At 72.0% G+C, this 56,086-nt stretch carries 52 protein-coding genes and 7 tRNA genes (2 of these 59 running past the window's edge); 17 read left to right on the top strand and 42 right to left on the bottom strand.

Annotated elements, in window-relative coordinates; translation table 11 throughout:
- The 3 genes in view from alaS to ABT154_RS11300 are tightly spaced (at most 6 nt apart) and all read right to left on the bottom strand, a layout consistent with a single transcriptional unit that may run on beyond the window.
- Positions 1–1,212, bottom strand: partial view of an alanine--tRNA ligase gene (gene alaS, locus ABT154_RS11310; protein ID WP_351855739.1) — the start only. It extends 1,458 nt beyond the left edge of the window; 1,212 of the gene's 2,670 nt are visible here — the first part of the coding sequence; it begins with the start codon at positions 1,210–1,212; its stop codon lies off the left edge, out of view.
- Positions 1,212–1,568 carry a DUF6167 family protein gene (locus ABT154_RS11305; protein WP_317874437.1) on the bottom strand — a complete coding sequence of 119 codons (357 nt, stop codon included), beginning with the start codon at positions 1,566–1,568 and terminating at the stop codon, positions 1,212–1,214. The genes alaS and ABT154_RS11305 overlap by 1 nt, the downstream gene beginning before the upstream one ends.
- Positions 1,569–1,574: 6 nt before the next feature.
- Positions 1,575–2,012, bottom strand: coding sequence for a DUF948 domain-containing protein (locus ABT154_RS11300; protein WP_351855735.1), 438 nt, complete (start codon positions 2,010–2,012; stop codon positions 1,575–1,577).
- Between the two features lie 158 nt (positions 2,013–2,170).
- Between ABT154_RS11300 and ABT154_RS11295 the strand changes: the two genes are divergently transcribed.
- A complete protein-coding gene (locus tag ABT154_RS11295; RefSeq protein ID WP_351855732.1) occupies positions 2,171–4,357 on the top strand; it encodes an ATP-binding protein in 2,187 nt (728 codons plus the stop codon).
- Between the two features lie 34 nt (positions 4,358–4,391).
- On the opposite strand, the gene rpsD is transcribed toward ABT154_RS11295, so the two are convergent.
- From rpsD to ABT154_RS11270, 5 genes are all read right to left on the bottom strand, one after another.
- Positions 4,392–5,006: a 30S ribosomal protein S4 gene (rpsD, locus tag ABT154_RS11290; protein WP_015032311.1), complete on the bottom strand. Its 615-nt coding sequence runs from the start codon at positions 5,004–5,006 to the stop codon at positions 4,392–4,394.
- 353 nt (positions 5,007–5,359) lie between these two features.
- Positions 5,360–6,712 (bottom strand): replication-associated recombination protein A, encoded by a 1,353-nt coding sequence (locus ABT154_RS11285; RefSeq protein WP_351855802.1) that lies wholly within the window; start codon positions 6,710–6,712, stop codon positions 5,360–5,362.
- 54 nt (positions 6,713–6,766) lie between these two features.
- Positions 6,767–7,393: a vitamin K epoxide reductase family protein gene (locus ABT154_RS11280; RefSeq protein WP_351855729.1), complete on the bottom strand. Its 627-nt coding sequence runs from the start codon at positions 7,391–7,393 to the stop codon at positions 6,767–6,769.
- Positions 7,394–7,559: 166 nt separating this feature from the next.
- Complete coding sequence (hisS, locus tag ABT154_RS11275) at positions 7,560–8,822, bottom strand: histidine--tRNA ligase (RefSeq protein WP_351855726.1); 1,263 nt, start codon at positions 8,820–8,822, stop codon at positions 7,560–7,562.
- A gap of 8 nt (positions 8,823–8,830) precedes the next feature.
- Positions 8,831–9,538: an MBL fold metallo-hydrolase gene (locus ABT154_RS11270; protein ID WP_317874442.1), complete on the bottom strand. Its 708-nt coding sequence runs from the start codon at positions 9,536–9,538 to the stop codon at positions 8,831–8,833.
- Between the two features lie 161 nt (positions 9,539–9,699).
- Here ABT154_RS11270 and ABT154_RS11265 point away from each other — a divergent pair, with 161 nt between their 5' ends.
- Together ABT154_RS11265 and ABT154_RS11260 are read left to right on the top strand one after the other, a co-directional pair.
- Entirely contained in the window at positions 9,700–10,497 is a 798-nt protein-coding gene (locus ABT154_RS11265; RefSeq protein ID WP_351855723.1) for a peptidylprolyl isomerase, read from the top strand.
- Positions 10,498–10,697: 200 nt separating this feature from the next.
- Positions 10,698–11,927 (top strand): DUF349 domain-containing protein, encoded by a 1,230-nt coding sequence (locus ABT154_RS11260; RefSeq protein ID WP_351855720.1) that lies wholly within the window; start codon positions 10,698–10,700, stop codon positions 11,925–11,927.
- Positions 11,928–11,997: 70 nt separating this feature from the next.
- Here the strand turns inward: ABT154_RS11260 and ABT154_RS11255 are convergent, their stop codons facing one another.
- From ABT154_RS11255 to pgsA, 15 genes are all read right to left on the bottom strand, one after another.
- Entirely contained in the window at positions 11,998–14,487 is a 2,490-nt protein-coding gene (locus ABT154_RS11255; protein WP_351855718.1) for a RelA/SpoT family protein, read from the bottom strand.
- A 228-nt stretch (positions 14,488–14,715) separates the two neighbouring features.
- On the bottom strand, positions 14,716–15,267 hold the full coding sequence (locus ABT154_RS11250; RefSeq protein ID WP_351855715.1) for an adenine phosphoribosyltransferase: 552 nt from the start codon (positions 15,265–15,267) through the stop codon (positions 14,716–14,718).
- Positions 15,264–16,343, bottom strand: coding sequence for a protein translocase subunit SecF (gene secF / locus ABT154_RS11245; protein ID WP_351855713.1), 1,080 nt, complete (start codon positions 16,341–16,343; stop codon positions 15,264–15,266). The genes ABT154_RS11250 and secF overlap by 4 nt, the downstream gene beginning before the upstream one ends.
- 1 nt (position 16,344) lies before the next feature.
- Positions 16,345–18,096 carry a protein translocase subunit SecD gene (secD, locus tag ABT154_RS11240; protein ID WP_351855711.1) on the bottom strand — a complete coding sequence of 584 codons (1,752 nt, stop codon included), beginning with the start codon at positions 18,094–18,096 and terminating at the stop codon, positions 16,345–16,347.
- Between the two features lie 144 nt (positions 18,097–18,240).
- On the bottom strand, positions 18,241–18,717 hold the full coding sequence (gene yajC / locus ABT154_RS11235) for a preprotein translocase subunit YajC (RefSeq protein ID WP_351855708.1): 477 nt from the start codon (positions 18,715–18,717) through the stop codon (positions 18,241–18,243).
- Between the two features lie 165 nt (positions 18,718–18,882).
- Entirely contained in the window at positions 18,883–19,971 is a 1,089-nt protein-coding gene (gene ruvB / locus ABT154_RS11230) for a Holliday junction branch migration DNA helicase RuvB (RefSeq protein ID WP_351855706.1), read from the bottom strand.
- A gap of 74 nt (positions 19,972–20,045) precedes the next feature.
- The gene (gene ruvA / locus ABT154_RS11225) at positions 20,046–20,678 is read right to left on the bottom strand and encodes a Holliday junction branch migration protein RuvA (protein WP_351855703.1); all 633 of its coding nucleotides are present in this window, start codon (positions 20,676–20,678) and stop codon (positions 20,046–20,048) included.
- Positions 20,675–21,238, bottom strand: a complete 564-nt coding sequence (gene ruvC / locus ABT154_RS11220; RefSeq protein WP_351855700.1) for a crossover junction endodeoxyribonuclease RuvC — start codon at positions 21,236–21,238, stop codon at positions 20,675–20,677. Before ruvC ends, ruvA begins: the two co-directional genes overlap by 4 nt.
- A 110-nt stretch (positions 21,239–21,348) precedes the next feature.
- Entirely contained in the window at positions 21,349–22,101 is a 753-nt protein-coding gene (locus tag ABT154_RS11215; RefSeq protein ID WP_317874517.1) for a YebC/PmpR family DNA-binding transcriptional regulator, read from the bottom strand.
- Between the two features lie 62 nt (positions 22,102–22,163).
- Entirely contained in the window at positions 22,164–22,754 is a 591-nt protein-coding gene (gene pdxT / locus ABT154_RS11210; RefSeq protein ID WP_317874516.1) for a pyridoxal 5'-phosphate synthase glutaminase subunit PdxT, read from the bottom strand.
- Between the two features lie 6 nt (positions 22,755–22,760).
- Positions 22,761–23,675: a pyridoxal 5'-phosphate synthase lyase subunit PdxS gene (gene pdxS, locus ABT154_RS11205; protein WP_317874515.1), complete on the bottom strand. Its 915-nt coding sequence runs from the start codon at positions 23,673–23,675 to the stop codon at positions 22,761–22,763.
- A gap of 117 nt (positions 23,676–23,792) precedes the next feature.
- Positions 23,793–24,335, bottom strand: coding sequence for a hypothetical protein (locus ABT154_RS11200; protein ID WP_351855696.1), 543 nt, complete (start codon positions 24,333–24,335; stop codon positions 23,793–23,795).
- Between the two features lie 151 nt (positions 24,336–24,486).
- A complete protein-coding gene (locus ABT154_RS11195) occupies positions 24,487–25,638 on the bottom strand; it encodes a glycosyltransferase family 4 protein (protein ID WP_351855694.1) in 1,152 nt (383 codons plus the stop codon).
- On the bottom strand, positions 25,635–26,579 hold the full coding sequence (locus ABT154_RS11190; RefSeq protein ID WP_351855692.1) for a phosphatidylinositol mannoside acyltransferase: 945 nt from the start codon (positions 26,577–26,579) through the stop codon (positions 25,635–25,637). Before ABT154_RS11190 ends, ABT154_RS11195 begins: the two co-directional genes overlap by 4 nt.
- Complete coding sequence (gene pgsA / locus ABT154_RS11185) at positions 26,576–27,238, bottom strand: phosphatidylinositol phosphate synthase (RefSeq protein WP_317874511.1); 663 nt, start codon at positions 27,236–27,238, stop codon at positions 26,576–26,578. The genes ABT154_RS11190 and pgsA overlap by 4 nt, the downstream gene beginning before the upstream one ends.
- Before the next feature lie 270 nt (positions 27,239–27,508).
- On the opposite strand from pgsA, the gene ABT154_RS11180 reads away from it, so the two are divergent.
- Both ABT154_RS11180 and ABT154_RS11175 read left to right on the top strand, forming a co-directional pair.
- Positions 27,509–29,716, top strand: a complete 2,208-nt coding sequence (locus ABT154_RS11180) for an elongation factor G-like protein EF-G2 (protein WP_351855690.1) — start codon at positions 27,509–27,511, stop codon at positions 29,714–29,716.
- 175 nt (positions 29,717–29,891) lie between these two features.
- The gene (locus tag ABT154_RS11175; protein WP_351855687.1) at positions 29,892–31,547 is read left to right on the top strand and encodes an AbeC-like domain-containing protein; all 1,656 of its coding nucleotides are present in this window, start codon (positions 29,892–29,894) and stop codon (positions 31,545–31,547) included.
- A gap of 86 nt (positions 31,548–31,633) precedes the next feature.
- Here the strand turns inward: ABT154_RS11175 and ABT154_RS11170 are convergent, their stop codons facing one another.
- Positions 31,634–32,197, bottom strand: coding sequence for an HIT family protein (locus ABT154_RS11170; protein WP_317874508.1), 564 nt, complete (start codon positions 32,195–32,197; stop codon positions 31,634–31,636).
- Between the two features lie 65 nt (positions 32,198–32,262).
- Here ABT154_RS11170 and ABT154_RS11165 point away from each other — a divergent pair, with 65 nt between their 5' ends.
- Complete coding sequence (locus ABT154_RS11165) at positions 32,263–32,949, top strand: potassium channel family protein (protein WP_351855685.1); 687 nt, start codon at positions 32,263–32,265, stop codon at positions 32,947–32,949.
- A gap of 28 nt (positions 32,950–32,977) precedes the next feature.
- Here ABT154_RS11165 and thrS read toward each other — a convergent pair whose 3' ends face one another.
- The 3 genes from thrS to ABT154_RS11150 form a co-directional block, all read right to left on the bottom strand.
- Positions 32,978–34,954 carry a threonine--tRNA ligase gene (gene thrS / locus ABT154_RS11160; RefSeq protein WP_351855682.1) on the bottom strand — a complete coding sequence of 659 codons (1,977 nt, stop codon included), beginning with the start codon at positions 34,952–34,954 and terminating at the stop codon, positions 32,978–32,980.
- A 166-nt stretch (positions 34,955–35,120) separates the two neighbouring features.
- Entirely contained in the window at positions 35,121–36,434 is a 1,314-nt protein-coding gene (locus ABT154_RS11155; RefSeq protein WP_351855680.1) for a hypothetical protein, read from the bottom strand.
- Positions 36,434–37,000 (bottom strand): DUF4365 domain-containing protein, encoded by a 567-nt coding sequence (locus ABT154_RS11150; RefSeq protein ID WP_351855677.1) that lies wholly within the window; start codon positions 36,998–37,000, stop codon positions 36,434–36,436. Before ABT154_RS11150 ends, ABT154_RS11155 begins: the two co-directional genes overlap by 1 nt.
- A 122-nt stretch (positions 37,001–37,122) precedes the next feature.
- On the opposite strand from ABT154_RS11150, the gene ABT154_RS11145 reads away from it, so the two are divergent.
- Positions 37,123–37,851 carry a 3'-5' exonuclease gene (locus tag ABT154_RS11145; protein WP_351855675.1) on the top strand — a complete coding sequence of 243 codons (729 nt, stop codon included), beginning with the start codon at positions 37,123–37,125 and terminating at the stop codon, positions 37,849–37,851.
- A gap of 48 nt (positions 37,852–37,899) precedes the next feature.
- On the opposite strand, the gene ABT154_RS11140 is transcribed toward ABT154_RS11145, so the two are convergent.
- Together ABT154_RS11140 and ABT154_RS11135 are read right to left on the bottom strand one after the other, a co-directional pair.
- A tRNA-Val gene (locus ABT154_RS11140) sits at positions 37,900–37,971 on the bottom strand.
- A gap of 73 nt (positions 37,972–38,044) precedes the next feature.
- Positions 38,045–38,506, bottom strand: coding sequence for an SRPBCC family protein (locus ABT154_RS11135; RefSeq protein ID WP_351855673.1), 462 nt, complete (start codon positions 38,504–38,506; stop codon positions 38,045–38,047).
- 92 nt (positions 38,507–38,598) lie between these two features.
- Here ABT154_RS11135 and ABT154_RS11130 point away from each other — a divergent pair, with 92 nt between their 5' ends.
- Positions 38,599–41,154, top strand: a complete 2,556-nt coding sequence (locus tag ABT154_RS11130) for an SCO7613 C-terminal domain-containing membrane protein (RefSeq protein WP_351855670.1) — start codon at positions 38,599–38,601, stop codon at positions 41,152–41,154.
- A gap of 56 nt (positions 41,155–41,210) precedes the next feature.
- Here the strand turns inward: ABT154_RS11130 and ABT154_RS11125 are convergent.
- Both ABT154_RS11125 and ABT154_RS11120 read right to left on the bottom strand, forming a co-directional pair.
- Positions 41,211–41,285 (bottom strand) — tRNA-Val (locus tag ABT154_RS11125).
- 54 nt (positions 41,286–41,339) lie between these two features.
- Complete coding sequence (locus ABT154_RS11120; RefSeq protein ID WP_351855667.1) at positions 41,340–41,762, bottom strand: TIGR02611 family protein; 423 nt, start codon at positions 41,760–41,762, stop codon at positions 41,340–41,342.
- A gap of 190 nt (positions 41,763–41,952) precedes the next feature.
- On the opposite strand from ABT154_RS11120, the gene ABT154_RS11115 reads away from it, so the two are divergent.
- Together ABT154_RS11115 and ABT154_RS11110 are read left to right on the top strand one after the other, a co-directional pair.
- Entirely contained in the window at positions 41,953–42,366 is a 414-nt protein-coding gene (locus ABT154_RS11115) for an SsgA family sporulation/cell division regulator (RefSeq protein WP_015032345.1), read from the top strand.
- Positions 42,367–42,557: 191 nt separating this feature from the next.
- Positions 42,558–43,115 (top strand): CGNR zinc finger domain-containing protein, encoded by a 558-nt coding sequence (locus ABT154_RS11110; protein WP_317877524.1) that lies wholly within the window; start codon positions 42,558–42,560, stop codon positions 43,113–43,115.
- Positions 43,116–43,146: 31 nt separating this feature from the next.
- On the opposite strand, the gene ABT154_RS11105 is transcribed toward ABT154_RS11110, so the two are convergent.
- Together ABT154_RS11105 and ABT154_RS11100 are read right to left on the bottom strand one after the other, a co-directional pair.
- Positions 43,147–43,332 (bottom strand): hypothetical protein, encoded by a 186-nt coding sequence (locus ABT154_RS11105; RefSeq protein ID WP_351855804.1) that lies wholly within the window; start codon positions 43,330–43,332, stop codon positions 43,147–43,149.
- Between the two features lie 112 nt (positions 43,333–43,444).
- Positions 43,445–43,858: a hypothetical protein gene (locus tag ABT154_RS11100; RefSeq protein ID WP_351855663.1), complete on the bottom strand. Its 414-nt coding sequence runs from the start codon at positions 43,856–43,858 to the stop codon at positions 43,445–43,447.
- 182 nt (positions 43,859–44,040) lie between these two features.
- On the opposite strand from ABT154_RS11100, the gene ABT154_RS11095 reads away from it, so the two are divergent.
- Positions 44,041–44,556 (top strand): DsbA family protein, encoded by a 516-nt coding sequence (locus tag ABT154_RS11095; RefSeq protein WP_351855660.1) that lies wholly within the window; start codon positions 44,041–44,043, stop codon positions 44,554–44,556.
- A gap of 55 nt (positions 44,557–44,611) precedes the next feature.
- On the opposite strand, the gene ABT154_RS11090 is transcribed toward ABT154_RS11095, so the two are convergent.
- Genes ABT154_RS11090 through ABT154_RS11080 form a run of 3 tightly spaced genes read right to left on the bottom strand, consistent with a single transcriptional unit; the run spans position 44,612 to position 47,405 of the window.
- Entirely contained in the window at positions 44,612–45,451 is an 840-nt protein-coding gene (locus ABT154_RS11090) for a GNAT family N-acetyltransferase (protein ID WP_351855657.1), read from the bottom strand.
- 59 nt (positions 45,452–45,510) lie between these two features.
- Positions 45,511–46,341: an aminotransferase class IV gene (locus ABT154_RS11085; RefSeq protein WP_351855654.1), complete on the bottom strand. Its 831-nt coding sequence runs from the start codon at positions 46,339–46,341 to the stop codon at positions 45,511–45,513.
- Entirely contained in the window at positions 46,338–47,405 is a 1,068-nt protein-coding gene (locus ABT154_RS11080) for a chorismate-binding protein (RefSeq protein WP_351855652.1), read from the bottom strand. Before ABT154_RS11080 ends, ABT154_RS11085 begins: the two co-directional genes overlap by 4 nt.
- A 298-nt stretch (positions 47,406–47,703) precedes the next feature.
- Here ABT154_RS11080 and ABT154_RS11075 point away from each other — a divergent pair.
- From ABT154_RS11075 to ABT154_RS11055, 5 genes are all read left to right on the top strand, one after another.
- A tRNA-Gly gene (locus tag ABT154_RS11075) sits at positions 47,704–47,776 on the top strand.
- Between the two features lie 39 nt (positions 47,777–47,815).
- Positions 47,816–47,889, top strand: a tRNA-Cys gene (locus ABT154_RS11070).
- A 1-nt stretch (position 47,890) separates the two neighbouring features.
- Positions 47,891–47,962, top strand: a tRNA-Val gene (locus ABT154_RS11065).
- 34 nt (positions 47,963–47,996) lie between these two features.
- Positions 47,997–48,068, top strand: a tRNA-Val gene (locus ABT154_RS11060).
- A gap of 39 nt (positions 48,069–48,107) precedes the next feature.
- Positions 48,108–48,182: transfer RNA gene (locus ABT154_RS11055), tRNA-Val, on the top strand.
- 52 nt (positions 48,183–48,234) lie between these two features.
- On the opposite strand, the gene ABT154_RS11050 is transcribed toward ABT154_RS11055, so the two are convergent.
- The 3 genes from ABT154_RS11050 to ABT154_RS11040 all read right to left on the bottom strand — a co-directional run bounded on the left by ABT154_RS11050 (position 48,235) and on the right by ABT154_RS11040 (position 49,981).
- Positions 48,235–48,528: a TFIIB-type zinc ribbon-containing protein gene (locus tag ABT154_RS11050; protein ID WP_351855650.1), complete on the bottom strand. Its 294-nt coding sequence runs from the start codon at positions 48,526–48,528 to the stop codon at positions 48,235–48,237.
- 46 nt (positions 48,529–48,574) lie between these two features.
- Positions 48,575–49,651 carry an aminoglycoside phosphotransferase family protein gene (locus tag ABT154_RS11045; protein ID WP_502969481.1) on the bottom strand — a complete coding sequence of 359 codons (1,077 nt, stop codon included), beginning with the start codon at positions 49,649–49,651 and terminating at the stop codon, positions 48,575–48,577.
- Between the two features lie 162 nt (positions 49,652–49,813).
- A complete protein-coding gene (locus tag ABT154_RS11040; RefSeq protein ID WP_351855648.1) occupies positions 49,814–49,981 on the bottom strand; it encodes a hypothetical protein in 168 nt (55 codons plus the stop codon).
- 512 nt (positions 49,982–50,493) lie between these two features.
- Here ABT154_RS11040 and ABT154_RS11035 point away from each other — a divergent pair.
- Positions 50,494–51,711: a serine/threonine-protein kinase gene (locus ABT154_RS11035; RefSeq protein WP_351855645.1), complete on the top strand. Its 1,218-nt coding sequence runs from the start codon at positions 50,494–50,496 to the stop codon at positions 51,709–51,711.
- Positions 51,712–51,764: 53 nt separating this feature from the next.
- On the opposite strand, the gene ABT154_RS11030 is transcribed toward ABT154_RS11035, so the two are convergent.
- From ABT154_RS11030 to cobT, 3 genes are all read right to left on the bottom strand, one after another.
- Positions 51,765–52,583, bottom strand: a complete 819-nt coding sequence (locus ABT154_RS11030) for a TrmH family RNA methyltransferase (protein WP_317877566.1) — start codon at positions 52,581–52,583, stop codon at positions 51,765–51,767.
- 113 nt (positions 52,584–52,696) lie between these two features.
- Positions 52,697–53,950 (bottom strand): uroporphyrinogen-III C-methyltransferase, encoded by a 1,254-nt coding sequence (cobA, locus tag ABT154_RS11025; protein ID WP_351855643.1) that lies wholly within the window; start codon positions 53,948–53,950, stop codon positions 52,697–52,699.
- 304 nt (positions 53,951–54,254) lie between these two features.
- Positions 54,255–56,086: the 3' portion of a nicotinate-nucleotide--dimethylbenzimidazole phosphoribosyltransferase gene (gene cobT / locus ABT154_RS11020; protein ID WP_351855640.1), read on the bottom strand. Its footprint extends 1,630 nt past the window's final position; 1,832 of the gene's 3,462 nt are visible here — the last part of the coding sequence; the start codon falls outside the window, past its right edge — the gene reads right to left on this strand; the stop codon is at positions 54,255–54,257.

Raw genomic sequence — 56,086 nt, 5'->3', positions numbered from 1 at the left:
GAAGCCCCAGGTGTCGTGGAGCAGGAAGGCCTTCTCGCCGGCGAGGATCGTGCCGCCGGAGGCCTTCGTCTCGGTCACCGCGGTGTCGAGGATGTTGGTGCCGCCCTTGAGGGCCTTGAGGAAGGCGGCCTCTTCGGCGAGGGCGACGGTCTCGATGCGCTTGCGGTCGGTGACCAGCTCCGGGTACTGCTCGCCCATCGTGTTGATCACGGTGTCGACGAGTTCCTGGACGACCGGTCCGGTGGCGCCGAGCAGACGCATGTTGCGGACGGCGCGGCGCATGATGCGGCGCAGCACGTAGCCGCGGCCCTCGTTGCCGGGGGTCACGCCGTCGCCGATGAGCATCACGGAGGTGCGCATGTGGTCGGCGACCACGCGCAGCGAGACGTCACTGTCGTGGGCCTTGCCGTAGGCGACACCGGTCAGCGCGGTGGCCTTGTCGATGACGACCTGGAGGGTGTCCGTCTCGTACATGTTCTGGACGCCCTGGAGGATCATCGCCAGGCGCTCGAGGCCGAGGCCCGTGTCGATGTTCTTCGACGGCAGCTCGCCGAGGATCGGGAAGTCGTCCTTGCCGGAGCCCTCGCCGCGCTCGTACTGCATGAAGACGAGGTTCCAGATCTCCACGTACCGCTCGTCGTTGACGGCGGGGCCGCCCTCGACGCCGAACTCGGGGCCGCGGTCGTAGTTGATCTCGGAACAGGGGCCGCAGGGTCCGGGGACGCCCATCGACCAGAAGTTCGGGCCCATGCCCAGGCGCTGGATGCGCTCGGCCGGGACGCCGACGACGTCACGCCAGATCTGCTCGGCCTCGTCGTCCTCCTGGTAGACGGTGATCCAGAGCTTCTCCGGGTCGAGACCGTAGCCACCGTGCTCCACCGAGCTGGTCAGCAGCTCCCAGGCGAGCTTGATGGCGCCTTCCTTGAAGTAGTCGCCGAAGGAGAAGTTGCCGCACATCTGGAAGAACGTGCCGTGGCGGGTGGTCTTGCCGACCTCTTCGATGTCGGGCGTGCGCACGCACTTCTGCACGCTGGAGGCGCGCGAGAACGGCGGCTTGACCTCGCCCAGGAAGTAGGGCTTGAAGGGCACCATGCCGGCGGGGACGAGCAGCAGAGTCGGGTCGTCCGCGATGAGCGACGCCGAAGGGACGACGGTGTGCCCGCGCTCCTCGAAGAAGCTCAGCCAGCGGCGGCGGATTTCAGCCGACTCCATCAGTGGTCCTCATTCCGGTTGTACGAGATCGTGGGGATTGAATGCGTGGTGGGGTGCGAGGTGGGGCCGAGCGCGGCCCTGCGGCGCGGCTCCGGGAGCTCCCGGCCCTGGGCGGGGCCCGGGTCGACGGGTGCGTCGAGGCCGAGCGCCTCTTCCAGTTCGGCTTCCCGCTGGACCATGCCCGCCCTCACGTCGAGGGCGAAGTCCTTGAGCCGGTGGCCGGTCTCGAGCGCCTTGTTCGCCGCCTGGGCCGCGAGGCTCTCGGGGGTCAGCTGCTTGAGCTTCCGGTTGACCTTGGTGGTGGCCCACACGCCGGCGGCTGCGCCGGCCGTGAACCAGAACGTGCGGCGGAACATCGCGGTTCAGCCCTTCTGCTTCCGGCGTCGCGAGGACGGCACGGTACGGCCGACGATCACAGTACGTCGCGCGGAGGCCCTCGGCACGTCCTCGCCGTCCCGCTCCCGGCCGAGCGCCTTGCGCACGCCGTAGCCGAAGGCGGCGACCTTGACGAGGGGGCCGCCGAAGGTGGAGGCGACGGTGGAGGAGAGCGCGGAGGCGTTGGAGGTGACCTCCTGGACGTCCGTGGCGATGGCGTCGACCCGGTCGAGCTGGGTCTGTGCCGAGCGCACGGTCGCGGAGGCGTCGGCCAGCAGGGGAACGGCCTGCTCGGTCACGTCCGCCACCAGCTTGGTGGCCGCCCTGAGCGTCTGGGCCAGCCTCACCAGCACCACGGCGAGGAAGGAGACCAGGATCGCCCAGAAGACGGCCACCAGGATCCCGGCAACCTCTCCACCGGTCACTCTGCACCGCTCTCTGCTGTCGTTGGGCCCTTGCTGAAATTCGTCCTCCGACCCTATCGCGCCACGGCCGTCCCGCCGTACCGCATTAGCGCCCGTGGGGCGGTGGTCGCGGGAACCGATTGTACGGAGAGCGTCCGGGTCGGTACGCTCCGTGTCCCATGCGACGGAGCAATCTCCCGGCGGAGCTGAACCGGTTCGTCGGACGGGCCGCCGAGCAGGCCGCACTGGCGGCGCTCCTCGACACATCCCGCCTGGTCACGGTCGTGGGCGTGGGGGGCGTCGGCAAGACCCGGCTTGCGCTGCGCGCCGCCCACGGGGTGCAGAAACGCTACGGCGACGGGGTCCGGCTGGTCGGCCTCGCGGCCCTGCGCGACGACGGCCTGGTCGAGCACGCCCTGGTCGAGGCGTTCGGCCTGACCGACCACACCCCGCGGGCGCCGCGCGAGGTGCTCCTCGACCATCTCGCGGAGCGCCGGACGCTACTGGTCGTGGACGGTTTCGAGCATCTGGTGGCGCCCTGTGCGGCGCTGGTGCGGGAGCTGCTCGAACACGCTCCCGGGCTGACCGTCCTGGCGGTCGGCCGCCGGCCGCTGCGGGTGGCGGGCGAGGCGGTGTTCCCGCTGGCGCCGCTGGCCGAGGAGGACGCGGTGGCGCTGCTGGCCGAGCGGGCGGCGGAGGCGGGAGCCCGGCCCCTGCCGGGCGCCGGGCACGCGCCGCTCGCCTCCGGCACGGAGGCCGTACGCGAGCTGTGCCGCCGGCTCGACGGGATCCCGCTGGCCCTCGAACTGGCGGCCGGACGGCTGCCCCTGCTCTCCGTCGAGCAGATGCTGCACCGGCTCGACGACCGGTTCCGGCTCCTCACGGACGGGGCGCGCGGGGCGCTCCCCCGCCATCAGACGCTGCGTACGGCGATCGGCTGGAGCCATGAGCTGTGCACCCCGGAGGAGCGGCTGCTCTGGGCGCGGCTCTCGGTGTTCCCCGGCCCCTTCGACCTGGAGGCGGTGGAGTACGTGTGCGGCGGCCCGGAGCTGCCGCCCGAGCGGGTCCTCGACCTGCTCGGGGGGCTGCTCGCGCAGTCGCTGCTGACCCGGGAGGACACGCCGGTCGGTCCCGCGTACCGGATGCTCGACACGGTCGCCGCGTACGGGGCGGAGTGGCTCGCGGCGCTCGGCGACACGGAGCGGATGCGGCGGCGCCACCGCGACTGGTACATGGGCCTCGCGACCTGGTGCGAGCTGGAGTGGTTCAGTCCGCGCCAGGCCGAGGTGGCGGTCCGTACGGAGGCGGCTCTCCCCCATCTGCGGGCGGCCCTCGACCTGTCTCTGGAACTCCCGGAGGAGACACACCTCGCCCAGCACCTGGCGGGCACGCTCTGGTTCGTGTGGGTGGGCTGCGGGCGCCTCTCGGAGGGCCGGCACTGGCTGGAGCGGGCGCTCGCGCCGGAGTCCGGGCACGAGGAGGCGCGGCTGAAGGCGCTGTGGGTGCTCGGGTACGTGACCGTCCTCCAGGGGGACGGTACGGCGGCGGTGGCGGCGCTCCACGAGTGCGGGGAGCGGGCGCGGTCCTCGGGGAACGCCCTCGCGGAGGCGTACGCGACGCACCGGATGGGCTGTCTGGCGCTGCTCACGGACGATCTGCCGCGGGCCGAGGAGCTGATCGGCCGGGCGCTCGTCGGGTACCGGAAGCTGGGCGAGCTGAACAGCAACGTGCTGATGGGGCAGATCGAGGTGGCGCTCGCGCGGGCCTTCCGGGGCGACCTGGAGGGGGCGGTGGCCCGCTGCCGGGAGGTCCGGGAGATCTGCGAGGAGCGGGGCGAGCTGTGGAGCCGGGCGTACGCCCTCTACGTCCTGGGGTACGCGGCGTGGACGCGGGGCGCGTACGGGGAGGCGCGGGAGCTGCTCACCGAGAGCGTCCTGATCAACCACACCTTCCGTGACCTGGTCGGGCTGGTGCTGGCGGTCGAGCTGCTGGCACTGGTGACGGTGTACGAGGGCGATCCGGCGGGGGCCGCGGTCCTGCAGGGGGCGGCGTTGCCGATGTGGGACACGGTGGGCGTCCGGCTCTTCGGTTCTGCGGCGTTCGACGGGGTGCGGACGCTGTGCGAGCAGCGGGCGACGGAGGCGCTGGGGCCGGTGGCGTACGGCCTCGCGTTCCGGGAGGGCCAGGGGCTGTCGGCGGCGGAGGCGGTGGAGCGGGCGCTCTCGGCCGGCCGGAGCCCGGCCGTCGGCGGCCCGGCGGAGTCGTCCGCCCCGCGTCCCTTCCGTACGGCGAGGGCGGCGGCGGTCCCGGGAACGCGGAAGCCCGCCGGCTCCCCCACCGGTAAGGGCGGGGAAGCGGCGGGCTGAACACCGCGTGGGCGGTACTACTGCCGTGCTGGGATCAGCGGGCGTAGTACTCGACGACCAGCTGCTCGTCGCAGATGACCGGGATTTCCTTGCGGTTCGGGTCGCGGTCGAGGCGGAAGGCCAGGGCCTTCAGGTTGACCTGCAGGTAGCGCGGGGTCTCGCCGTCGGCGGCGAAGCCACCCTCGCGGGCCATCTCGAACAGCGGCTTGGTGCGGCTGCGCTCGCGGACCATCACGACGTCGTCGGGACGGACGCGGAACGACGGCTTGTCGACCTTGCCACCGTTGACCTGGATGTGGCCGTGGACGACCATCTGACGGGCCTGGTAGATGGTGCGGGCGATGCCCGAACGCAGGACCAGGGCGTCGAGGCGACGCTCGAGCTCGACGACCAGCGCCTCGCCCGTCTTGCCTTCGGCCTTCTTGGCACGGTCGTAGGCGCGCGCCATCTGGCGCTCGCTGATGTCGTACTGGGCGCGCAGACGCTGCTTCTCGAGCAGACGGACCTTGTAGTCCGAGTTCTGCTTGCGGCCACGGCCGTGCTCGCCCGGCGGGTAGGGGCGGGCCTCGAAGTACTTGACGGCCTTCGGGGTCAGCGCGATGCCGAGGGCACGCGACTTCTTGACCTTGGGACGGGACTGGTTCGGCATGAACCAACCTCTCTATCTGAACGAAACGGCTTCACCAGGGTTAGGGGAGGTCGCATCCGCAGCCGGGAAACCTTCCGGGTCCGTACGGGACGGACCTGTCGGGCAGCCGCTCCCAGGTCTGGGCACATACGTGCAGCACGCGGACGACCCATCGCCGGTCCCGGGAACCGGGGGGTGATGGGTGGCACGCGACACCTTCGAAGGTGCGCGACGCTCCTGGAAACCCCGCCCGAGGGCCGGGTCTCCGGCTGACTGTCCCGTTCTGGTGGTGCCGACCGGGGCCGGGCACGGGACGCAGCAATCCGGACCAGTGTACCGGCTCCGGAGAGCACCCTCGCACCGGGTCCGCCGTCCTACTCGTCGCCCTTCAGACGCGCTCTCACCCGCTCCACCACGTCCGCGTACCGCGCCTCCGCGCCGTAGCGGGTGGGTTCGTAGTACTGCCTGCCGTGGATGGTGTCCGGCGCGTACTGCTGGGCCGCGATGCCGCCCGGCACGTCGTGCGGGTACACGTACCCCTGGGCGTGGCCGAGCTTGGCCGCGCCCTTGTAGTGGCCGTCGCGCAGATGCGGCGGGACCGGGCCCGCGAGGCCGCCCCGCACGTCGGCGAGGGCGGCGCCGATCGCGGTCGTCGCCGCGTTCGACTTGGGGGCCAGGGCCAGGGCGATGGTCGCGTGGCTCAGGGTCAGGGCCGCCTCGGGAAAGCCGATCATGGCGACGGCCTGGGCGGCGGCGACGGCGATCGGCAGGGCGTTGGGGTCGGCGAGGCCGATGTCCTCGCTCGCGGAGATCATCAGCCGCCGGGCGATGAACCGGGGGTCCTCCCCCGCCTCGATCATCCGCGCCAGGTAGTGCAGGGCCGCGTCCACGTCCGAACCGCGGATCGACTTGATGAGCGCGCTGGCCACGTCGTAGTGCTGATCGCCGTCCCGGTCGTACTTCACGGCCGCGCGGTCCACGGTCTCCTCGACCGTCTGGAGAGTGATCTCCGGCTCGCCCTTGGCGATCGCCGCGCCCGCCGCGGCCTCCAGGGCGGTCAGGGCGCGACGGGCGTCGCCGCCCGCGACGCGGAGGAGGTGGGCCTCGGCGTCCGCCGGGAGGGTCACCGCGCCGCCGAGCCCGCGCTCGCCGGTGAGCGCCCGCGCCATCAGGCCGCGCAGGTCGTCGTCGGTCAGCGGCTCCAGGGTGAGGAGCAGCGAGCGGGAGAGGAGCGGGGAGATGATCGAGAAGTAGGGGTTCTCGGTGGTGGCGGCGATGAGCGTCACCCAGCGGTTCTCCACGGCGGGCAGCAGCGAGTCCTGCTGGGCCTTGGAGAAGCGGTGGATCTCGTCGAGGAAGAGGACGGTCTCCTTGCCGTAGCCGCCGACCGCGCGCCGCGCCCCGTCGATGACGGCGCGGACCTCCTTGACGCCGGCGGTGATGGCCGAGAGCTCCACGAACCGCTTGTTGGTCGCCTTGGAGACCACGTACGCCAGGGTGGTCTTGCCGATGCCCGGCGGCCCCCAGAGGATCACGGAGGAGGCTCCGGCCGGGCCGCCGTCGCCGTCCCCCACGAGCCGGCGCAGCGGTGATCCGGGCTTGAGCAGGTGCTTCTGGCCCACCACCTCGTCGAGGGTGCGCGGGCGCATCCGGACAGCCAGCGGGCTGCTGGCCGGATCCTTCTCCTGGCGGTCTTCGGCTGCTGCGGTAAAGAGGTCGGGCTCCACAGTCATGAAGCCTAAGTCAGGGCACTGACAGGGCCGTCACCCGCGGCCGGTCCGTCAGCTGGTCCAGAAGTCCCACCAGCGGGTCAGGATCAGCATGCCGATGATCCCGATGTGCAGGACGGGCAGGATCCAGGTGAACTCGTCGAAGAAGGTCCTGAGGCCGCGCGGGGCGGGGATGACGCCCTTGCGGACGTTGTGCGAGGTCACGTACCAGAACATGACGATGGTGGCGACCCAGGCCAGGCAGCACCAGAGGCAGAGCGAGTTGATCTCGTACAGCGACTCGTACATCAGCCAGGTGCAGAAGCCGACACCGAACAGGGTGCCGGCGTTGAGGCCGAGCCAGTACCAGCGGCGGTAGCGGGCACCGGCGAGCAGGCCCACGCCGATCGCGATCACCATGGCGTACGTCACGAGGCCGAGCATCGGGTTCGGGAAGCCGAACACCGAGGCCTGCTCGCTCTTCATGATGTTGCCGCAGGAGACGATCGGGTTGAGGCTGCACCCCGGGGTGAAGTTGGGGTCCTCCAGCAGCTTGAACTTGTCGATCGTGATGATCCAGGCGGCGAGCACCCCGGCCGCCCCGGTGATCACCAGCAGCCAGGCGAAGGCCTTGCTCGCCCCTATCGTGCCGACGCCGTTCCCGCCGGACGCGGCCTCGTCCACCGCTGCCTTCGTCATGTCGCCTTTTCCCTCGCTCGCGGGCCGTATGGGCATGGTCATTCTGCCGTACGGGTCACCGACTCCACCGTTCGAGGGACATAAGTGAAGCCGGTGTAAGGATCACGCGAAGGGGCCCGGTCCACGCGTGCGCGTGGACCGGGCCCCTTCGAAGCGTGACGGCAGGTCAGATCAGCTTGCCCCGCACCGCGTCGAGCAGGTCGTCCAGGGTGACCGCCTGCTGCTCGCCGGACTCCATGTCCTTGAGCTGGACGACGCCCTCGGCGAGGTCGCGCTCGCCGGCGACGACGGCGAGGCGGGCGCCGGAGCGGTTGGCGTCCTTCATGGCGCCCTTGAGGCTCTTGCCGCCGAAGGCGAAGTCGGCTGCGATCCCGGCCCTGCGCAGCTCGGTGACCTTGCCGAAGAGCAGGCGCCGGGCCTCCTCGCCGATGGCCACCGCGAAGACGCTGGTGACGGCGGGGATGTCGAGCTCGACGCCCTCCGCCTCCAGGGCGAGGACCGTACGGTCGACACCGAGCGCCCAGCCCACGGACGGCAGCGCGGGGCCGCCGATCATCTCGGAGAGGCCGTCGTAACGGCCGCCGCCGCCGACCGCCGACTGCGAGCCGAGACCGTCGTGGACGAACTCGAAGGTGGTCCGGGTGTAGTAGTCCAGGCCGCGCACCAGCTTGGCGTCGTCCTCGAAGACCACGCCCGCCGCGGTGATCAGGGCGCGCACCTCGGCGTGGTACGCCTTGCAGGCCTCGCAGAGGTAGTCGCCCAGGAGCGGCGCGCCGACCAGCTGCTTCTGCACGGACTCGCGCTTGTCGTCGAGGACCCGCAGCGGGTTGATCTCGGCGCGGCGCAGGGTCTCCTCGTCGAGGTCGAGACCGCGCAGGAAGGTCTGGAGCGCCTCGCGGTAGACGGGGCGGCACTCCTTGTCGCCGAGCGAGTTGAGCAGGATGCGGAAGTTCCGCAGGCCCAGCGAGCGGTAGGCCTCGTCGGCCAGGATGATCAGCTCGGCGTCGAGCGCCGGGTCCTCGGCGCCGATCGCCTCGGCGCCGACCTGCGAGAAGTGCCTGTAACGGCCCTTCTGCGGGCGCTCGTAGCGGTAGTACGAGCCGGAGTACCAGAGCTTCACCGGCAGGTTGCCCTGCTTGTGGAGGCTGGCCTCCAGGGCGGCGCGCAGCACGGACGCGGTGCCCTCCGGCCGCAGCGCGAGCTTGCTGCCGCCCTTGGTCTCGAAGGCGTACATCTCCTTGGTCACGATGTCCGTGGACTCACCGACGCCGCGGGCGAAGAGGTTCACGTCCTCGAAGCCGGGGGTCTCGACGTAGCCGTAGCCGGACTTCCGCAGCGGGGCGGAGATCGCCTCGCGGACCGCCAGGTAGGTGGCGGAGTAGGGCGGGATCAGGTCGTACGTGCCCTTGGGGGCCTTGAAGGTGCTCACGAAAGTCGTCACATTCCTCGTCGGGGAGCCTTCGTGCTCCCGAGGCCGGCAGCCACGTCCCGCAGATACGGGTTGGTGGCACGCTCCTGGCCGATGGTCGTCTGGGGACCGTGTCCCGACAGCACCACGGTCGAGTTGTCGAGCGGCAGGCACACACGGGCCAGCGAAGCGAGCATCTCGTCCATGTCACCGCCGGGAAGGTCGGTGCGTCCGACGGAGCCGGCGAACAGCAGGTCCCCGGAGAAGAAGACGGAGGGGATCTCCGTGGTCTCCGGCATCCTGAAGGTCACCGACCCCTTGGTATGACCGGGCGCGTGGGCGACGGAGAAGTCCAGACCGGCGAGCTTGAGCTCGGCGCCGTCGGACAGTTCTCGTACGTCGTCGGGCTCTCCGACGGTCAGCTCGCCCATGAGGGGCATCCCGATGGAGCGGCCGAGGGCCTTCTCCGGGTCGCTCATCATGTAGCGGTCGGACGGGTGGATCCACGCGGGGACGTCATGGGCCCCGCACACCGGGACGACGGAGGCGACGTGGTCGATGTGTCCATGGGTGAGGACGACGGCGACGGGCTTGAGCCGATGCTTCTTCAGCGTCTCCTCGACACCCTGGGCGGCCTGGTGGCCCGGGTCGATGATCACGCACTCCTCGCCTGCGGCGGGGGCGACCAGGTAGCAGTTGGTCCCCCAGGCCCCGGCGGGGAACCCGGCAATCAGCACGTTCGTCCTTAGTTGTCGTCCGGCACGGGCGCGGAAATCGCGGGAAACGCGGGATCCAGCAGATCAGAGCCTACCGGCGGTGCCGCTTCCACAGCCAACCCGTATACGGTACGGGCACATCCGGCCAGGACAGGAACAGACGAGCGACAGGAGCGGAACCGGTGGTCACCAGCGATCAGCGGCGGCGGCAGCTTGCCAGGGAGAAGTACGCGCGGCAGCAGCAGCGGCGGCAGGAGAACCGCCGCAAGGCGAAGCAGCGCAACGTCGTCATCGCGGCCGCCCTCGCGGTGGTCCTCGCGGCGGGCGGCGCCGTCTACGCCTCCGTGGCACTGACGGGCGACGACCCCTCGAAGGGCTCGGACAGCGCGGCGAGCGACACGCCCAGCACCCCGGCGCCCTCGCAGAGCGAGTCGGCGGGCCCGGAACCGAAGATGGCCGTGGACACCAAGGCCACGTACGCCATGGCGCTCACGACGAACCAGGGCGCCGTGACGATCACCATGGACGCGGCGAAGACCCCGCGCACGGTGAACTCCTTCAAGCACCTGGCCGACAAGAAGTACTTCGACGGGACCAAGTGCCACCGGCTCACCACCCAGGGCATCTTCGTGCTCCAGTGCGGTGACCCCAAGGGCGACGGCACGGGCGGCCCCGGCTACACCATCCCGGACGAGAACCTGGGCGCCCTCGGCAAGGCGGGCGCGGACGGCTCGGTGACCTTCCCGGCCGGCACCGTGGCGATGGCCAACACCGGGCAGCCGGGCAGCGGCGGCTCGCAGTTCTTCCTCGTCTACAAGGACACCAAGCTGCCGCCGACCTACACCCCGTTCGGGAAGATCGACGCGGCCGGCCTCAAGGCGGTCCAGGACGTGGCGAAGGACGGTGTCGAGGGCGGCGCCACCGACGGCGCCCCGAAGAAGGCCGTCACCATCGCGAAGGCGACCGTCACGAAGAAGTGAGCCGGGGGTCCGCACGCGGGCGTGACCGTCGAATCTCGGTCGCGCTGAGTGCGGACAGCCGGGCCGCCGTTCGCCTAGATTGGCGTTGTGCAGCGTTGGGCCGTCGGCCGCGCTGCGGATGGCGGGCGAGGCCCGCCGGGAAACTGTGGACGATGCCCGGGGGGTACGACCCCGCGACGGCATCATGGTGAGGAGGCGCTGTGAGCAGCGACCCGTGGGGCCGCGTCGACGAGACGGGCACCGTGTACGTGCGGACGGCCGAGGGCGAGAAGGTCGTCGGATCGTGGCAGGCCGGCACCCCTGAGGAGGCCCTGGCCTACTTCGAGCGCAAGTACGAGGGCTTGGTTGTCGAGATCGGCCTCCTCGAGAAGCGGGTGAGGACCACCGACCTCTCGGCGAAGGACGCCACCGCGGCGATCGAGCACATCCGGCAGCAGGTCGACGAGCACCACGCCGTCGGCGACCTGGCCGCGCTCGCCGCCCGGCTGGACAAGCTCGTGGAGACGGTCGACTCGCGCCGCGAGGAGCGCAAGGCCCAGAAGGCCAAGCAGACCGACGAGGCGCGCGGCGCCAAGGAGAAGCTCGTCACGGAGGCCGAGGAGCTGGCCCAGAGCGAGCAGTGGCGCTCCGCGGGCGAGCGGCTGCGGGCCCTGGTGGACACCTGGAAGGGCCTCCCCCGGCTCGACCGCAAGTCCGACGACGAGCTGTGGCACCGCTTCTCGCACGCCCGCTCGGCGTTCTCGAAGCGCCGCAAGGCCCACTTCGCCTCGCTGGACGCCCAGCGCGAGGACGCCCGCAAGGCGAAGGAGCGTCTGGTCACCGAGGCGGAGTCGCTGTCGAACTCCACCGACTGGGCGAACACGGCGGCCCGCTACCGCGACCTGATGACGGAGTGGAAGGCGGCCGGCCGCGCCCAGCGCGAGCACGAGGACGATCTGTGGAACCGCTTCCGCGGCGCCCAGGACGTCTTCTTCGCGGCGCGCGGCGAGGTCTTCGCCGAGCGGGACGCGGAGCAGACCGAGAACCTCAAGCTCAAGGAGGAGCTCGCGACCGAGGCCGAGAAGCTGCTGCCGGTGACGGACCTGAAGGCGGCGCGCGCGGCCTTCCGTTCCCTCAACGAGCGGTGGGAGGCCATCGGCCACGTCCCGCGTGACGCCCGTCCCAAGGTCGAGGGCCGGATGCACACGGTGGAGCGGGCGATCCAGGAGTCCGAGGAGGCCGAGTGGCGCCGGACGAACCCGGAGGCACGCGCGCGTGCCGCGGGTCTGACCGGTCAGCTCCAGGACGCGGTCGAGAAGCTGCGCAAGCAGATCGACGCGGCCCGTGCCGCCGGCAACGACTCCAAGGCCGACAAGCTCTCCCGTGAGCTGGAGGGCCGTCAGGCCCTGCTCGACCAGGCCTTGAAGGGCCTGGAGGAGTTCGGCGGCTGAGTCCGCAGCTCTTCGCGTACGAGGAAGGCCCCTGGCAGCGCTCGCCGGGGGCCTTCCTCGTACGTACCGGCTACGGGCGCCGGGCGCTGGTCACGCGGTACACGTCGTAGACGCCCTCCACGCCCCGTACCGCCTTCAGGACGTGGCCCAGGTGCTTCGGGTCGCCCATCTCGAAGGTGAAGCGGGAGGTGGCCACCCGGTCGCGGGAGGTCTGGACGGCCGCCGAGAGGATGTTGACGTGCTGGTCCGAGAGGACCCGGGTGACGTCCGAGAGCAGCCGGGAGCGGTCCAGCGCCTCGACCTGGATGGCGACGAGGAAGACGGAGGACTGGGTGGGGGCCCACTCGACCTCCAGGATCCGCTCGGGCTCCCGGGACAGCGACTCCACGTTGACGCAGTCGCTGCGGTGGACCGATACGCCGCTGCCGCGGGTGACGAATCCGATGATCGGGTCGCCGGGCACGGGGGTGCAGCAGCGGGCCAGCTTCACCCAGACGTCCTCGACGCCCTTGACGACGACACCGGGGTCGGCGCTGGAGCGGCGCTTGGAGCGGCCCCGGGTGGGCGGCGACGCCTCGTCGATGTCCTCGGTGGCGGCCTCCTCGCCGCCGAGGGCCTGGACCAGCTTCTGCACGATGGACTGGGCGGTGACATGGCCCTCGCCGATCGCCGCGTACAGCGAGGAGATGTCGCTGTAGCGCAGCTCGTGAGCGAGGGTGACGAGGGAGTCGCCCGTCAGGATCCGCTGGATCGGCAGGTTCTGCTTGCGCATGGCCCGCGCGATGGCGTCCTTGCCCTGCTCGATGGCCTCGTCGCGGCGCTCCTTGGAGAACCAGGCGCGGATCTTGTTGCGAGCGCGCGGGGACTTGACGAAGCCGAGCCAGTCGCGGGAGGGCCCGGCTCCGGCCGCCTTCGAGGTGAAGACCTCGACCAGGTCGCCGTTGTCGAGGGTCGATTCGAGCGGCACGAGCCGGCCGTTGACCCGCGCTCCTATGGTGCGGTGGCCGACCTCGGTGTGGACCGCGTACGAGAAGTCGACGGGGGTGGCGCCGGCGGGCAGGGCGATGACGTCGCCCTTGGGCGTGAAGACGAAGACCTCGTTGCGGGAGAGGTCGAAGCGCAGGGACTCCAGGAACTCGCTGGGGTCCTCGGTCTCCTTCTGCCAGTCGAGGAGCTGGCGCAGCCACGCCATGTCGTTGAGGTGGTCGTCCTTGCCGGCCTTCTTGGGCACGTCGGCGCGGACCTTGGAGGCTCCGGCGACGGCCTCCTGCTTGTACTTCCAGTGCGCGGCGATGCCGTACTCGGCCCGCCGGTGCATGTCGAAGGTGCGGATCTGGAGTTCGACGGGCTTGCCGTTGGGTCCGATGACCGTCGTGTGCAGCGACTGGTACATGTTGAACTTCGGCATCGCGATGTAGTCCTTGAACCGGCCGGGGACCGGGTTCCATCGCGCGTGGACGGTGCCGAGGGCCGCGTAGCAGTCGCGGACGGTGTCCACGAGGACGCGGATGCCGACCAGGTCGTAGATCTCCGCGAAGTCACGGCCGCGGACGATCATCTTCTGGTAGACGCTGTAGTAGTGCTTGGGGCGGCCGGTGACGGTGGCCTTGATGCGGGCGGCGCGCAGGTCTGCCTGGACCTCGTCGGTCACTATCGCCAGGTACTCGTCCCGCTTGGGGGCGCGCTCGGCGACGAGCCGGACGATCTCGTCGTACATCTTGGGGTAGAGGATCGCGAAGGCGAGGTCCTCCAGCTCCCACTTGATGGTGTTCATGCCCAGGCGGTGGGCCAGGGGCGCGTAGATCTCGAGGGTCTCGCGGGCCTTCTTCTCCTGCTTCTCCCGCTTGAGATAGCGCATGGTGCGCATGTTGTGCAGGCGGTCGGCGAGCTTGATGACCAGGACGCGCGGGTCCTTGGCCATGGCGACGACCATCTTGCGGACGGTCTCGGCCTGCGCGGCCTCGCCGAACTTGACCTTGTCGAGCTTGGTGACGCCGTCGACGAGCAGGGCGACCTGGTCGCCGAAGTCCCGGCGGAGGGTGTCGAGGCCGTACTCGGTGTCCTCGACGGTGTCGTGCAGGAGCCCCGCCATGAGGGTCGCCGGGTCCATGCCGAGCTCGGCGAGGATCGTGGTGACGGCGAGCGGATGGGTGATGTACGGGTCGCCGCTCTTGCGCTTCTGGCCGCGGTGCCAGCGCTCGGCCACCTGGTAGGCCCGCTCGATCTGGCGGAGCGTGGCCGTCTCGATCTTGGGGTCGTTCGACCGGACGATCCGCAGCAGCGGTTCGAGGACCGGGTTGTACGGGGAGGACCGCTGGACACCGAGCCGGGCGAGGCGGGCGCGGACGCGGTTGGAGGAGCCCCCCGAGCGGGTGGGCGCGGCAGGGGCGGGCCGCACGGGCGCGGGCGTCGGTGCCGGGGCCTCGGGGGCCGGGGCGGGCTCGGCAGGCGGGGGCCCGGTCTCCGCGGGCTTGTTCTGGGGCGTGCCGGTCCCCGGCGCGGCCTTCTCGGCCTTCGGGTCGGGCTGCGCGGCGGAGAGTGACTGGGCCTCGTCTGGCAAGAAGCGCTCCTCTGGCGGTCCCCCCGGACGGAGTCTGGGGGAGGTTCCGGGTCCCCCGGTCAGGCCCGGAAAACCCATGGTATCGAGCCAACAGTGCCCCCGCTCACGCGCCCGGGTTTGGACGGCTCCCAGGCGGGCATCGCCGCGGCGGCCGGGGCACGTCCGGGAGAACGCGAAGGGGCGCTCCGGGGATTCCCCGGAGCGCCCCTGTCGGGGTGAACCCCGATGTCAGACCGTGATCAGTGCCGTGAGCGGTGCCCCGCCGAGCGCGGGTTCAAGCCGGGCGCGGCCCGGCAGGAAGCCGAGCTCCATGAGGACCGCGACGCCCGCGACCTCGGCGCCCGCGCGGCGGATGAGCTCGATCGAGGCCTCGGCCGTGCCGCCGGTGGCGAGGACGTCGTCGATGACCATGACGCGGTCGCCCGCCGCCAGGTCCTCGGCGTGCACCTCGATCTCGGCGGTGCCGTACTCCAGCTCGTACGCCTGGCGGAGCGTGGCCCCGGGGAGCTTGCCGGCCTTGCGGACCGGGATGAATCCCAGGCCCGCGCGGACGGCCACCGGGGCGGCCAGGATGAAGCCGCGCGCCTCCAGACCGACGATCTTCGTCGCCCCGTGCGCGGAGCACAGTCCGGCGAGGACGTCGGTGAGCGCCGTGAACGCCGCCGGGTCCGCGAGCAGCGGCGTGATGTCCTTGAACAGCACGCCCGGCTTCGGGTAGTCGGGGACGTCGCGGATGCGGCTGAGCAGGAGCCCGGTGACGTCCCGGGCCTCGGCGGTCATCCTCGGTGCTCCTGGGTGCGACCGCGGCGGCCCGCGCGCGGCCCGACGACGGCCGCCTCGGCCGCTTCGGACAGCTCGTCGGTGCCGTCGTAGGACTCGCCCTTGGCGGCAGCGCTGGCCCGCTTGGCGAGGATGCGCTTCTTGAGGGCCTTGATCGCCGGCTCGCGCTCCTTGAGGTCGGCGACCAGCGGGGTGGCGATGAAGATCGACGAGTACGCACCGGCGGCGAGACCGACGAACAGCGACAGCGAGATGTCGTTGAGCATGCCGGCGCCGAGGACGCCACCACCGATGAAGAGCAGGCCGGCGACCGGCAGCAGCGCGACGACGGTGGTGTTGATCGAACGGACCAGGGTGCCGTTGATCGAGCGGTTGGCCAGCTCGCTGTAGGTGAAGCGGGTCTGCTTCGTGATGTCCTTCGTCTGCTCCTTGAGGGAGTCGAAGACGACGACGGTGTCGTACAGCGAGTAGCCGAGGATCGTCAGCAGGCCGATGACCGTACCGACAGTGACCTCGAAGCCGACCAGCGAGTAGATGCCGACCGTGATGGTGAGGTCGTGGATGAGCGCGACGAGCGCCGCGATCGCCATTCTCCACTCGAAGGCGATGGCCAGATAGATCACCACGAGGATCATGAAGACCCCGAGGCCGGTCCAGGCCTTGTTGGCGATCTGCTCACCCCAGCTGGGGCCGACCAGCTCCGCCGCGATCTTGTCCTCGGGGACGTTCAGGTCCTTGGCGAGCTCCGCGCGGACCTGGTCGGACTTCTCGGTGTCGAGACCGCCGACCTGGATGCGCAGGGAGCCGTTGCCGAGCTGCTGGACGATCGCGTCGTGGCCGGAGGCCTCTTCCGCGTACTCCTGCGCCTGGCTGACGGAGACTTCCGACTTCGGGGTGGTGAAGACCGCGCCGCCCTGGAACTCGATGCCCATGTTGAGGCCGCGGACGGCCAGGGCGACGATGGCGGTGATGGTGATCAGGATGGACAGGCCATACCAGATCTTGCGGTTGCCGATGAAGTCGTAACCGACCTCACCGCGGTGGAGCCGGGCGCCGAGATCGCCGAGCTTCGACATCTCACGCCTCCTTCGGGTCGACAGGGCCAGCGGCAGAGGCATTGGCACGGCGGGTGCGGCGCAGCGGCGGCTTGGCGCCGAGTCGCTTCGGGTCCAGGCCGGACCAGGCGTGGCCGTTGCCGAAGAACTTGGTCCGCGCGAGGAGCGTCATGACCGGCTTGGTGAAGAGGAACACCACGACGACGTCGAGCAGGGTGGTCAGGCCGAGCGTGAACGCGAAGCCCTGGACCTTGCCGACGGTGACGAGGAAGAGCACGGCCGCGGCCAGGAACGACACGAAGTCGGAGACCAGGATGGTGCGGCGGGCACGCGGCCAGGCGCGCTCGACGGCCGGGCGGAGCGTGCGACCCTCACGGAGTTCGTCGCGGATGCGCTCGAAGTAGACGATGAACGAGTCCGCGGTGATACCGATGGCGACGATGGCACCACAGACGGCCGGCAGGTTCAGCGCGAAGCCGATGGCCGGGCCGAGCAGGGCCATGAGCACGTAGGTGAGCAGTGCCGAGACGCCGAGGCTGAGGATCGCGATCAGCGACAGGCCGCGGTAGTAGGCCACCAGGTAGATGATGACGAGACCGAGGCCGATGGCACCGGCGATCAGACCGGCCTGCAGCTGGTCACCGCCGAGGGCGGCGGTGACGGTGTCGACGCTCTGGGTCTGGAAGGCGAGCGGCAGGGCGCCGTAGGACAGGATGTTGCCGAGGTCCTGGGCGGACTGCTGGTTGAAGCTGCCGGAGATCTGCGCGCTGGCGCTCAGCGTGGTCTGGACGCGGGGCGCGGAGACGACCTCGCCGTCCAGGACGATCGCGAACTGGTTCTGCGGCTCGGTCTGCTGCGAGAGCTTGCTGGTGATCGACTGGAACTTCTTCGAGCCGGCGCCCGTGAACTCCATGTCGACGATCCACTGACCGCTGCGCTGGTCGATCGCGGCCTTGGCGTTGTCGACGTCCTTGCCCTCGACCTCGGCCGGGCCGAGGAGGTACTTCTCCCACTGGCCGATCGCGTTCTTGCCACAGGCGACGGCCGGCTGGGCCGGCAGGACGCCCTGACCGGCAGCGGTCCGCTGCTTGGGGTCGAGGCAGTTCAGGGTGGTGAACTTCTGCTCCAGCGCCGCGGTGGCGGGGTCCGGAGTCGGCTTGGCCTTGGGGGTCTCCGTGGCCTTGGGGGTCCCGGTGGGCGTGGGGCTCGGGGCCTTGAGGGCCTCGGTGACCGCGCGGCCCTGCGTGGAGGCGGTGGCCGTCGGAGTGGCCGACTTCTCGCCCACCGTCGCGCCGGAGGCGGACGGCTTCGGCGGGGCCGACGGGGAGCCGGAGGCGGTACCGGTCGGCATCGGCTGCGGCGCGGCGGCCGCGACGGCGAGGACGGGCCGGAAGTAGAGCTGGGCGGTGGTACCGACCTGCTCCCGGGCCTGCTTCTCGTTCGTCCCGCGAGGAATGTTGACGATGATGTTCTCGCGGCCCTGCGTCTGGACCTCGGCCTCGGAGACACCGAGACCGTTGACACGCCGTTCGATGATGCTGACGGCGGTGTTCATGTTGGTCTCGTTGACCGCCGACTCCTGGCCCGGCTCAGCCTTGGCCTTGAGCGTGATCGACGTACCGCCGGCGAGGTCGATGCCCAGGCGCGGGGTGGTGTGCCCCGACCAGAACATCCCGCCGGTGAGCGCGACCATGGCGATCAGGATGAGTGCCAGGGCGCGGCCCGGCCGGCTCTGTCCCCCCGCCGGCCTTCGGCCCTTCTTCGGTGCTGCCACCTGTCGTATCTCCCTGTCCAACCGTCCCGCGCCGGGTGTGCGCGAGACGGCCACGAAGTGTGTGTGGGGACCATCCCCCGCAGACCTGGAACCGTTCGGGGGACCGCGCGCGCCGGTGGGCGTGCGCGGTGTCCCCGGCCGCGACTACTTCGCGTCGGTCTCGCCGTCGGTCTTGCCGTCCTTCTGCCCCTCGGTGGCGGCCTCGGCCGCGTCCGACTTCTTGGTCAGGTCGGCCTTGGGCGCCGCGTCCTCGACGGTCTCCGTGGCCTCGGCCTCGGTGGCCTCGGTCAGCGAGGAGGCGTCGTCCGGGACGACGGTGTCGGTGTCCGACTCCTCGTCGTCGCCGTGGACGATCCGGTTGTACTCGGAGTCCTCCAGGACCGCACCGATCGAGTTCTTCGCGTAGACCGCGTGCACGCCCGGCGCGACCTCGAGGAGGACGGTCTCGTCGCCGATCTCCTTGACGGTGGCGTACATCCCCCCGATCGTGCGCACGCCGGTGCCGGGCTGCATCTCGTTGCGCATCTGCGCCGCCGCCTGCTGCTTCTTCTTGGCAGAGCGGGTCATCAGGAACATGGCCCCGATGAGGACGATGAAGGGGAGGAGGGTCACGATGCTCACGGGACGGGTTTCCTTCGCACGGTCGCGGAGAACCCGCGGCCTGATCTTCGGGGGTGGGCGCGCCGACCGGAAAGGGCGGCATCGGCGGAGTCTAGGCGAGTCCGCATCGATGGAACAACGTCCAGCATCGCACCCCGGTTCCTGTCCGGGCGAGTGTCGGCACCGTCACGCCCCGAAGAGCCCCTGTTGTCCCTTTCCCCCGCCGCCCGGGCCCGCTGCCTGCGGCGGAACGAGTCCGAGGTGCGCCCATGCCGCCGGAGTGGCGACCCGGCCACGGGGTGTACGGGCCAGCAGGCCTTCGCGTACGAGGAAGGGTTCGGCGACCTCCTCGACGGTCTCGCGCTCCTCCCCGACGGCCACCGCGAGGGTGGAGAGACCGACCGGACCGCCGCCGAAGAGCTTGAGCAGGGCCTCCAGGACGGCCCGGTCGAGGCGGTCGAGGCCGCGGCCGTCGACCTCGTACACGCTGAGGGCGGCCTCGGAGATCTCCCTGGTGATCACTCCGTCGGCCCTGACCTGCGCGTAGTCGCGGACGCGGCGGAGCAGCCGGTTGGCGATACGGGGGGTGCCGCGGGAGCGGCCCGCGATCTCGGCGGCTCCGGCGGCGTCGATCTCGACGTCGAGGAGGCCGGCGGAGCGGTGGATCACGCGCTGCAGTTCGGCGGGGTCGTAGAACTCCATGTGCCCGGTGAAGCCGAAGCGGTCGCGCAGCGGGGGCGGCAGGAGGCCGGCCCGGGTGGTGGCGCCGACCAGGGTGAAGGGCGGGAGTTCCAGCGGGATGGCGGTGGCGCCGGGGCCCTTGCCGACGATGACGTCGACGCGGAAGTCCTCCATCGCCATGTAGAGCATCTCCTCGGCGGGCCGGGACATGCGGTGGATCTCGTCGAGGAAGAGGATCTCGCCCTCCTGGAGGGAGGAGAGGATCGCGGCGAGGTCTCCGGCATGCTGGATGGCGGGGCCCGAGGTGATGCGGATCGGCGCGTTCATCTCGGCCGCGATGATCATCGAGAGGGTGGTCTTGCCGAGGCCGGGGGCGCCGGAGAGCAGGACGTGGTCGGCGGTGGCACCGCGCTGGCGGGCGGCCTTGAGGACCAGGTCGAGCTGCTGGCGGACCTTCTCCTGGCCGACGAACTCGCTGAGGTCCTTGGGGCGCAGGGCCGCCTCGACGGCCTGGTCGTCCCCCTCGGCGGAGGCGCCGACGATGCGCGCCTCGGCGTCGGTGGCCTCGGCGGTGATGTCGTCGTCCCAGTTCACGGTGGATGCCTTCTCGTTCGTACGGCCTGGTCGGCCGGGGTGCCTCCCCCGGTCCCGGCAGGGTCAGGGGGCGGTCAGCGGGTCCGGTTGAGGGTCTGCAGGGCGGCCCGGAGCAGCTGCGGTACGGGGGCGGTGCCGCCCTCGGCGATCGCGGCCTCGGCCTGCGGTGCGACGGCGCTGACCGCCTCCTCCGCCTCGCGGCTCGCGTACCCGAGGCCGATGAGGGCGGCGGACAGCTGCTCGGTCCAGGGGGCGGGGCCGGTGGCCGCGGCGCGCTGGGCGCCGACCAGGCCGCTGCTGCCGAGGGGGGCGCCGAGCTTGTCCTTCAGTTCGAGGAGGAGTTTCTGCGCGCCCTTCTTGCCGATGCCGGGGACGGCCATGAGGGCCTTCTCGTCTCCGGTGGAGACGGCGACGCGCAGGGCGTCGGGGCTGTGCACGCCGAGCATGGCCTGGGCGAGCCGGGGGCCGACGCCGCTGGCGGTCTGGAGCAGTTCGAAGACCTGCCGCTCGTCGTCGTCGGCGAAGCCGTACAGGGTGAGGGAGTCCTCACGGACGACGAGGGAGGTGGCGAGCCGGGCGTCCGCGCCGATCCGCAGGCCCGCGAGGGTCGCGGGGGTGCACTGGACGGCCATGCCCACGCCGCCGACCTCGATCACGGCCGTGGTGGGGGCGAGCGCGGCGACCGGGCCGCTGACGAAGGCGATCATCGGGTTCGGCCTTTCACTGCGGACGTCTGCCGGGCGACCGCCTGCTGGAGACGGTTCTGGGCGACGGCCTGCTGGAGGCGGTTCTGTGCGGGGGCCCGCCAGATGTGGCAGATGGCGAGGGCGAGGGCGTCGGCGGCGTCGGCCGGCTTGGGTGGGGCCGAGAGCCGGAGGACACGGGTCACCATGGCCCCGACCTGGGCCTTGTCGGCGCGTCCGCTGCCGGTGACGGCGGCCTTGACCTCGCTGGGGGTGTGCAGGGCGACGGGGATGCCGCGGCGGGAGGCGCAGAGCATGGCGACCGCGCTGGCCTGGGCCGTGCCCATCACCGTACGCACGTTGTGCTGGCTGAACACCCGCTCCACGGCGACGAGTTCGGGCGAGAAGCGGTCGAGCCACTCCTCCATGCCGCGCTCGATGCCGACCAGGCGCACGCCGATGTCGTCGTCCGCGGCCGTCCGGACCACACCCACGCCGAGCATGGTCAGGGGCCGTCCGGCGACGCCCTCGACGACGCCGACGCCGCACCGGGTCAGTCCGGGGTCCACCCCGAGAACGCGCACGTCGCCCCCCTTCCTTCGCTCATCTGTTTGTGCAGGCTATCGGCTGCCACCGACAACGCAGCGGGCCGACGGGGGTGTGTCCCCGTCGGCCCGCTGCGGAACGGCCGTGATCAGGCGTCGACCTGCTCCATGACCTCGTCGCTGACGTCGAAGTTGGCGAAGACGTTCTGCACGTCGTCGCTGTCCTCCAGCGCGTCGATCAGCTTGAAGATCTTGCGCGCGCCCTCTTCGTCGAGCTCGACCTGCATGGTCGGGACGAAGCTGGACTCGGCGGAGTCGTAGTCGATGCCGGCCTCCTGGAGGGCGGTACGGACCGCGACCAGGTCGGTGGCCTCGCTGATGATCTCGAAGGACTCACCGAGGTCGTTGACCTCCTCGGCGCCGGCCTCGAGCACCGACTCGAGGACGTCGTCCTCGGACAGCTCGCCCTTGGGCAGCACGATGACGCCCTTGCGGTTGAACAGGTACGAGACCGAGCCCGGGTCGGCCATGGAGCCGCCGTTCCGGGTCATGGCCACGCGCACGTCGGAGGCGGCGCGGTTGCGGTTGTCGGTGAGGCACTCGATGAGCACCGCGACACCGTTCGGGCCGTAGCCCTCGTACATGATCGTCTCGTAGTCGGCGCCGCCGGCCTCAAGACCCGAACCGCGCTTGAGCGCGGAGTCGATGTTCTTGTTGGGGACCGACTGCTTCTTCGCCTTCTGGACGGCGTCGAACAGCGTCGGATTGCCGTCCAGGTCGGCGCCGCCCGTACGGGCCGCGACCTCGATGTTCTTGATCAGCTTCGCGAAGAGCTTGCCGCGCTTGGCATCGATCACGGCCTTCTTGTGCTTCGTCGTAGCCCATTTAGAGTGGCCGGACATCTGCCTGTCTCCTTCGCGTAACCCATTACTGCACGAACCCGAGAGATCCTACCGGGATCGGATCAGCCCGCGGCGCGCACCATGTCGACGAACAGGGCGTGGATGCGGTGATCCCCGGTGAGCTCGGGGTGGAACGAGGTAGCGAGCGCCCGGCCCTGCCGTACGGCGACGACATGACCGCCGTGCTCGGCGAGGATCTCGACCTCGGCGCCGACGGACTCCACCCAGGGGGCCCGGATGAAGACGCCCTCGACGGGGCCGTCCTCGATGCCGGCGACGGTGACGCCGGCCTCGAAGGACTCGTTCTGCCGGCCGAAGGCGTTGCGGCGGACGATCATGTCGATGCCGCCGAAGGTCTCCTGGCCCGAACGCGGGTCGAGGATCTTCTCGGCGAGCATGATGAGTCCGGCGCAGGTGCCGTAGACCGGCAGGCCCGCGGCGATGCGCTCGCGCAGCGGCTCCATCAGGCCGAACAGCTCGGCCAGCTTGGAGATGGTGGTGGATTCTCCACCGGGGATGACCAGGCCGTCGACCTCGGCCAGCTCCTCGGGGCGCCTCACCGGCCTGGCCACGGCGTCAGCCGCGGCCAGGGCGATCAGGTGCTCCCGTACGTCGCCCTGGAGTGCCAGGACACCGATGACGGGGGTGCTCATGAGTGACTACCAGCCGCGGTTGGCGTAGCGCTCGGACTCGGGGAGGGTGTCGCAGTTGATGCCGACCATGGCCTCGCCCAGGTTGCGGGAGGCGTCCGCGATGATCTTCGGGTCGTCGTAGAAGGTGGTGGCCTTCACGATGGCGGCGGCGCGCTTGGCCGGGTCGCCCGACTTGAAGATGCCGGAGCCGACGAAGACGCCCTCGGCACCGAGCTGGCGCATCAGCGCGGCGTCGGCGGGGGTGGCGACACCACCGGCGGAGAACAGCACGACCGGCAGCTTGCCGAGCTCGGCGACCTCCTTGACCAGCTCGTACGGAGCGCGCAGGTCCTTGGCGGCGGCGAACAGCTCGTTGTTGTCGAAGCCGCGCAGCCTGGCGATCTCGTTCTTGATCTGGCGCAGGTGACGGACGGCCTCGACGACGTTGCCGGTGCCGGCCTCGCCCTTGGAGCGGATCATGGCCGCGCCCTCGGCGATGCGGCGCAGGGCCTCGCCCAGGTTGGTGGCGCCACAGACGAAGGGGGTCGTGAAGGCCCACTTGTCGGAGTGGTTGACCTCGTCGGCCGGGGTGAGGACCTCGGACTCGTCGATGTAGTCGACACCGAGGGACTGCAGGACCTGGGCCTCGACGAAGTGGCCGATGCGGGACTTGGCCATGACCGGGATGGACACCGCGCCGATGATCTCTTCGATCATGTTCGGGTCGGACATACGGGCCACGCCGCCGTCCTTGCGGATGTCCGCGGGGACGCGCTCCAGGGCCATGACGGCCACGGCGCCGGCGTCCTCGGCGATCTTCGCCTGCTCGGCGTTGACCACGTCCATGATCACGCCACCCTTGAGCTGCTCGGCCATGCCGCGCTTCACACGGGCGGTGCCGGTCTCGGGGGACTGGGGGGAGGGGGAAGGCGTGGTGGACACAAGTACCTCACTCGTGACAACAGCGAAATGACGACAACAGCGAGGAAACAGTCCACCTGCGGTCCACAGCAAGGGCCAATGTGGACCTGGTGGATCGTTTTAGCAGGTTACGGGGTGTCAGGCCGGGCGATCGGCAAGGGCCACCGGCGGCTCGTCGTCCATTTCGAAGGCCAGAGGGAAGGGCGCGTGGCCCGCGAGCCGGAACCAGCGGACCTTCCGGTGGCGGCGCAGGGCGCGGGCGGCCCGTACGGCGTCGTTGTGGAACCGGCGGGCCATCGGCACCCGCCGGGCGGCCTGCGCGAGCTCCTCCGCGGCCTCCTCGCCGCCGGCCGCCTCCCGTACGAGCTCCACCTGCTCGGGCTCGCCGAACACGACCCGCAGGGCCTGGCTCAACTCGCTCTCGGCGACCTCCCGCTGCTCCTCCTCGGCCTGCCGGGCCGCGTGCGCGGCCTCGTACAGCACGATCGAGGCGGCCGGGTCGAGCACACCGGACGTGGCCAGCTCCTGGGTGACCGAGGCCCGGCGCAGCAACTGCGCGTCCAGGGCCGCGCGGGCGGCGTCGATACGGGAGTGCAGCCGGTCGAGCCGTCCGGCGGTCCAGCTGAGATAGACGCCGATGAGAATCAGCGCGACGACGGTCCAGATCAGGGTTTCGGTCACGGGCGCACAGGCTACCGGGGCGACGGCGCCCCTTCCCAAACGTCACGGTCATGGGCGAACGGGACACGGGCGCGTACCGCACGGAACAGCCAGGGGCGGGCTCCACGCGCGCGTGGAGCCCGCCCCGATGCGGCTACGGCTGCGGCTGCGGCTACAGCCCCAACCGCGCCCGCAGGCCCACGCGTTCGTCCGTGTCCACCGCCGCCGCGCCGTCCGTCACCGTCTCGTAGACCGCGAGGATGTCCGCGCCCACCGTCGTCCAGTCGAAGCGGCGCACATGGGCCGAGCCCCGGGCGCTCAGCTCCACGCGGCGCTCCTCGTCGCCGAGGAGCCGGATCGCGGCTTCCGCCAGCGCGTCCGCGTCCTCGTTGGTGAAGAGCTCGCCCGCCGCCCCCTGGTCCAGGACCTGGGCGAAGGCGTCCAGGTCGGAGGCGAGGACCGGCGCTCCGGCCGACAGCGCCTCGACGAGGATGATGCCGAAGCTCTCGCCGCCGGTGTTGGGCGCCACGTACACGTCGACGCTGCGCAGCAGCCGTGCCTTGTCCTCGTCGCTGACCATGCCGAGGAACTCCACCCGGGAGCGCGTCTCGCGCGGCAGCGAGGCGACGGCCTCCTCCTCGTCCCCGCGCCCGGCGACCAGGAGCCGCGCCCCGGGCCGCGCGGCGAGGATCTTCGGGAGGGCCCGCATCAGGACCGGCAGGCCCTTGCGCGGCTCGTCGATCCGGCCGATGAAGCCGAGGGTCTCGCCCTGCCACTCCTTCTTCGGCTCGGCGCGCGCGAAGAAGTCGACGTCGACGCCGTTGGGGATGACGACGGCGTCACCGCCGAGGTGCTCGACGAGCGTGCGCCGCGCGTACTCGCTGACCGCGATGCGGGCGCTGATCTTCTCCAGCGCGGGCTGGAGGATCGGGTACGCGGCGATCATGGCGCGCGAGCGCGGGTTCGAGGTGTGGAAGGTGGCGACGATCGGCCCCTGCGCCGCCCAGCACGTCAGCAGCCCGAGGGAGGGCGAGGTCGGCTCGTGGATGTGGACGACGTCGAAGGTGCCGTCGTGCAGCCAGCGGCGTACCCGTGCGGCCGAGAGGAAGCCGAAGCTGAGCCGGGCCACCGAGCCGTTGTACGACACGGCCACGGCCCGGCCGGCCGACACCACGTACGGCGGCAGCGCGGTCTCGTCGTCGGCGGGGGCGAGGACGGAGACCTGGTGGCCGAGCCGGATCAGATGCTCGGCGAGGTCGCGGATGTGGAACTGGACTCCACCCGGCACGTCCCAGGCATACGGGCAGACGATCCCGATCTTCACGCGCCGCGCTCCCCGTCCAGCGCGGCACCGGTGGCCGGTTCCGGGCGTGCTTCCAGGTCCGAGAGCCACAGTCGTTGCAGCATGTGCCAGTCCTCCGGGTGGTCCGCGATGCCGCCGGCGAAGGCATCGGCCAGCGCCTGTGTCATGACGGACGTCTTCTCGGCCCGTGTGCCTGACTCGGGTACGTCGACGGGGGCGTGGATCCGCCCCCTCATGACCGAGGTGTCGTCGTACCAGAGCGTCACCGGCAGCAGCAGCGCGCCGGTCTGCTGGGCGAGGATCGCCGGGCCCGCGGGCATGCGCGCGGTGTCCCCGAAGAAGGAGACCTCGACGCCGGAGGCCGACAGGTCGCGGTCGGCGACCAGGCAGACGAGCCCGCCGGCCCGCAGGCGCCGCGCCAGGGTGCCGAAGGCGGAGCCCCCGGTGTGCGGGAGGACCTCCATGCCGAGGGACTCGCGGTAGGCGACGAACCGGTCGTACAGCGTCTCCGGCTTGAGCCGCTCCGCGACCGTGGTGAACGGCACGCCGAGGGAGCGGGTCACCCACACCCCGGCCAGGTCCCAGTTCGCCAGGTGCGGCAGGGCGAGGACGACCCCGCGGCCGGCGGCGAGCCCTTCCTTCAGGTGGTGGACGTCCTTGATGTCTATCCCGCGCTCGACCCGTTCCCTGCTCCAGGTCGGCAGCCGGAAGGACTCCATCCAGTACCGCATGTACGAGCGCATGCCGGCCTTCGACAGCTCCGCGAGCCGTTCGGGCGTGGCGTCCGGCACCACGCGCGCGAGGTTCGATTCCAGGCGCAGCACGCTTCTTCCGCGTCGCTTCCACGCCAGGTCCGCGATCCGCCGGCCGAGGCCCGCGGCCACCGGCTCGGGCAGCTTCTTGACGGTCGCCCAGCCGGCGCCGTACAGCCCGTCGCTCAGCTTGTCCTTCAACGCGCTCACGTGGTGGCCCCGCCCCCCTGGGCCGCGGCGGCGTCCGCCTCGGCCGATTCCCGCCGTACGGTCACGACCCGCTGGCCCAGGGTCACGGCGCTGCCGACCGCCACGATCCACAGCGCGATCGGGAGCAGCACCTCGATCCCGGGCACGCCGAACTTGTGCAGCCCGGCGAGGCCGGCGGCGACCAGCGAGATCACCAGGCGCTCGGCGCGTTCGATCAGGCCGTTGACGGCGACGGGCAGGCCAATCGATTCGCCTCGCGCCTTGGTGTACGACACGACCTGGCCGCTGGCCAGGCAGAAGATCGCCACGGCGCACAGCACGTTGTCGTCGCCCTTGCCCGCGTACCAGAGGGCGAAGCCGCCGAAGATGGCGCCGTCGGCGACCCGGTCGAGCGTGGAGTCGAGGAAGGCCCCCCAGCGGCTGGAGATGCCGGCCTGCCGGGCCATGTTGCCGTCGACGAGGTCGGAGAAGACGAAGAGGGTGATGACGATGGTGCCCCAGAAGAATTCTCCGCGGGGGAAGAAGACCAGCGCGCCGGCCATCACCCCCGCCGTGCCGATGAGCGTGACCGCGTCGGGGCTGACGCCCCGGCGGAGCAGAAACGCTGCGAACGGTGTGAGGACACGCGTGAAGAATGCACGCGCGTACTTGTTCAGCATGGCCTTCCCGAGGTTCGGTGGGCCGCGCGGCCCCAATGACCACCGGCTCACCCATCGTAGCCACGAGCGCCCCGGGGTACCGGCGGGCACCCGCCCGGCCGCGTCGGCGTCCCCCGGCGGGTCCCTCCCGCGTACGACGTATGGACGCGTCCCGGCGTCGGTGCAAAGCTCGAAGGACCACCGCGGGCACCCGCAGGAACCGCGACGCACCACTCCCCCGCGCCCGCCCGCGTCCCGCCGCACCGTGCGAGCAGTCGGGAGGAACACATCATGGGTGACAAGGCGAACACGGCCGCCGGGGCCGCCGGAAGGGCTCCGACGGCCGACCGGCCCACGGCCGTACGGAACGTGGTGCTGGTCGGCCACAGCGGCTCGGGGAAGACGACCCTGGTCGAGGCGCTCGCGCAGACGGCCGGGGCGGTCAACCGGGCGGGGCGGGTCGAGGACGGCGCCACCGTCTCCGACTACGACGAGATCGAGCACCGCCGGCACCGCTCCGTACAGCTCTCGCTCGTACCGGTCGGCTGGGACAGGCACAAGATCAACCTCCTCGACACACCGGGGTACGCCGACTTCGTCGGGGAGCTGAGGGCCGGTCTGCGCGCGGCGGACGCGGCCCTCTTCGTCGTCTCGGCCGCCCAGGAGGCCGACGCGGTCGCCGGCTCCACCCGGATGATCTGGGAGGAGTGCGCCGCCGTCGGCATGCCCCGCGCCATCGTCGTCACCCACCTCGACACGGCCCGCACCGACTTCGGAGAGCTGACCGCCCTCTGCGCCGGCCTCTTCGGCCGCGACGACCCGGACGCCGTCCTCCCCCTCTACCTGCCGGTGCGCGGCCCGGAGGGCGCCGACGGGCACGCGCCCACGACCGGCCTCGCCGGACTCCTGTCGGAGCGGATCCTCGACTACTCCACGGGGGTGCGCCGGGAGGTCCCGCCGAACGAGGAGCAGCGGGAGCGGATCGCGGGGGCCCGCGCCCGGCTGATCGAGGGGATCATCGCGGAGAGCGAGGACGAGACCCTCATGGACCGCTATCTGGGCGGCGAGGCGATCGATGTGCAGACCCTCGTCGACGACCTGGAGAAGGCCGTCGCGCGGGGCGCGTTCCACCCGGTGCTCGCGGCCGCCCCGGCCGCCGACGGCGGGACGCAGGGCCTGGGCACCCTCGAACTCCTGGAGCTGATCACCGGCGGCTTCCCCTCCCCCGTGGAGCACGAGCCGCCCGCCGTCACCACCCCCGACGGGCGCCCCCGGCCCCCGCTCTCCTGCGACCCCGAGGGACCCCTGGTGGCGGAGGTCGTCAAGACCGCCGCCGACCCCTACGTGGGGCGGGTCTCCCTCGTCAGGGTCTTCTCCGGCACCCTGCGCCCCGACGAGACCGTGCACGTCTCCGGTCACGGTCTCGCCGACCGGGGCCACGAGGACCACGACGTCGACGAGCGGATCGGCGGGCTCACCTCTCCCTTCGGCAGGCAGCAGCGGCCCATGGCGCGGTGCATCGCCGGTGATCTCGCGTGCGTGGCCCGGCTGGGCCGGGCCGAGACGGGCGACACGATCTCCTCGAAGGACGATCCGCTCCTGATCGAGCCGTGGAGCATGCCGGAGCCGCTGCTGCCGCTCGCGGTCCGGGCCCACGGCAAGGCGGACGAGGACCGGCTCTCCCAGGGCCTCGCCAAGCTGGTGGCCGAGGACCCGACCCTGAGGCTCGAACAGAACCCGGACACCCGCCAGGTGGTGCTGTGGTGCCTGGGCGAGGCGCACCAGGACGTCGTCCTCGAACGCCTCAGGGGCCGGTACGGGGTGCGGGTCGACGCCGTGCCGCACAAGGTGTCGCTGCGCGAGACCTTCGGCGGCGCCTCGGCGGGGCGGGGCCGGCACGTCAAGCAGTCCGGCGGCCACGGCCAGTACGCGATCTGCGAGATCGAGGTGGAGCCGCTCCCGTCGGGCAGCGGCATCGAGTTCGTCGACAAGGTGGTCGGCGGGGCGGTCCCGCGCCAGTTCGTCCCCTCCGTGGAGAAGGGGGTACGGGCCCAGGCCGCGCGGGGGGTCGCCGCCGGCTATCCGCTGGTCGACGTCCGGGTCACCCTGCGGGACGGCAAGGCGCACTCGGTGGACTCCTCCGACGCCGCCTTCCAGACCGCCGGCGCGCTGGCCCTGCGGGAGGCGGCCTCCGAGGTCGACGTCGCCCTCCTGGAGCCGGTCGTGGAGGTCCGGGTGCTCGTCCCGGACGAGTACGTCGGGCCGGTGATGAGCGATCTGTCGGGACGGCGGGGTCGGGTGGTCGGCACCGAACAGGCCGGTCCCGGGCGGACCCTGGTGAGGGCCGAGGTGCCGGAGATCGAGATCGGGCGGTACCCGATCGACCTGCGGTCGGTGTCGCACGGCACCGGCCGGTTCGACCGCGTGTACGCCCGGCACGAACCGATGCCGCCGCAGCTTGCCGCGACCATGCGCGAACAGGCCGAAAACAGCGCCTAGTTGAGAGAACGAAAGCGAGCGACGGGCGTCCGCCGCAGTTCGGGCGTACATCATTCGGCCGCGATATCCACAGGCGGTGACGCACAGGTCGGTCCCCGGTTACGCTGTGGTGCCCAGCTCAGAAGGTGTGCGGGGCGCGGCAGTTGGGAACAGCCCGCACAAATACTCGCGCGCGATGGGGGCGGCAGTGGCGATCGACGGTTTCGGACCCGGGGCTCAGATCCCCCTCCAGAACTCGGGGGGCGGTACGGGCGCGACCAGCGCGCTCGCCTCCGCCGCGTACCGGGACAGTCCTCTGGACACGATCAAGCAGGCCGACAGCGAGCTCTACAAGACCACGGTCAAGGAAGGGAAGTGGGGGCTCTTCAGCCCCGACCTCGGGGAGGCCTTCTCCCGCGCGGTCCAGGCCCGCATGCTCGGCGGCGCCCGCAAGGCCCTCATCCAGTCCTTCGGCGCCGAGCCTCAGCCGGTCGTCGAACACTGCCTGGCCGCCACGCACCTGCGCAGACAGCGCGACGTCAAGCTGACCCTGGTCACCTTCTTCTGCGGCGTCCTCTTCCTGCCCGGCCTGCTGCTCTGGCTCGGAGTCATCCAGCTCCGCCGGCTCGTCTCCGGCTCCGAGAACAAGCGCAACAGCGCCATCGGCACCGCCCTCCTCTGGGCCGCCGGGATCTTCGCCGTGCTCGTCCTGCTCAAGCTGCCCTTCGACGGGATCCTGCCGAACTACCTCCGCGCGATGGTCGTCGCCCCGGTCGTCGGCTGGTTCCTCGCGAGCCGGATCTGCCTGAACGCCGCGATCGACCTCCGCGAGCGCTGGAGCGGTCTGCTCGGCGGCGGCGGGGTCGGCCCCCACGTCCCCAAGTCCGTCCCCCAGGATCCGGGCGAGAAGTCGGCGGAGGCACTGCGGGTCAACCTGGAGAAGCTCTCCGCCGAGCAGCAGTCCAACATCGTCTTCTACGCCGGAACCAAGGGGATCCTCGGCCTGGGCACCCGCTGGGGCAACTGGACGCTCGCCGAGGAGCTGGTCCCGCAGGCCGGCCGGGAACTCCACGCCTTCCGCGCCTGGGACATCGTCCGCAGGATCCACGACGAGCTGACCCTGCTGGAGCGCGGCACCCTCAAGACCGGCTTCCCCAAGCCGACCGTCAAGCACTGGATCGTCTCCCCGGTCGGCGAGGGAGCCGACGAGGTCACCCGCCCCGAGGGCGACAACATCGTCCACTACCAGGTCAAGCCGCACGAGATACAGCGCATCTGCAACGACCAGCAGTTCGGCGCGGGCAACCGCCACTACCTCGGCGTGCAGTTCACTCTCTGGGACGGCAATCTGGTGTTGACCATGATGGTCACCGTGACCTCCCTCCTCCACACGCTCCGGATCGAGGTCACCGGGCACGCGCTCGGTCCCGTCCACGGCCTCTTCACCACGAAGCCGAAGGCGAAGACCAAGGAGGTCTCCAAGACCGTCCGCTTCTGGGAGACCAAGGAGATCCAGCAGCCACTGCTCGGCACCAACGACATCGTCCGGCTCGCGGTGCGCGCCCCGCTCACCTGGTACCCGCCGGTCCTGGAGTACCTCGGCGGCAAGATGAGCCTGCCCGAGCCGTTCGGTCTGCGGCACGTGTGGGCGGGGCCGCTCTGGAAGAACCGCTTCATGGCCGACGACGCCATCCGCATGGCCGCGCCCGTGCTCCGCGCCGTCCACTCCGCGACGCTCAAGGTGCTCGACGAGCACAACGTGGACACGGAGCGCTTCACCAACCGCTCGCTGGTCCTCAGCGGCGGCATCCAGGATCCGGGCCCGAAGAAGGCCGACGCCTACGACGCCTGACCGGGGCGCTCGCGAGAGCGACCCGGGCCCGACGCATGCGAGAGGGGCCCGGACCACGACCGTGGTCCGGGCCCCTCACCGTTCGCTCAGACCGTGGCCGGCCAGGCGTCGGCCAGCATCTTGCGGGTGTCGGCGAGCAGCTGCGGCAGCACCTTGGTGTGCCCGACGACCGGCATGAAGTTGGTGTCCCCGCCCCAGCGCGGCACCACGTGCTGGTGCAGGTGCGCGGCGATGCCGGCGCCCGCGACGGCACCCTGGTTCATACCGATGTTGAAGCCGTGGGCCCCGGACGCCGCCCGCAGCGCGACCATCGCGCGCTTGGTGAGGTCGGCGAGCTCCGTCGTCTCCGCCGCGTCCAGGTCCGTGTAGTCGGCGACGTGACGGTAGGGGACGACCATGAGGTGGCCGCCGTTGTACGGATACAGGTTGAGGACCGCGTACACGCTCTCACCGCGCGCGATCACCAGGCCGTCCTCGTCCGACTTCGCCGGAATCGAGCAGAACGGACAGCCGTCGTCGGCGCCCGGCCCGGTGGGCTTGTTCTCGCCCTGGATGTACGCCATCCGATGAGGCGTCCACAGGCGCTGGAACGCGTCCCGCGTCCCCACTCCGATCTGCTGCTCCGGCTCAGTCGTCATGCTGTGCAGCATATTGCGTCGCCCGTTCGGAACGTGTCGCCGGGGCGGAAGATCCATGCACCGGCCATGCTGATCCGATGAGCGTCAGGCCACCGAAACCGCCCCGCCAGGAGCGCTGGGACCATCGTATGGAGATCCCGCTCGCCGTGGCCTCCCTCGTCTATCTCGCGAGCTACGCGGTCCGCGTCCTCGCCCGCCAGCACCTCCCGCAGCTCTGGCTCGACCTCTGTCTCACCGCCACCCTGGCGGCATGGGCCGTGTTCGTCCTGGACTACGCGGTACGGCTCCGCCTCAGCGGCCAGGGCGTGTTCCGCTTCGTCCGCACCCATCTCCTCGACACGGTGGTCCTGGTCCTTCCGCTGCTGCGGCCGGTGCGCATGGTGAGCATCTACGACCGGGTGCAGCGCCGCCAGGACAAGCCCCGGCTCAGCCTCTACGCGCGCGTGATGGTCTACTCCGGCCTGACCGTGGCCCTGCTGGGCTTCGCGGGCGCGCTCGCCGTCTACCAGTACGAGGTCGGCGCCCCCGGCGCCACGATCCGCACCTTCGGCGACTCGGTGTGGTGGGCCTGCTCCACCCTCGCAACGGTGGGGTACGGGGACGTGACGCCCGTGACCCCGATGGGGCGGGTGGTGGCGGTGGGTCTGATGGCCTGCGGCCTGGCGCTGCTGGGCGCGGTGACGGGTTCCTTCTCGTCCTGGCTGATCCAGGCGTTCACCAGGGAGGACGAGAAGAGGCCCCCGGGGAACTTCCCGGGGGCCTGATCCGAGCACCCGCTCACGCGGGCGCGCGTCACACCTGGACGCGGCGCTCCACCACGTCGAGGAGCTTCGCCAGCGCCTCGTCACGGGCGATGCCGTTCTCCTGCGAACCGTCGCGGTAGCGGAAGGAGACGGTGCCCGCGGCCATGTCGTCGTCACCGACGATGATCATGAACGGAACCTTCTGCTTCTGCTGGTTGCGGATCTTCTTCTGCATCCGGTCGGAGGAGGCGTCCACGTCGACCCGCAGCCCCAGCTTCTTCGCGTCGGCCGCGAAGTCCTGGAGGTACTCGACGTGCGCGTCGCCGATCGGGATGCCGACCGCCTGGACGGGCGCCAGCCACGGCGGCATCGCGCCCGCGTAGTGCTCCAGGAGCACGGCGAAGAAGCGCTCGATGGAACCGAACAGCGCGCGGTGGATCATGACCGGGCGCTGCTTGGTGCCGTCCGATGCGGTGTACTCCAGGTTGAAGCGCTCCGGCAGGTTGAAGTCGAGCTGCACGGTCGACATCTGCCAGGTGCGGCCGATGGCGTCCCGCGCCTGCACGGAGATCTTCGGGCCGTAGAACGCGGCGCCGCCCGGGTCGGGGGTCAGCGGGAGGCCCTGCTTCTCGGCGACCTGCTGGAGGACCGCGGTGGCCTCCTCCCACGCCTCGTCGGAGCCGACGAACTTCTCCGGGTCCTTGGTGGACAGCTCCAGGTAGAAGTCGGTCAGACCGTAGTCGCGCAGCAGGTTCAGGACGAAGGTGAGGGTCTTGTCCAGCTCCTCCGCCATCTGCTCGCGGGTGCAGTAGATGTGCGCGTCGTCCTGAGTGAAGCCGCGGGCCCGGGTCAGACCGTGCACGACGCCGGACTTCTCGTACCGGTACACGGTGCCGAACTCGAACAGGCGCAGCGGCAGTTCACGGTAGGAGCGACCGCGCGCGTCGAAGATCAGGTTGTGCATCGGGCAGTTCATGGGCTTGAGGTAGTAGTCGGTACCACCGTCGAGCTGCATGGGGGGGTACATGCCCTCCGCGTACCAGTCGAGGTGGCCGCTCTTCTCGAAGAGGGCGCCCTTGGTGGCGTGCGGCGAGTAGACGAACTCGTAGCCCTCCAGCTCGTGCCGCTTGCGCGAGTAGTCCTCCATGACCCGGCGGATGATGCCGCCCTTGGGGTGGAAGACCGCGAGGCCGGAGCCGATCTCGTCCGGGATGGAGAAGAGGTCCAGCTCGTTGCCGAGCTTGCGGTGGTCGCGCTTCTCGGCCTCGGCGAGGAAGTCGAGGTGGGCCTTCAGCTCCTCCTTCGACGGCCAGGCGGTGCCGTAGATGCGCTGGAGCATCGGGTTCTTCTCGCTGCCGCGCCAGTAGGCGGCGGCGTTGCGCATCAGCTTGAACGCCGGGATGTTCCGGGTGGTCGGCAGGTGCGGACCGCGGCAGAGGTCCTTCCAGCACAGGTCGCCGGTCTTGGCGTCGAGGTTGTCGTAGATGGTCAGCTCGCCGCCGCCCACCTCGACGTTCGCACCGTCGTCGGTCGAGGCGGAGCCCTTGATGCCGATGAGCTCCAGCTTGTACGGCTCGTCCGCCAGCTCGGCGCGGGCGTCCTCGTCGGTCACCACACGGCGGGCGAAGCGCTGGCCGCGCTTCTGGATCTCCTGCATCTTCTTCTCGATGACCTTGAGGTCCTCGGGAGTGAAGGGCTTCTCGACGTCGAAGTCGTAGTAGAAGCCGTCCCGGACCGGCGGGCCGATGCCCAGCTTGGCCTCGGGGAAGAGCTCCTGCACGGCCTGGGCCATGACGTGCGCGGTCGAGTGGCGCAGGATGTCGAGACCGTCCGGGGAGGAGATCTCGACGCCCTCGACGACATCGCCGTCGGCGAGCTCGTACGACAGGTCCTTCAGCTCGCCGGCCACACGGGCGGCGATGACGGTGCGGTCGTCGGCGAACAGGGCGCCGGCGGTGGTGCCCGCGCTCACCGCCCTCTCCTCTGCTTCCGAGGCGGACTGGACGGTCACACGGACATCAGACACGGGTACTCCGTACATAAGGGCGCAGGCAGACACGAGGTGCCGGCGCCGGCGGTGCGCGACAGAGACGAGGTGCCGCGCACCGCTGATCCTACCGAGCCGACGGGCCCGCCCGCGAAGCGTTTACCGCCGCCCTGCCGCACCGTGACCGGTCCCGGCCTCCGTGCCCTCAGCTCTCTTCCGGCCCGCACGCCTCCTCGAAGAAGTCCGGATTCTCCTGGAGCGACTTCATCAGCCGGTCCCGCTCCGTCTCGTCGACCTGTACGGGGACGACCCCCGACGCGTCGGTGAGCCGCCGGAAGCCGCCCCGGCTCTCCAGCCGGCCCACGACCCGGATGGGGAGCCCGACGAGGTGGGCGTGCCCCGCCGTGCGGTACGCCTCCTCGTCCAGGGTCACCCGGACGTGCGGGATCTCCGCCCCGCCGAGCACACGGAGCCGTACGGTGCCCTCGCCGCGCGGCCCGGAGCGGCGCATACGGACGACGGCGCCGGTGAGCCGGACCGGTACGGAAGGTTCGTCGGTGAGGTAGCGGGCGCTCGCCTCCCGCAGCGCGGGCAGGTCGCCGGGCGAGAACTCGACCGGTTCGGGCCGGGCGGCGCAGCCCTCGGGCGCACCGGCGGACGGCGCCCACTCCAGGGCGACGCGGGCGCCCTCGGTGCCCCGGACGAGGGCCACGAGGGCCTCGGTGAGCTCACGGCTGACGCCTGCCCCGACAGCGGCGTCGAAGGCCTCCGTGCCGCCGGTGGCCCGCTGGTAGTCGGTGGCCTCGCGGGCCGCGTGGAGCGCGTGGTAGAGCCGCACGGCGATCGGGCGGCCGGGGTCGACGGGCAGGAAGGCGGTGAGGCCGCGCCCGCCGGGGGCCGCGCCGACGACGACGGTCTCCAGGGAGGTCTGGGCGGGCCGCCGGTGCCGGGCCCCGTAGTAGCCGGCCCGGCCGCGTACGGCGAGGGCGCCGGCCAGCAGGAGCTGGCGGGCGGCGGACCTGAGCTGCTCCTGCACGGTCCAGGGAACCGTTCCCGCGGGGCCCGGGGGCACGTCGCGCCACCAGCGGATCTCGTCGCTGGGCACGGCGAGGCCGGTGAGGACCTCGCGGGCGGAGGGCGTGGCGCTGTGGGCGAGGGCGGTCAGGGCCTCGCCGAGCAGGTCCTCGCAGTCCGGGAAGGCGCGGCTCTCCGGGACCAGGAGGCTGGTGCCGGAGCCGCTGCCGGGCGGGGTCCAGCGGCTGTAGCGGCCGGCCGCCCCGCCGCGCCGCCGCCAGCCGTGCCGGGCGAGGAGGGCGCCGAGGACGCGCGGGTCGACCCTGCCCGGGTCGGGGGTGCCCTGGGTGTCGGCCCAGGGTCCGGTGGGCGGGGCGGGGACGCCCGTCCAGGGCCCGGGGATGTCGCCGGGCGGTGGGTGGGGCCGGTAGGGCGGAGGGACGGGGCCGCGCCCGGCTCCGCCCCCCTCGTCCCCGAACCCCGGTTCGTCGATCGGTCGGTGCATCAAGGTCTCCCTCCCACGCCGACCCGGGTCATGATCTCGCAGAGTGCCCGGTCGTCGAAGATCCGCGTCGTCGGGATGCGCACGGTGGTCCGGCGCCGTCCCGTGACCGGTTGTCCGGCCAGGTTGGTCCAGTAGCAGCAGTGCCGCAGGTCGAGCCGGTCGTGGCTCGCCCTGAGCCAGTCCTCGGGTGTCCGCGGGACGAGCATCACGACGAGGATCTTGTGGACGGAGACCGGGGTCCTGGCGAGTTTCACCAGGTGGTCGTTGTCGAGGGTGAACGAGAACGTGCTCCCGGGCGGGCGCGGCGGTATCTGGTAGGTGCACTTGAGCTGCACCTTGATGGTCACTTCGTCGTCGACGGTGTGGCCGGGAGCGCTGTGGCTCACGTGCCAGTCGATGCCGTTGTCCGGAAAGGGCTGGGACAGCGAGCAGCCGGCCGCGGCAGCGACGGCGTGCAGGTATCCCACCTGAAGGGTCTCCATGCAGGCGGTGGTGGCGAGTGAGCCGCGTGTCGGAGCCGGCCGCTGGGGCGGCAGCCCTCCCGACTCGGGCTGGGCGAGCGCCATGTCTTCTTCCTTCCCCGTCCCTTCTGTTGTGACCGGTCCGCGTACGGCGCAAACAGTCCGGGTATCACCGTTTCGGGGGCAGGGGGTTGGCCATCTGCCGCACGTGTGCAGGGAGTTCAGTGATGACGATGCACTGGTACGAAGGACCCCTGGCCGCTTTCGACACGGAGACCACCGGGGTCGACGTCGAGGGCGACCGGATCGTGTCGGCCGCTCTCGTCGTGCAGGACACGGCGGGAGCACGTCCGCGCGTCACGCGCTGGCTGGTCAATCCGGGTATACCGGTGCCCGAGGGGGCGACCGCCGTGCACGGGCTGACGGACGATCACCTCCAGCGGAACGGCCGCTGGCCGGCCCCGGTGATGGAGGAGCTGGCGCGCGCGCTGGCCGAGCAGTCCTCGGCGGGGCGTCCGCTGGTGGTGATGAACGCGCCGTTCGACCTGACGATCCTCGACCGCGAGCTGCGCAGGCACCGGGCGTCCACGCTCGGCGACTACCTGGCGGGCAGCCCGCTGTGCGTGCTGGACCCCCGGGTGCTGGACAAGCACCTGGACCGGTACCGCAAGGGCCGCCGGACGCTGACCGACCTGTGCGCGCACTACGAGGTGGAGCTGGCGGGGGCGCACGACGCGGCGGCGGACGCGGCGGCGGCGCTCGATGTCGTACGGGCGGTGGCGCGGCGCTTCTCGGCCCGCCTGGAGCGGCTGACCCCGGCGGAGCTGCACACCCTCCAGGCGGTGTGGCACGCGGCGCAGGCGCGGGGCCTCCAGGCGTGGTTCACCCGGCAGGGGACGCCGGAGACGGTGGACCCGGCGTGGCCGCTGCGGCCGGAACTGGGCACGGCGGCCTGACACATGACAGAGGCCGGTCCGTCTTTCGACGGACCGGCCTCTACCCGGTGGGCGATACTGGGATCGAACCAGTGACCCCTTCGGTGTGAACGAAGTGCTCTCCCGCTGAGCTAATCGCCCGGGAACGGGTTGAACCATACAGGCCTTCGCGCCCCGCGTTCAAACCGGCCCGACGGGCGCCCGGCCACCGCCCTCAACGGCGCTCTTCGAGCGACCCCTTCAGGCTGGCGGCGAGTCCCCGTCGCCCGCCGCGCGTCATCCAGGCGTGGTTGGCTCGGAAGACGGGCCGGCCGGGGACGGCGAGGGCCCGCGGGAGGCGGGCGCGGACCTCGACCTCCTTCTCGTAGACGGCACGGGTACCGGCGCCCTCCGGGAGGAGCGTCCAGCGGGCCCAGCCCACCAGGTCGCCGCCGAGTCCGACCTCCAGGACCCCGGCCTCGGGGTCGCGGCGCAGGACGCCGGCCGTGACGAAGAGGTGGTACGGGAGGAGGGAGCGGAAGCGGGCGGTGCCGGTGGTGTCCTCGACGAGGACGACCTCGCGGACCTTGGGCCACCAGCTCGGGTGATCCTCGCCGCGTTCGAGGACGGCGCAGACGGCCTCCGGCGGGGCGGCGAGCCGCCAGACGCTGCGGAAGCGGTACCGGCACCAGTCCATGACCCCAGTGTGGGGGTACTCAGGGCGTTCGGGGCGGAAGATGAGTACCGGGACGCATTCCTGCGGGCCGGGGCCGGGGCCACACTCCGGACATGGACAACTCCCTGCCGCCCGCGGACGAGCTGGTGCTCGTCGACCGCGAGCTGGCCCAACTCGACGGACGCCGGGCCCAGTTGCTGGCCCGGCGGGCCTGGCTGATCCAGGTCCTCCACGCCTCGGCCGCGCCGATGGCGCCCCGCCCCTTCGCGGCCCCGGGCCCGGCTCCGGCGGACTCGACGCCCCGGAGCGCGCAGAACGTGCTGCTGACGCTGGGCGGCACCCTCCTGACGATCGCGGCGGTCGCCTTCACCCTGGTCAGCTGGGGCTCGATGGGGATCGGCGGCCGGGCGGCGGTCCTGTCCGTGGTGACCTCGGCGGCGCTGGCGACGCCGGTGGCGCTGCTGCGCAGGGGCCTGGTGTCGACGGCCGAGTCGGTGGCGGCGCTGGGTCTGGTCCTGATGGTGCTGGACGCGTACGCGGTGCACCGGGTTGCGCTGCCGGAGACGGGCGGCCTCGGGTACACGGCGGTGGCCTCGGCGGTCCTGGCGGGCGCGTGGACGGCGTACGGCTCAGCGCTGTCCCGGCTGCGGATACCGCTGCCGGTGGCCGTGGTCGCCGGGCAGCTGCCGCTGCCGCTCGGCGTGCTGGCGGCCGGTGGCGGCCCGACGGCCTTCGCCTGGGCGGCCCTGGTCACCGCGGCGGCGGACGGGGCGGTCGTGCTGTGGACCCGCCCCGCGGCGGTGCGGATCACGGCCGCGACGGTTGCGACGGCCCTGGGCGGCTGGGCGCTCCTGACGGGCGGCCGGCTCTCGCTGACCTCGCCGTGGAGCGGTGCGGCACTGCTCCTGGCGAGCGCCGCGGTGACGCTGTACGCGGCCTGGCGGAAGCCCGCGCTGTCGGTGGCGGGGTCGGTGGTCGCGGGTCTGGCCTCGGTGGCGGCCTTCGGCGGCCTGCTGCGCGCCGCCCTGCCCCCGGACTGGACGGTGCCGGGGTACGTCCTGTGCGGGCTGGCTCTGGTGCCGGTGTGGCGCCTGCGCGCGGCGGACACCCCGGGGAACGGACGGCGGGCGCCCCAGGACGGCGTTCCCGCACCCTCCGCCGGCCCCGAGACGACCGCCGCCGGGGTCCGGATACCGGCCGGCATCCGGCTCGGGCTCGCCGGCACCGGGGCCGGGGTCGCGGCGCTCGGGGTCCTGTGGGCGCTCCCGCCGGTGGCGGCCGGGCTGCTGGGCCCGATGGCCCGGACCACCGGGGTGTGGTCCGGCGAGCACACCGCGCGCGTGCTGACCTCGTACCCGGGGACGGCCGTCCTGGTCCTGGCGGTGGCCGCCGCCGTGCTCGCGGCCCTCCCCCGGCTGTGGGCCCGCTGCGGGTCCCTCACCCTCGGCTGGGCGCTCCTGACGGCGCTGCCGGTCTCCCTGGGCCTGCCGTACGCGGCGACGCTCGCCCTCCAGCTCCTGACGAGCGCGGCGGCCCTGTGGATCGCGCTCCGCCCGGGCCCGCTGACGCGCGGCCTGCGGGAGCCGAGGCCCGGGACCGCACCGACCACGGGCACACCCGCGCAAGGTGCCCCCGGCGCGCCCTCCGGGTCGGGGTGGCCCGCCTGGGCGCCCTCGCGGCCCGTGGCACAGGCTCCCGTGCTCGCGCCCGGGGCGGTCATCGGGTGGAGCGTGTACGCCGGTGGGCTCGCGTCCGCCGTCAGCGCGATCGCGCTGGCCCTGGACGTGCGGGGAGCGACCTTCGGGGTGCTCGGGGTGGTGTTCGCGCTCCTCACGGGCGTGGCGGTGCTCGGTACGGACACCCGCCGGGTGGTCGCGGCCTGCGGCGCGGTGCTCACCGCGACCGGGCTGGTGCTCTCGGTGGCGGCGGCCGGCGGGTTCGAGGACCACTGGACGGCGCTCGCCCTGCTCCTGGTCCCGGCGGCGACCGCGCTCGTCGGTGCCAAGGCGCGCCCGGTGGCCGTGGCGGTCGAGATCACGGGCGGCGCCGTGGGGGTGCTCGCCCTCGGGTTCGCGGTGTCCCGTCCGGCGTTCCTCGCGCTTGCCCTGGCGCTGGGCGGGGTGATCGCGGCGGCGACGGCGGTACGGCCGGAGCGGCGGCGGTTCGCCTCGTGGACGGCGGCGGTGCTGTTCCTGGGGGCCGCCTGGGTGCGGCTGGCGGTCTGGGAGGTGACGGCCCCGGAGGCGTACACCCTGCCGGTGACCGTGCCCGCGCTCGTCGTCGGGTTCCTGCGGCGGCGCCGGGACCCGGAGGCCTCGTCGTGGACGGCGTACGGCCCGGGTCTCGCGGCGACGCTGCTGCCGAGCCTCGTGGCGGCCTGGACGGACCCGGAGTGGACGCGCCCGCTGGTCCTGGGGCTCGCGGCGCTGGTGGTGACGCTGCTCGGCGCGCGGTTCCGGCTCCAGGCGCTCCTGGTGCTGGGCGGCGGGGTGCTGGCCCTGGACGGGCTGCACGAGCTGGCGCCGTACGTGGTGCAGGTGGTGGGGGCGCTGCCGCGCTGGCTGCCGCCGGCCCTCGCCGGGCTGCTGCTGCTCGCGGTCGGCGCCACGTACGAGCAGCGACTCCGGGACGCCCGGAGGCTGCGGGAGCGGCTGGCGCGGATGCGGTAAGCGGGGAACGCCGAAGGCCCGGAGACGGTGTTCCGTCTCCGGGCCTTCGGTCCGGGTGGTGGGCGATACTGGGTTCGAACCAGTGACCCCTTCGGTGTGAACGAAGTGCTCTCCCACTGAGCTAATCGCCCCGGTGCACCGCAAACATTACCGCATGTCAGCGGGGCTCCCGCACCATCCCGGAGTCACTCGTCGATCTTCCACGGCATGACGAGGCCGAACTTCCAGAGGTAGACGCCGAGCAGAGCGGCGATGATCACCAGGCCGACGGTGGTGAGGATGATGTTCCTTCGGCGGACCTTGGGGTCGAGGGCGCGCTGCGCGGCCTCGGTGACCTTGCGCTTGGTCCAGCGGAGCACGAGCTGTGCCCAGACGAACTCGGTCGCCCAGATCGCCATGCCGCCGAAGATGACCAGCCAGCCGGGCCCTGGGAGCGGCAGCATGACCACTCCGGCGCCGACCACGGCGAGTCCCACGATGAAGACGCCGACCTGCCAGCTCAGATGCAGGCCTCGTCGGGACTTGATGAACTCCGGCGCACGGGATCCCAGTTCGGCTTCTTTGCCGTCTGCGGACTCCCCGGCACGCTCGTCACTCTCCGCACTCATGTCCACCAACCTACCGGACCGGACGCCCTCACTGGAATGGCCGTATTACCGCAGGTCACACGCGCCCATACGAGCGACCTGAACGATCACAAAACCGACAGAGGGGTTTACAACGACCCTGGAGGTGGCATGTCGATTTCGCCGACGTGCGAATCCCCGAGCGCACACTGAGCGAAAGGCCCTGGCGCTTATGAACACCACGGTCAGCTGCGAGCTGCACCTGCGCCTCGTTGTGTCGAGCGAGTCCTCACTGCCTGTACCCGCGGGCCTGCGGTATGACACGGCCGATCCCTATGCCGTGCACGCCACCTTCCACACCGGAGCCGAGGAGACGGTCGAATGGGTCTTCGCCCGCGACCTTCTCGCCGAGGGGCTGCACCGGCCCACCGGCACGGGCGACGTCCGAGTCTGGCCCTCCCGTAGTCACGGTCAGGGAGTCGTCTGCATCGCGTTGAGCTCCCCCGAGGGAGAAGCCCTGCTCGAGGCCCCGGCGAGGGCCCTGGAGTCGTTCCTGAAGAGGACCGACGCCGCCGTGCCACCGGGCACCGAGCACCGGCACTTCGATCTCGATACGGAGCTCTCCCACATCCTGGCCGACAGCTGAGCCAGGCCGAGAGCCGCACGGCGCCGTCCGACTCGGGGCGACGGCGCCGCGCGGGCAGTCACCTAGGCACGACACCGGCGCTCCCCACCGCGCAGCCGGCGCGGTGGTGGGCGCCGTTGTCCTTTTCCCGGTCGCGCTAAAGTCAGCGCCATTCCGCGGGCGCCCGCCCGTGGCCGGCCAGGGAGCGAATCGTGCTGATCCCCCACGACACCCGGATCGCCCTCGACACCGTCGTCGATCTGATGAACACCGCGCCGCAGGGCGACCGCGAGGACGAGCTCGCGGACATCCCCGGTCTGCTGACCTTCGTCCGCGCGCACAAGGTCAGTGGCGTGGGCGACCTCGGGGCCGCCGACCTGCGGGCCGTGCGCCAGGTGCGGGAGAAGTTCGCGGCGGTCTTCTCCGCCCCCGAGGCCCGCATCGCGGCCCCCCTGATCAACCAGCTGGTGGCGAACGCGGGAACCACACCGCAGCTCACCGACCACGACGGCTACGACTGGCACGTGCACTACTTCGCGCCGGGCGCCTCCGTCGCCGACCACCTCGCGGCCGACTGCGGCATGGCCCTCGCCTTCATCGTCGTGGCGGGCGAGCAGGAGCGGCTGCGGCGCTGCGAGGCACCGGACTGCGGCCGGGCCTTCGTCGACCTCTCCCGCAACCGCTCGCGCCGCTACTGCGACAGCCGCACCTGCGGGAACCGGCTGCACGTGGCCGCGTACCGCGCCCGCCGCAAGGAAGCGGCGGGCTGACCTCCCCGGACCGCTCCCCCGGCCACGGGGGTCACCGCACGAAGAGATCGTTGACCGCGGCAAGCAGCAGCAGACAGCCGATCACCCCGAGAAAGATCATGAGGGGTGGCTGGGAGAGCGCGAACAGGCAGCCGCGCGGCTCCTCGGCGGGGGCATCGGGGGCGGCGGGGACGGTCTCCCGCGAGGTATCCAGCATCTCGGGGGGATGATCGCGCACGCCCGACCCCGGAAATCCCGCAACACGCCCCACCACAGGGCCCGTTCACCCCTTCCCGTGGATCATGGGAACGGGATGGGGACGGGATGGGACCGGGAATCGCCAGAAGTGATCAGATCCCGTGCTTCTTCAGAATCGCCTCGATGTCGCTGAAGTCCTCACCGGAGGACTGGCCGGCCGCGGGCTTCGTCGCCACGGCGCGCGAGGGCGCCGACGCCCCCGGGGCCACGGCTCTCTGCCCGGCTCCCCCGGTGGTCTCCTTGCGTTCGCCACGGCGCCGCTCGACGGCCCGGGTCGACAGGAACAGCAGCCAGGCGGCACCCAGCACACCGAACCCGGCCCAGGCGACCGGGCTGAACGCCGTGTCCGCGATCCAGGCCACGGCGCCCGTCATCACCAGGCCGAGCGGCACCAGGGCGTAGGCCGTGAACCGTGCGGCGGACAGGAATCGCTTCCGGTACGCCATGACGGCGGCGATGCCCAGGCCCGCCACGGACACCGCGGAGCAAATGGTCTCGGCGAGCATGCGGTCCTCCAGGTCCCGGGTGATACGTCCCTTCCATCCTGCACCGACGGGAGCGTCCGGGGCCATGTTCCGAGGCCGGTCTCAGGGAGATCTCCGGGTCCTCCCCTCCGGATCTCCTCCCCAGGTCCCGGTGGGAACCCCGATCGTCCCGGCGGGGCGGACCGGTGAGGGAGACTGCTGTCATGAGTGACACCACCACCGCACCGACCTCCCCCGTCGTCCTCGAGGCCTGGTTCGACCTCGAGTGCCCCGACTGCTTCCAGGCCCTCGACGACGTCCGCGCGCTCCGCGAGAAGTACGGCGACCGGCTCGACGTACAACTGCGCCACTTCCCGCTGGCGAAGCACAAGCACGCCTACGCCGCCGCGCAGGCCGCCGAGGAGGCGTTCGAGCAGGGCAAGGGCTGGCCGTACGTCGAGGCGCTGCTCGCCAGGACCGCGGACCTCGCCGATCGGGGCGAGCCGCTCCTCCTCGAGGTCGCCGGTGAACTGGGCCTGGACGCGGAGGAGTTCGACACGGCGCTCATCGACGGCCGGCACCTGCTGACCGTCGACGCCGACGAGGCCGAGGGCAAGGCGATCAAGGTCACCGGCACCCCGACGTACGTCATCGGCGGCGAGCGGCTCGACGGCGGTCAGAGCCAGGAGGGCCTACGGGAGCGCGTCGGCGAGATCGCCGACCGCCTCCTGAAGGGCTGACCGCTCCCGAGAGCCCCGACCGCACCTCCCGCGGGTCTGACCGCCCGACCCCGCGCTACCGCAGCGTCTTGGCGCTGTTGACGTAGGTGGTGCGGTAGCCCAGCGACTCGTAGAGCCGGATCGCCGGGGTGTTGCCCGCGAAGACGTGCAGTCCGAGCAGGGTCTCCCCGGCCTCCAGGGCGACCCGCTCGGCGACCCTCATGAGCGCCCGGCCGTAGCCGAGCCCGCGGTGTTCCTCGTCGACCTCGATGTCGTACACGAAGGCCGCCCACCGCCCCGGTTCGATCTCGATCCGGCCGGTCCACAGGAACCCGGCGGGCCGTCCGTCCCGCACGACCACGTGGATCGCGACACCGGGCGTGGCCAGGCCGTCCGGCAGGTACTTCCGGTGGCTGTCCTCGGCCTTGGTGCGGGCCTGGTCCTCCGGGACCCCCCGGTCGATCCAGCTCTGCGCGAAGCCGTCCTTGGCCCGCGTCTCCCAGGCCGCGTACTCGGTCCCGCTCATCGGCCGGACCTCGACGCCGTCCGGCAGGGCCGGCGGCTCGGCGGGCAGTTCCTTGACCATGTTCCGGCTGCGCTCGGCGTAGCCCAGCGAGCGTGCCGTCCGCAGCGCCGGCTCGGCGTCCGCCGGAACCGATATCTGCACCTCGACACAGCCCCAGCCCCGCAGCACCTCCTCGGAGGCGAGCGCCGCGACCGCGCCCCGGCCACGACCGCGGTCCGGCTCGTCGATCCCGAGGCCGCTGATCACCCCCGAGGCCGCGCCGAAGCCCGGGTCGGTGGACAGGTGGACGGATCCGACGCGGCGGCTGTTCACACACACGTCGTACGTACGGGAACGGCCGCCCTCGGGCGTCTGCTGAAGCGGCTCGGTCGGCCGCAGGGTGGTGGTCATCAGAGGTGTTCTACCCACCCCGGGGCCGTACGTCATCAGGTTTTCGGCGGCGACGGGCGCTACCCGAGACGCGGATCCCGGTCCCGGGCCGCGTGCTCGTCGAAGATCCGCATCGCCTTGGCGGTCACGGGGCCGGGCGTCGCGGTCAGCTCGCGGCCGTCGACCCGGTGCACGGCCTGGACGTCGCGGAGGGTCGAGGTCAGGAAGATCTCCTCGGCGCTCTCCAGCACCTCCAGCGGCAGATCGGTCTCCACCGCGCCCGTCCACTCGACCGCGAGGGCGCGGGTGATCCCGGCGAGACAGCCCGAGGAGACCGGCGGGGTGAGGATCCGGCCGCCGACCACGACGAAGACGTTGGAACCGGTGCCCTCGCAGAGCTGCCCCACGGTGTTGGCGAAGAGCGCCTCGGACGCACCCTGCTCGCGCGCCCTGGCGAGGGCGACCACGTTCTCGGCGTACGAGGTGGTCTTGAGGCCGGTGAGGGCGCTGCGCTCGTTGCGCGTCCAGGGCACGGTGATCACGGCGGTGGTGTCGGCCCGGCGGCCGGTCTCGCCGAGGGCCACCACGAGGCTGGGGCCCGCGTCGCCGCGCTCCGAGCCGAGCGGGGAGAGCCCGCCGGTGTACGTGATGCGGAGCCGGCCGAGGGCCATCGGGTTGGCCTCCAGGACGGCGGCGCAGGCACGGCGGACCTCGTCGAGGTCCGGGTCGGGGAGGCCGAGGCCGCGCGCGGAGCGGGTGAGGCGCTCCAGATGGAGGGTGAGCGCGAAGGTCTCGCCGTGCTCGGCCTTGACCGTCTCGAAGATGCCGTCGCCGACGGTCAGTCCGTGGTCCAGTACGGAGACCCGGGCGGTCTCCGCGTCGTGCAGCCCGCCGTTGACCCAGAGTTTCATCGAGAAGTGGCCTTTCCGCTCGCCTCAAGGGCGCCTGAATCGTAGGTTCCCGACGCTATCGCGACGAGCCTGGCCGCCTTGAGCTCGGTCTCCTCCCACTCGCGCTCCGGGTCCGAGCCCCAGGTGATCCCGGCGCCGGTCCCGAAGCGCAGCACGCCCTCCGGGCGGTCGATCCAGAAGGTGCGTATGCCGACGGCCAGCTCCGCGGTGCCCGCGTCGGCGTCCACCCAGCCGATGCCACCGCAGTAGGGGCCGCGGGGAGCGGTCTCCAGGGCCTCGATGATCCGCAGCGCGCTGGACTTGGGCGCGCCCGTGACGGAGCCGGGCGGAAAGGTGGCCGCGAGCAGCTCGGGCCAGCCGACGTCCTCGCGCAGCAGACCGGTGACGGTGGAGACGAGGTGGACGAGGCCCGGGTGCTCCTCGATGGCGCAGAGGGCGGGGACGGCGACGGAGCCGGTCCGGCTGACGCGGCCCAGGTCGTTGCGGACCAGGTCGACGATCATCACGTTCTCCGCGTGGTCCTTGGGGAGGAGGTCGGCGGCGGTGCGGCCGGTCCCCTTGATGGGCCCGGAGGAGAGGAGTGCCCCTTCCCTGCGCAGATAGAGCTCGGGTGAGGCGGTGGCGATCTCCACGCCGTGCGCGGGCAGCCGAATCGTTCCGGCGTACGGAGCGGGGTTGCCGCGCGCGAGGAGCGAGGTGAGGGCGTCGACGTCGGCCCTCTCCGGGTGCGGCAGCGGCGCGGTCAGCACCCGGCAGAGGTTCGCCTGATAGACCTCGCCGCGCGCGATGTGCTCGCGCACGCGCCGCACGCCCGCGACGTACGCGGTGCGGTCGAGCGAGGACGACCAGTCACCGGCGGCGGGGCCGCGCCAGGCGCCCGGGACGGGCGGGGGGACGGGGTCGGCCCGCACGTCTCCGAAGCGGGCGCAGGTCAGGCGCCCCTCGAAGTCCGCGCAGACGGCCCAGAAGCCGGCGGAGTCCAGGGCCTCGGGGTCGTGGGTGACGTCCCGGAGATCGGTCGCGACGAGGCCGCCGAAGCGGGCCAGAGGGGCTAGGTCGAGCACGCATCGAGTCTAGGTCGGCCGGCGGAGGGGCTGCGGGGCCGGTCTCCAGGGGGCGGGTGGGGCGGCTGTTGAAGGAGGGGCGACCGGTCGACGGAGGACGGCCGGCGCGCTCGCGGGGGCTCCCCGCCACCCGGGGAACACGGCGAGTGAACGTGGCGCGAACCCTCCGGGACGCCCCACCGCGCACCGGGATCGGCGCGCAGGTCAGCACGCTGCGGAAACGCGTTTTTGTGCTGGCCCAGGAATCCGCTAGAGTTCAACACGTCGCCGGGACGCGCAAGCGAATCGGAAACGACAAGCGGACGTGGCTCAGTTGGTAGAGCATCACCTTGCCAAGGTGAGGGTCGCGAGTTCGAATCTCGTCGTCCGCTCGATGTGGGGGATCTTCCCGAACCCCTGTATTCACTCCTGGTGGAGTGGCCGAGAGGCGAGGCAACGGCCTGCAAAGCCGTCTACACGGGTTCAAATCCCGTCTCCACCTCCAAGGACGATTAGCTCAGCGGGAGAGCGCTTCCCTGACACGGAAGAGGTCACTGGTTCAATCCCAGTATCGTCCACTGGACCTTCGGGTCCTGGGTCTTCGGATCCCCCGCGCGATTAGCTCAGCGGGAGAGCGCTTCCCTGACACGGAAGAGGTCACTGGTTCAATCCCAGTATCGCGCACGCAGTACGCAGCACCTTCGGGTCGCTCGTGTGCACCCCGCGCGATTAGCTCAGCGGGAGAGCGCTTCCCTGACACGGAAGAGGTCACTGGTTCAATCCCAGTATCGCGCACCACCAAGAAGCCCCCGGCCGCATCTCGCGGCCGGGGGCTTCCGTGTTCCCCCGCTCAGGAGGAGAAGAGCATCCGGCCGAAACCGCGCTGGCGGTAGTGACCGCCGCCGTGGTGGCCGCCGTGGTGCGGGGCACCCCAGGCGGGAGCGGCGGGCGCGGGCTGCGCCGGGTAGGCCTGCGGGGCGGGCGGGGCCGGCGGCGCCTGCTGGCCCCACTGGGACTCCAGGCGGGTCAGGGCCTCCAGCTCGCCGTAGTCCAGGAATATCCCCCGGCAACCGCTGCACTGCTCGATCTGGACGCCGTTGCGGTTGTACGTGTGCATGGCCGCATGACACTTGGGGCACTGCATGGTCGGCTCAACTCCCTGACTTCGCCGTTCGAATGGTGGCTTCACCTTACGTGGACGCCGAGGGGGCCAAGTCGGTTCGGAATCCCGCGATACGGGCGCAGGTGTCGATCATCACCTCCTCGACCTCGTCGAGCGTCCTGCGCTCGGCCGTCGACTTGGCGAGGGCCAGGGCCGCCGTCTGGACCGTCAGCGCACGGGCAGGGAAGTCGAGTCGGGGCCAGGGGTCGGCGCCCACGGCGGGGCCGCCCGCGTCCTGGTACGACCCGAGGAAACGGGACCAGACCTCCGGGGGCAGGATGCCGGCGGCGAACCAGGCGGCGGGGCGGGCGAGATCCCAGGCCGGATCGCCGAGGCCGAGGTCGTCGATGTCGATGAGCCGCCAGGGGCCGGTGGGCACGGACCGGGTGTCACGGACGAGTTGGCCGAGGTGGAAGTCGCCGTGGCAGAGGTGACGGGGTGTCCGGGTGGGGCCGGTGGGGATCGGCTGGCGGGCCTCGGGGTTCGCACCTCGGGCCTCGGGGGGCAGCGGCCGGAAATCGAGATTCGGCCCCCGGCCGTCGGGGATCGTTCGCCAGGCCGCCAGGACCGTTGCCGTGGCCGGGTGGTCCGGGGCCGTCGCGCGCATCCGGTCGACCGCCAGTGCCGCCTTCGCGGGCGCCCGCATCTCCGGGAGGCTGCCTGCCGTCCCGGGCGGCGGCGGTGTGCGGTGGAGCAGCGCGAGCAGCCGCGCCGCCTCCTCCCAGGGGGCGGCGTCGGGGTCCGCCGGATCCACGGGCGGGCCGTACGACCACAGCGTGACGGGGCGGCCGTCCAGTGCCTCCGGGGCGAACGCGGGCGTCACCAGGGGCGGGAGGAAGACCCCGGAGACGTCCGGGTGCGCGGCGAGCGCCAGCCGGGCGCGGTGCTCCTCCGGGTCGGTGCGGGGGGCGTGCGCCTTCGCGACCAGTCCCCCGTGGCGTACGACCGTCCCGTCGTCCCGGTCGGCGAGCACCCCCACCCGGGGTCCCGGGCAGCGACAGGGTGCGCCGGGCCCGTGCGCGGCGGCGTGCACGACGGCCGCCAGGCGCTCCGGCAGGGGCCGGGCGGGGCGGTCGTGCGGTGGTTTCGGGGCGGTGGAGTCCACGACGGGAGCGTATCGGGGCGGTACGGCGGGGCGGGAACGCGCGAAAGGCCGGTCAGCTCCCCAGCTGACCGGCCCCACGCTGCCGTCCGCCACACCCCCGTCCCCACGGGGTTGATGGCCGGATGTCCCGACCCGGGCCGCTCTCCCGGGTCCGGGGCGCTGTCAGCGCCCCAGCATCACGCCCACGGACGACGCCTGTGTGACCACCGCTTCCCAGCCGCCGAAGACGACCACGAGCAGGGCCGCGAGAGGGAGGACCATGGCGGTGGCCACCAGGGGGTGGCGCCGACCCGAAGGCCGGGTGCTCGTCCGCGCTGCGGTGAATGCCATGGTTCCTCTCCTGTCGTGTTCCGGCGCGGCGGGTGCGTGACCTCGGGGGACGAGTGCTGCACCCGCCGCTTGACCTCAACACTAGGGAGCCCGGAGGCGCGGAACGTCATGCCCGCGTACCGACTTGCGGGCCTCCCGGAGGATGACTCACGTCCGTACGGCGTACTCCCGTGGGTGGAGAAGGGGGGCGCGGAACCCCGGGTCTTCCCGGAGGGGTCGCGGGCAGCGGGCCGTACGGGCGGGCGGGCGTGACTTCCCTCACTTCACGAGGTCCCGTGCGAAGCCGCTGGTCCGCACGGTCCGGGCCACTCCCCGCGAGGCGTCCGACCGGATTCCTGTCGGCTGCTCAAGTGGGGCTCGGGGACGGGAGGTTGGGGCGGGCCGCCGATCGCCTCCGCCGGGCCCCGTCCTCCTCAGTACTGACAATCGATCCGGTGCGAGGGCGCGGCCTATGAGCACGCGCGGGCGCCACTACGTAAGCTGTGCCACGTCGAACGGACGAGGGGACGGACATGGCGATGATGCGGCTCCGGCGCGAGGATCCGCGGATCGTCGGGTCGTTCCGGCTCCACCGCAGGCTGGGGGCCGGCGGGATGGGCGTCGTGTACCTGGGCTCCGACCGGCGCGGCCAGCGGGTGGCACTGAAGGTGATCCGGCCGGATCTGGCCGAGGACCAGGAGTTCCGGTCCCGGTTCGCCCGCGAGGTGTCCGCCGCCCGGCGCATCCGCGGCGGCTGCACCGCCCGGCTCGTCGCCGCCGACCTGGAGGCCGAGCGCCCCTGGTTCGCCACCCAGTACGTGCCCGGCCCGTCCCTGCACGACCGGGTCGCCGAGGAGGGGGCGCTGCGCGCCGCCGACGTGGCCACGATCGGGGCTGCGCTCTCGGAAGGGCTCGTCGCCGTCCACGAGGCCGGTGTCGTACACCGCGACCTCAAGCCCTCGAACATCCTGCTCTCCCCCAAGGGCCCCCGCATCATCGACTTCGGCATCGCCTGGGCCACCGGGGCCAGCACGCTGACCCATGTCGGCACGGCCGTCGGCTCGCCCGGCTTCCTCGCCCCCGAGCAGGTGCGCGGCGCGGCCGTCACCCCGGCCACCGACGTGTTCTCGCTCGGTGCCACCCTCGCGTACGCCGCCATGGCCGACTCCCCCTTCGGGCACGGCAGTTCCGAGGTCATGCTCTACCGCGTGGTGCACGAGGAGCCGCAGCTGCACGGGGTGCCGGACGCACTCGCGCCGCTGGTCCGGGCCTGCCTGGCCAAGGACCCGGAGGACCGCCCCAGCACGCTCCAGCTGTCCATGCGGCTCAAGGAGATCGCGGCGCGCGAGGCCCAGGGGCTGCCGGTCTCCCGGCCTCCCGTGCAGCGGGAGCGCGCCGAGGAGCGGAACACGCTGCGGCCTACCGAGCGCTACACCGAGCGGGACGGGCCGCTGTCCGGGCGCGGGCCGGAACGGGGTGCCGAGCGGGGCTCCGAGCGAGGGCACGAACGTGGTCCTGAGCGGGGGCAGGCGCGCGTGGGCGGACCCGCATCGCGGCCGTCCGCCGGACCTCGCACCGGAGGGTCCCAGGGCCCCCGGTCCCGCTCGGGGACCCGGCCCGGTGCCCGGTCGACCTCGACCGGGCGCCGCCCCGCCAACCCGCGGCTGCTGCGGCAGCGGCTCTTCGTCTTCGTGGTCGTGACGCTCGTGGTGGCCCTGGGCATCGCCGCCGCCCAGGCCCTCCAGGGGTAGGTCCCCCGGCAGCAGCACTCCGGCGTCAGGCTTCCCGGGTCAGGACTTCGGGCTCAGGACTCCGGGCGGCCCGTCGCCACCGCGTAGAACGCGACGGCCGCCGCCGCACCGACGTTCAGCGAGTCGACGCCGTGCGCCATCGGGATACGGACCCACTCGTCGGCGGCGCGCAGAGCCTGCGTGGACAGGCCGTCGCCCTCCGCGCCCAGCATCAGCGCCACCCGCTCCAGACGGTGCGGAGCCGCCTCGTCGATCGACATCGCCTTCTCTGCCGGAGTGAGCGCGAGCAGCTTGAACCCCGCCTCCCGTACGGCCTCCAGACCCCGCGGCCAGCTGTCCAGGCGCGCGTACGGGACGGAGAACACCGCCCCCATCGACACCTTCACCGAGCGGCGGTAGAGCGGGTCCGCGCAGTCCGGCGAGAGCAGCACCGCGTCCATGCCGAGCGCGGCTGCGCTGCGGAAGATCGCACCGATGTTGGTGTGGTCGTTCACCGACTCCATCACGACCACCCGCCGGGCGACGCCCAGGAGCTCCGCCGCGTCCGGGAGCGGCTTGCGCTGCATCGAGGCGAGCGCGCCCCGGTGCACGTGGTAGCCGGTCACGCGCTCGGCGAGGTCCGGCTGGATCGCGTACACCGGCGCCGGGACCTCGTCGATGACGTCCCGCATCACGTCGACCCACTTCGCGGAGAGCAGCATCGACCTCATCTCGTACCCGGCCTGCCGGGCCCGGCGGATGACCTTCTCGCCCTCCGCGATGAACAGGCCCTCGGCCGGCTCGCGTCTCCGGCGGAGCTCGACATCGGTCAGACCGGTGTAGTCGCGCAGGCGCGGGTCGTCGGGATCGTCGATCGTGATGAGTTCGGCCACGAGGTGATACTGCCTTGTCCGGGGTGTGGTGCCAATGTGTTCGGCCGGGTTCGGGGGCCCGCCGGGGGTCGGGGGTGCGGGTTTCGGCTTCCTGGAGAGGTCGCCCTCGCGGGCTACTTCACCAGGCGGTCCGGGGCCTCCCTGACCACGTCGCCGATCACGATGACCGCCGGCGGTCGGACCTCCTGGGCCCTCACCGTCTCCGCGACCGTCGCCAGCGTGGCGTCCACCCTGCGCTGCGACGCCGTGGTGCCCTCCTGGACCAGGGCCAGCGGGGTGTCCGGGGACTTCCCGTGGGCGATCAGCGCCTCGGCGATCTTCCCGATCTTGTCGACGCCCATGAGGATCACGAGCGTGCCGGTCAGCTTCGCGAGGGACGCCCAGTCGACCAGCGAGCGCGGGTCGTCGGGGGCCACGTGGCCGCTGACCACGGTGAACTCATGGGCCACGCCGCGGTGCGTGACCGGGATGCCGGCCGCACCGGGGACCGAGATCGAGCTGGAGATGCCCGGGACCACCGTGCAGGCGATTCCCTCGGCGGCCAGCGCCTGCGCCTCCTCCATGCCCCGGCCGAAGACGAACGGGTCGCCGCCCTTGAGCCGTACGACGGACCTGCCCGCCTTCGCGTGCTCGATCAGCGCGTTGTTGATGGCCTCCTGGGCCATGAAGCGGCCGTACGGGATCTTCGCCGCGTCGATCACCTCGACGTGCGGCGGCAGCTCGTCCAGGAGGTCACGGGGGCCGAGCCGGTCCGCGATGACCACGTCCGCATCGGCCAGCAGCCGACGGCCGCGCACCGTGATCAGGTCCGGGTCGCCGGGGCCGCCGCCCACCAGGGCGACGAAGGGGGTACGGGCGCGGCGCGCGGGCGCGGCGATCGAACCGTCGCGGAGCCCCTCGACGATCGCGTCGCGCACGGCGGCGGAGCGGCGGGGGTCGTGGCCGGTCAGGACGGCCACGGTCACGCCCTCGCTGCGGCCGGTGGCCGGGGTCCAGGCGGTGGCCGCCTCCGCGTCGTCCGAGCGCACGCACCAGGTCCGGGTCCGCTCGGCCTCGGCGGACGCGGCGGCGTTCGCGGCCGGGTCCGTGGTCGCCACCAGGGCGTACCAGGCGTCGGTCAAGTCCCCGTCCTCGTACCGGCGCTTGATCCAGGTGATCTCGCCCGTCTCCGCCATCACGTCCACGGAGGGGGTCGCGGAAGGGGAGATCAGGGTGATCTCGGCGCCCGCGGCGATCAGGGCCGGCAGTCGGCGCTGGGCCACCTGGCCGCCGCCGAGGACGACTACGCGGCGGCCCGCCAGGCGCAGGCCCACGGGGTAGGCGGGGTGCGTCGTCGGCTGGGCGGTGTGATCGGCGTGCTCGGCCATGGGTGAGCGGCTCCTCGGAGGGTGGGTGCTGGCCACTGCTTCGGTGAAGCGGCTGGTGGGGCCACGATATCGGTGACGGCTACATGTCACGTTGTGATGGATGTCCCGGGGGCTGGGCCGGTGTCCCCGTTGCGTCTCAGGGATTCCCGGATCCCCGGATTCCGGGTTCCCGGTGACACCCGCCCGGTGGCCCCCTCCGCGGGGGCCGCTCCGGAACCGTGCTCGGACTGCGTGACGTACGTCCCGAACACGGTCCCTGCGCGTCCCCCCACTCGCGTGTGTGGGTCGGGGACGCTTCGTGGTCCTACTTCTCGGTGACTCCCGCCGAGTCGAACGTGGCCACCTCGTGCATCGCGCGGGCCGCGCTCTGCACCAGCGGGAGGGCCAGCAGGGCGCCCGTGCCCTCGCCGAGGCGGAGGTCCAGGTCGACCAGGGGGCGCAGGCCCAGCTTGTTGAGCGCGGCCACGTGGCCGGGCTCCGCGCTGCGGTGGCCGGCGATGCAGGCCGCCAGCGACTCGGGGGCGATGGCGCGGGCGACCAGGGCCGCCGCGCCCGTGGAGACGCCGTCCAGGATCACCGGGGTACGGAGGGACGCCGCGCCCAGGATCAGGCCGACGAGGGCCGCGTGCTCCAGGCCGCCGACCGCCGCGAGGACGCCGATCGGGTCCGCCGGGTCCGGCTTGTGCAGGTCGAGGGCGCGACGGACCACATCCACCTTGCGGGCGTGCGTCTCGTCGTTGATGCCCGTGCCCCGGCCGGTGACCTCGGTCGGGTCGACGCCCGTGTAGACCGAGATCAGGGCGGCGGACGCGGTGGTGTTCGCGATGCCCATCTCGCCCGTGAGCAGCGCCTTGTTGCCTGCCGCGACGAGGTCGCGGGCCGTCTCGATGCCCACCTCGATGGCCGCCAGTACTTCTTCGCGGGTCATCGCGAGGCCGGTGGTGAAGTCACCGGTTCCCGGGCGGACCTTGCGCGGAAGCAGGCCCGGCGTGGCCGGGAGTTCGGAGGCCACGCCCACGTCGATGACGCAGACCTCGGCACCCACCTGGTTGGCGAAGGCGTTGCAGACCGCTCCCCCGCCGAGGAAGTTGGCCACCATCTGGCCGGTGACCTCCTGCGGCCACGGTGTCACGCCCTGGGCGTGGACGCCGTGGTCGCCGGCGAAGATCGCGACCGCCGCGGGCTCCGGGATCGGCGGCGGGCAGACCCGGGACAGGCCGGAGAGCTGCGCGGAGATGATCTCCAGCATGCCCAGCGCACCGGCGGGCTTGGTCATGCGCTTCTGGCGCTCCCAGGCCTCGCCGAGCGCCTTGGCGTCCAGCGGGCGGATGTTGGCGATGGTCTCCTGGAGGAGGTCGTGCGGCTCCTCGCCGGGCAGGGCGCGGCGGCCGTACGTCTCCTCGTGGACGACCCACGCCAGCGGGCGGCGCTTGGACCAGCCCGCCTGCATCAGTTCGGGTTCCTCGGGGAACTCGTCGACGTAGCCGACGCAGAGGTACGCGACCACTTCGAGGTGCTCGGGGAGGCCCAGCGTGCGGACCATCTCGCGCTCGTCGAAGAAGCTGACCCAGCCCACGCCGAGGCCTTCGGCCCGGGCCGCGAGCCAGAGGTTCTCGACCGCGAGCGCCGAGGAGTACGGGGCCATCTGCGGCTGCGTGTAGCGGCCGAGGGTGTGGCGGCCCCCGCGGGTCGGGTCGGCCGTCACCACGATGTTGACCGGGGTGTCGAGGATCGCCTCGATCTTCAGTTCCTTGAACTGCTTCGCCCGCGCCTTGGGCAGCGACTTGGCGTAGGCCTCGCGCTGGCGCTCGGCCAGTTCGTGCATCGTCTGCCGGGTCTCGGCGGAGCGGATGACGACGAAGTCCCAGGGCTGCGAGTGGCCGACGCTCGGGGCCGTGTGGGCGGCCTCCAGGACGCGGAGCAGCACCTCGTGCGGGATCGGGTCGGAGCGGAAGCCGTTGCGGATGTCGCGGCGCTCGCGCATGACCCGGAGGACCGCTTCGCGCTCGGCGTCGTCGTACCCCGGGGCCGGGGCGGACTCCGGGGAGGGGGTGGGCTCCTGGTCCTCTTCCTGCGCGGTCGCGGGGGCGGCCTCGGCCTCGGGTGCGGGAGCGGCATCGAGGTCGGGGGCCGCGT

This window comes from Streptomyces sp. NPDC001728, from assembly GCF_040297565.1.
Lineage (GTDB): Bacteria > Actinomycetota > Actinomycetes > Streptomycetales > Streptomycetaceae > Streptomyces.
The sequence above is the reverse complement of the archived record's forward strand: the minus strand, read 5'-3'. Positions and strand labels throughout refer to the sequence as shown.

What these genes read in the sequence shown, in the direction of transcription:
- ABT154_RS11305 (WP_317874437.1), bottom strand. Translation starts at nt 1,568, where the DNA reads ATGTTCCGCCGCACGTTCTGGTTCACGGCCGGCGCAGCCGCCGGCGTG.
- ABT154_RS11295 (WP_351855732.1), top strand. Translation starts at nt 2,171, where the DNA reads ATGCGACGGAGCAATCTCCCGGCGGAGCTGAACCGGTTCGTCGGACGG.
- rpsD (WP_015032311.1), bottom strand. Translation starts at nt 5,006, where the DNA reads ATGCCGAACCAGTCCCGTCCCAAGGTCAAGAAGTCGCGTGCCCTCGGC.
- ABT154_RS11280 (WP_351855729.1), bottom strand. Translation starts at nt 7,393, where the DNA reads ATGACGAAGGCAGCGGTGGACGAGGCCGCGTCCGGCGGGAACGGCGTC.
- ABT154_RS11250 (WP_351855715.1), bottom strand. Translation starts at nt 15,267, where the DNA reads ATGACCGCCGAGGCCCGGGACGTCACCGGGCTCCTGCTCAGCCGCATC.
- secF (WP_351855713.1), bottom strand. Translation starts at nt 16,343, where the DNA reads ATGTCGAAGCTCGGCGATCTCGGCGCCCGGCTCCACCGCGGTGAGGTC.
- ruvA (WP_351855703.1), bottom strand. Translation starts at nt 20,678, where the DNA reads ATGATCGCCTTCGTCAGCGGCCCGGTCGCCGCGCTCGCCCCCACCACG.
- ABT154_RS11215 (WP_317874517.1), bottom strand. Translation starts at nt 22,101, where the DNA reads ATGTCCGGCCACTCTAAATGGGCTACGACGAAGCACAAGAAGGCCGTG.
- pdxT (WP_317874516.1), bottom strand. Translation starts at nt 22,754, where the DNA reads ATGAGCACCCCCGTCATCGGTGTCCTGGCACTCCAGGGCGACGTACGG.
- pgsA (WP_317874511.1), bottom strand. Translation starts at nt 27,238, where the DNA reads ATGCTGAACAAGTACGCGCGTGCATTCTTCACGCGTGTCCTCACACCG.
- ABT154_RS11180 (WP_351855690.1), top strand. Translation starts at nt 27,509, where the DNA reads ATGGGTGACAAGGCGAACACGGCCGCCGGGGCCGCCGGAAGGGCTCCG.
- ABT154_RS11175 (WP_351855687.1), top strand. Translation starts at nt 29,892, where the DNA reads ATGGGGGCGGCAGTGGCGATCGACGGTTTCGGACCCGGGGCTCAGATC.
- ABT154_RS11170 (WP_317874508.1), bottom strand. Translation starts at nt 32,197, where the DNA reads ATGCTGCACAGCATGACGACTGAGCCGGAGCAGCAGATCGGAGTGGGG.
- ABT154_RS11165 (WP_351855685.1), top strand. Translation starts at nt 32,263, where the DNA reads ATGAGCGTCAGGCCACCGAAACCGCCCCGCCAGGAGCGCTGGGACCAT.
- ABT154_RS11155 (WP_351855680.1), bottom strand. Translation starts at nt 36,434, where the DNA reads ATGCACCGACCGATCGACGAACCGGGGTTCGGGGACGAGGGGGGCGGA.
- ABT154_RS11150 (WP_351855677.1), bottom strand. Translation starts at nt 37,000, where the DNA reads ATGGCGCTCGCCCAGCCCGAGTCGGGAGGGCTGCCGCCCCAGCGGCCG.
- ABT154_RS11145 (WP_351855675.1), top strand. Translation starts at nt 37,123, where the DNA reads ATGACGATGCACTGGTACGAAGGACCCCTGGCCGCTTTCGACACGGAG.
- ABT154_RS11135 (WP_351855673.1), bottom strand. Translation starts at nt 38,506, where the DNA reads ATGGACTGGTGCCGGTACCGCTTCCGCAGCGTCTGGCGGCTCGCCGCC.
- ABT154_RS11130 (WP_351855670.1), top strand. Translation starts at nt 38,599, where the DNA reads ATGGACAACTCCCTGCCGCCCGCGGACGAGCTGGTGCTCGTCGACCGC.
- ABT154_RS11120 (WP_351855667.1), bottom strand. Translation starts at nt 41,762, where the DNA reads ATGAGTGCGGAGAGTGACGAGCGTGCCGGGGAGTCCGCAGACGGCAAA.
- ABT154_RS11115 (WP_015032345.1), top strand. Translation starts at nt 41,953, where the DNA reads ATGAACACCACGGTCAGCTGCGAGCTGCACCTGCGCCTCGTTGTGTCG.
- ABT154_RS11100 (WP_351855663.1), bottom strand. Translation starts at nt 43,858, where the DNA reads ATGCTCGCCGAGACCATTTGCTCCGCGGTGTCCGTGGCGGGCCTGGGC.
- ABT154_RS11095 (WP_351855660.1), top strand. Translation starts at nt 44,041, where the DNA reads ATGAGTGACACCACCACCGCACCGACCTCCCCCGTCGTCCTCGAGGCC.
- ABT154_RS11090 (WP_351855657.1), bottom strand. Translation starts at nt 45,451, where the DNA reads ATGACCACCACCCTGCGGCCGACCGAGCCGCTTCAGCAGACGCCCGAG.
- ABT154_RS11085 (WP_351855654.1), bottom strand. Translation starts at nt 46,341, where the DNA reads ATGAAACTCTGGGTCAACGGCGGGCTGCACGACGCGGAGACCGCCCGG.
- ABT154_RS11050 (WP_351855650.1), bottom strand. Translation starts at nt 48,528, where the DNA reads ATGCAGTGCCCCAAGTGTCATGCGGCCATGCACACGTACAACCGCAAC.
- ABT154_RS11040 (WP_351855648.1), bottom strand. Translation starts at nt 49,981, where the DNA reads ATGGCATTCACCGCAGCGCGGACGAGCACCCGGCCTTCGGGTCGGCGC.
- ABT154_RS11035 (WP_351855645.1), top strand. Translation starts at nt 50,494, where the DNA reads ATGGCGATGATGCGGCTCCGGCGCGAGGATCCGCGGATCGTCGGGTCG.
- cobA (WP_351855643.1), bottom strand. Translation starts at nt 53,950, where the DNA reads ATGGCCGAGCACGCCGATCACACCGCCCAGCCGACGACGCACCCCGCC.